Source organism: Clostridium sp. (genome assembly GCF_051654825.1).
GTDB lineage: Bacteria > Bacillota > Clostridia > Clostridiales > Clostridiaceae > Clostridium.
The window spans coordinates 57,672-115,342 of the sequence record NZ_JBOFYU010000221.1; the positions used below are offsets into that span (position 1 = coordinate 57,672).

General features: G+C 28.8%; 51 protein-coding genes and 1 other annotated feature (2 of these 52 cut by a window edge). Of the genes, 10 read left to right on the forward strand and 41 right to left on the reverse strand.

Going from position 1 to position 57,671, the window contains the following annotated elements:
- The 13 genes from ACRDBA_RS13100 to ACRDBA_RS13160 all read right to left on the reverse strand — a co-directional run.
- Positions 1-1,503 carry the 5' portion of a ComEC/Rec2 family competence protein gene (locus ACRDBA_RS13100; protein ID WP_438573371.1) on the reverse strand. The gene continues 195 nt to the left of window position 1, outside the view, so 1,503 of the gene's 1,698 nt are visible here — the first part of the coding sequence; the start codon lies at positions 1,501-1,503; its stop codon lies beyond the left edge, outside the window.
- Between the two features lie 43 nt (positions 1,504-1,546).
- A complete protein-coding gene (spoVAE, locus tag ACRDBA_RS13105) occupies positions 1,547-1,903 on the reverse strand; it encodes a stage V sporulation protein AE (protein ID WP_438573372.1) in 357 nt (118 codons plus the stop codon).
- Positions 1,904-1,918: 15 nt separating this feature from the next.
- Positions 1,919-2,947, reverse strand: coding sequence for a stage V sporulation protein AD (gene spoVAD / locus ACRDBA_RS13110; protein ID WP_438573373.1), 1,029 nt, complete (start codon positions 2,945-2,947; stop codon positions 1,919-1,921).
- 51 nt (positions 2,948-2,998) lie between these two features.
- On the reverse strand, positions 2,999-3,469 hold the full coding sequence (gene spoVAC, locus ACRDBA_RS13115; RefSeq protein WP_438573374.1) for a stage V sporulation protein AC: 471 nt from the start codon (positions 3,467-3,469) through the stop codon (positions 2,999-3,001).
- A 190-nt stretch (positions 3,470-3,659) separates the two neighbouring features.
- Positions 3,660-4,415, reverse strand: coding sequence for an RNA polymerase sporulation sigma factor SigF (gene sigF / locus ACRDBA_RS13120; protein ID WP_438573375.1), 756 nt, complete (start codon positions 4,413-4,415; stop codon positions 3,660-3,662).
- 9 nt (positions 4,416-4,424) lie between these two features.
- A complete protein-coding gene (spoIIAB, locus tag ACRDBA_RS13125; protein WP_438573430.1) occupies positions 4,425-4,859 on the reverse strand; it encodes an anti-sigma F factor in 435 nt (144 codons plus the stop codon).
- Positions 4,860-4,879: 20 nt separating this feature from the next.
- Positions 4,880-5,215 (reverse strand): anti-sigma F factor antagonist, encoded by a 336-nt coding sequence (gene spoIIAA, locus ACRDBA_RS13130; RefSeq protein WP_438573376.1) that lies wholly within the window; start codon positions 5,213-5,215, stop codon positions 4,880-4,882.
- A gap of 304 nt (positions 5,216-5,519) precedes the next feature.
- Positions 5,520-7,814, reverse strand: coding sequence for an AAA family ATPase (locus ACRDBA_RS13135; protein WP_438573377.1), 2,295 nt, complete (start codon positions 7,812-7,814; stop codon positions 5,520-5,522).
- A 162-nt stretch (positions 7,815-7,976) separates the two neighbouring features.
- Positions 7,977-8,651 carry a deoxyribose-phosphate aldolase gene (gene deoC, locus ACRDBA_RS13140; protein WP_438573378.1) on the reverse strand — a complete coding sequence of 225 codons (675 nt, stop codon included), beginning with the start codon at positions 8,649-8,651 and terminating at the stop codon, positions 7,977-7,979.
- Positions 8,652-8,758: 107 nt separating this feature from the next.
- On the reverse strand, positions 8,759-9,925 hold the full coding sequence (trpB, locus tag ACRDBA_RS13145; RefSeq protein WP_438573379.1) for a tryptophan synthase subunit beta: 1,167 nt from the start codon (positions 9,923-9,925) through the stop codon (positions 8,759-8,761).
- A gap of 92 nt (positions 9,926-10,017) precedes the next feature.
- Positions 10,018-10,275, reverse strand: a binding site (T-box leader).
- A gap of 45 nt (positions 10,276-10,320) precedes the next feature.
- Entirely contained in the window at positions 10,321-11,367 is a 1,047-nt protein-coding gene (locus ACRDBA_RS13150) for a DNA polymerase IV (protein ID WP_438573380.1), read from the reverse strand.
- 81 nt (positions 11,368-11,448) lie between these two features.
- Positions 11,449-12,405, reverse strand: a complete 957-nt coding sequence (locus tag ACRDBA_RS13155; RefSeq protein ID WP_438573381.1) for a DUF4003 family protein — start codon at positions 12,403-12,405, stop codon at positions 11,449-11,451.
- Positions 12,406-12,641: 236 nt separating this feature from the next.
- A complete protein-coding gene (locus tag ACRDBA_RS13160) occupies positions 12,642-14,024 on the reverse strand; it encodes a glycosyltransferase (RefSeq protein WP_438573382.1) in 1,383 nt (460 codons plus the stop codon).
- 487 nt (positions 14,025-14,511) lie between these two features.
- Here ACRDBA_RS13160 and ACRDBA_RS13165 point away from each other — a divergent pair, with 487 nt between their 5' ends.
- Entirely contained in the window at positions 14,512-14,673 is a 162-nt protein-coding gene (locus ACRDBA_RS13165; protein WP_438573383.1) for a hypothetical protein, read from the forward strand.
- 55 nt (positions 14,674-14,728) lie between these two features.
- Here ACRDBA_RS13165 and ACRDBA_RS13170 read toward each other — a convergent pair whose 3' ends face one another.
- A complete protein-coding gene (locus tag ACRDBA_RS13170; RefSeq protein ID WP_438573384.1) occupies positions 14,729-15,142 on the reverse strand; it encodes a hypothetical protein in 414 nt (137 codons plus the stop codon).
- Positions 15,143-15,524: 382 nt separating this feature from the next.
- Positions 15,525-15,800, reverse strand: coding sequence for a hypothetical protein (locus ACRDBA_RS13175; protein ID WP_438573385.1), 276 nt, complete (start codon positions 15,798-15,800; stop codon positions 15,525-15,527).
- Positions 15,801-15,979: 179 nt separating this feature from the next.
- Here ACRDBA_RS13175 and ACRDBA_RS13180 point away from each other — a divergent pair, with 179 nt between their 5' ends.
- Positions 15,980-16,510, forward strand: coding sequence for a ferritin-like domain-containing protein (locus tag ACRDBA_RS13180; RefSeq protein WP_438573386.1), 531 nt, complete (start codon positions 15,980-15,982; stop codon positions 16,508-16,510).
- Between the two features lie 235 nt (positions 16,511-16,745).
- Entirely contained in the window at positions 16,746-17,162 is a 417-nt protein-coding gene (locus tag ACRDBA_RS13185) for a hypothetical protein (protein WP_438573387.1), read from the forward strand.
- Between the two features lie 36 nt (positions 17,163-17,198).
- Here the strand turns inward: ACRDBA_RS13185 and thiI are convergent, their stop codons facing one another.
- From thiI to ACRDBA_RS13215, 6 genes are all read right to left on the reverse strand, one after another.
- Positions 17,199-18,353 carry a tRNA uracil 4-sulfurtransferase ThiI gene (gene thiI, locus ACRDBA_RS13190; RefSeq protein WP_438573388.1) on the reverse strand — a complete coding sequence of 385 codons (1,155 nt, stop codon included), beginning with the start codon at positions 18,351-18,353 and terminating at the stop codon, positions 17,199-17,201.
- Positions 18,350-19,495 (reverse strand): cysteine desulfurase family protein, encoded by a 1,146-nt coding sequence (locus ACRDBA_RS13195; protein WP_438573389.1) that lies wholly within the window; start codon positions 19,493-19,495, stop codon positions 18,350-18,352. The genes thiI and ACRDBA_RS13195 overlap by 4 nt, the downstream gene beginning before the upstream one ends.
- Before the next feature lie 449 nt (positions 19,496-19,944).
- Positions 19,945-20,382 (reverse strand): ACT domain-containing protein, encoded by a 438-nt coding sequence (locus ACRDBA_RS13200; RefSeq protein WP_438573390.1) that lies wholly within the window; start codon positions 20,380-20,382, stop codon positions 19,945-19,947.
- 32 nt (positions 20,383-20,414) lie between these two features.
- Positions 20,415-21,299, reverse strand: coding sequence for a homoserine kinase (thrB, locus tag ACRDBA_RS13205; RefSeq protein WP_438573391.1), 885 nt, complete (start codon positions 21,297-21,299; stop codon positions 20,415-20,417).
- Complete coding sequence (thrC, locus tag ACRDBA_RS13210) at positions 21,299-22,762, reverse strand: threonine synthase (RefSeq protein ID WP_438573392.1); 1,464 nt, start codon at positions 22,760-22,762, stop codon at positions 21,299-21,301. Before thrC ends, thrB begins: the two co-directional genes overlap by 1 nt.
- Before the next feature lie 174 nt (positions 22,763-22,936).
- Positions 22,937-25,486 (reverse strand): calcium-translocating P-type ATPase, PMCA-type, encoded by a 2,550-nt coding sequence (locus tag ACRDBA_RS13215; RefSeq protein ID WP_438573393.1) that lies wholly within the window; start codon positions 25,484-25,486, stop codon positions 22,937-22,939.
- A gap of 294 nt (positions 25,487-25,780) precedes the next feature.
- On the opposite strand from ACRDBA_RS13215, the gene ACRDBA_RS13220 reads away from it, so the two are divergent.
- Positions 25,781-27,415 carry a putative manganese-dependent inorganic diphosphatase gene (locus ACRDBA_RS13220; RefSeq protein ID WP_438573394.1) on the forward strand — a complete coding sequence of 545 codons (1,635 nt, stop codon included), beginning with the start codon at positions 25,781-25,783 and terminating at the stop codon, positions 27,413-27,415.
- Between the two features lie 14 nt (positions 27,416-27,429).
- Here ACRDBA_RS13220 and ACRDBA_RS13225 read toward each other — a convergent pair whose 3' ends face one another.
- From ACRDBA_RS13225 to ACRDBA_RS13260, 8 genes are all read right to left on the reverse strand, one after another.
- On the reverse strand, positions 27,430-28,236 hold the full coding sequence (locus ACRDBA_RS13225; RefSeq protein ID WP_438573395.1) for an aminotransferase class IV: 807 nt from the start codon (positions 28,234-28,236) through the stop codon (positions 27,430-27,432).
- A gap of 13 nt (positions 28,237-28,249) precedes the next feature.
- Positions 28,250-28,888, reverse strand: a complete 639-nt coding sequence (locus tag ACRDBA_RS13230; RefSeq protein WP_438573396.1) for an HAD-IB family hydrolase — start codon at positions 28,886-28,888, stop codon at positions 28,250-28,252.
- Positions 28,889-29,090: 202 nt separating this feature from the next.
- A complete protein-coding gene (locus ACRDBA_RS13235) occupies positions 29,091-30,284 on the reverse strand; it encodes a pyridoxal phosphate-dependent aminotransferase (RefSeq protein WP_438573397.1) in 1,194 nt (397 codons plus the stop codon).
- A 15-nt stretch (positions 30,285-30,299) separates the two neighbouring features.
- Entirely contained in the window at positions 30,300-31,124 is an 825-nt protein-coding gene (locus ACRDBA_RS13240; RefSeq protein WP_438573398.1) for a PHP domain-containing protein, read from the reverse strand.
- A 126-nt stretch (positions 31,125-31,250) separates the two neighbouring features.
- Complete coding sequence (locus ACRDBA_RS13245) at positions 31,251-31,604, reverse strand: DUF1292 domain-containing protein (protein WP_438573399.1); 354 nt, start codon at positions 31,602-31,604, stop codon at positions 31,251-31,253.
- A gap of 140 nt (positions 31,605-31,744) precedes the next feature.
- Positions 31,745-35,257 (reverse strand): pyruvate:ferredoxin (flavodoxin) oxidoreductase, encoded by a 3,513-nt coding sequence (gene nifJ / locus ACRDBA_RS13250; RefSeq protein ID WP_438573400.1) that lies wholly within the window; start codon positions 35,255-35,257, stop codon positions 31,745-31,747.
- A 190-nt stretch (positions 35,258-35,447) separates the two neighbouring features.
- Positions 35,448-35,873, reverse strand: a complete 426-nt coding sequence (locus tag ACRDBA_RS13255) for a flavodoxin (protein ID WP_438573401.1) — start codon at positions 35,871-35,873, stop codon at positions 35,448-35,450.
- Between the two features lie 161 nt (positions 35,874-36,034).
- Positions 36,035-37,120 (reverse strand): undecaprenyldiphospho-muramoylpentapeptide beta-N-acetylglucosaminyltransferase, encoded by a 1,086-nt coding sequence (locus ACRDBA_RS13260; protein WP_438573402.1) that lies wholly within the window; start codon positions 37,118-37,120, stop codon positions 36,035-36,037.
- Between the two features lie 233 nt (positions 37,121-37,353).
- Here ACRDBA_RS13260 and ACRDBA_RS13265 point away from each other — a divergent pair, with 233 nt between their 5' ends.
- Positions 37,354-37,536, forward strand: coding sequence for an alpha/beta-type small acid-soluble spore protein (locus ACRDBA_RS13265; protein WP_438573403.1), 183 nt, complete (start codon positions 37,354-37,356; stop codon positions 37,534-37,536).
- A gap of 111 nt (positions 37,537-37,647) precedes the next feature.
- Here the strand turns inward: ACRDBA_RS13265 and recJ are convergent, their stop codons facing one another.
- From recJ to gdhA, 6 genes are all read right to left on the reverse strand, one after another.
- Positions 37,648-39,423 carry a single-stranded-DNA-specific exonuclease RecJ gene (gene recJ / locus ACRDBA_RS13270; RefSeq protein ID WP_438573404.1) on the reverse strand — a complete coding sequence of 592 codons (1,776 nt, stop codon included), beginning with the start codon at positions 39,421-39,423 and terminating at the stop codon, positions 37,648-37,650.
- A gap of 27 nt (positions 39,424-39,450) precedes the next feature.
- The gene (locus ACRDBA_RS13275) at positions 39,451-39,993 is read right to left on the reverse strand and encodes a DJ-1 family glyoxalase III (RefSeq protein ID WP_438573405.1); all 543 of its coding nucleotides are present in this window, start codon (positions 39,991-39,993) and stop codon (positions 39,451-39,453) included.
- 27 nt (positions 39,994-40,020) lie between these two features.
- On the reverse strand, positions 40,021-42,930 hold the full coding sequence (locus tag ACRDBA_RS13280) for a DNA topoisomerase IV subunit A (RefSeq protein ID WP_438573406.1): 2,910 nt from the start codon (positions 42,928-42,930) through the stop codon (positions 40,021-40,023).
- Between the two features lie 18 nt (positions 42,931-42,948).
- Positions 42,949-44,898 carry a DNA gyrase/topoisomerase IV subunit B gene (locus ACRDBA_RS13285; RefSeq protein WP_438573407.1) on the reverse strand — a complete coding sequence of 650 codons (1,950 nt, stop codon included), beginning with the start codon at positions 44,896-44,898 and terminating at the stop codon, positions 42,949-42,951.
- Between the two features lie 243 nt (positions 44,899-45,141).
- The gene (locus ACRDBA_RS13290) at positions 45,142-46,527 is read right to left on the reverse strand and encodes a glycosyltransferase family 2 protein (RefSeq protein WP_438573408.1); all 1,386 of its coding nucleotides are present in this window, start codon (positions 46,525-46,527) and stop codon (positions 45,142-45,144) included.
- A 328-nt stretch (positions 46,528-46,855) separates the two neighbouring features.
- On the reverse strand, positions 46,856-48,202 hold the full coding sequence (gdhA, locus tag ACRDBA_RS13295) for an NADP-specific glutamate dehydrogenase (RefSeq protein ID WP_438573409.1): 1,347 nt from the start codon (positions 48,200-48,202) through the stop codon (positions 46,856-46,858).
- 275 nt (positions 48,203-48,477) lie between these two features.
- On the opposite strand from gdhA, the gene uvsE reads away from it, so the two are divergent.
- Positions 48,478-49,710: a UV DNA damage repair endonuclease UvsE gene (gene uvsE / locus ACRDBA_RS13300; protein ID WP_438573410.1), complete on the forward strand. Its 1,233-nt coding sequence runs from the start codon at positions 48,478-48,480 to the stop codon at positions 49,708-49,710.
- A gap of 45 nt (positions 49,711-49,755) precedes the next feature.
- Here uvsE and ACRDBA_RS13305 read toward each other — a convergent pair whose 3' ends face one another.
- The 4 genes from ACRDBA_RS13305 to ACRDBA_RS13320 all read right to left on the reverse strand — a co-directional run bounded on the left by ACRDBA_RS13305 (position 49,756) and on the right by ACRDBA_RS13320 (position 53,712).
- Entirely contained in the window at positions 49,756-50,370 is a 615-nt protein-coding gene (locus tag ACRDBA_RS13305) for a hypothetical protein (protein WP_438573411.1), read from the reverse strand.
- A gap of 121 nt (positions 50,371-50,491) precedes the next feature.
- A complete protein-coding gene (locus ACRDBA_RS13310) occupies positions 50,492-51,469 on the reverse strand; it encodes a rhomboid family intramembrane serine protease (RefSeq protein ID WP_438573412.1) in 978 nt (325 codons plus the stop codon).
- 10 nt (positions 51,470-51,479) lie between these two features.
- On the reverse strand, positions 51,480-53,279 hold the full coding sequence (pepF, locus tag ACRDBA_RS13315; protein ID WP_438573413.1) for an oligoendopeptidase F: 1,800 nt from the start codon (positions 53,277-53,279) through the stop codon (positions 51,480-51,482).
- A gap of 34 nt (positions 53,280-53,313) precedes the next feature.
- Positions 53,314-53,712 (reverse strand): DUF6762 family protein, encoded by a 399-nt coding sequence (locus ACRDBA_RS13320; RefSeq protein WP_438573414.1) that lies wholly within the window; start codon positions 53,710-53,712, stop codon positions 53,314-53,316.
- A gap of 156 nt (positions 53,713-53,868) precedes the next feature.
- On the opposite strand from ACRDBA_RS13320, the gene ACRDBA_RS13325 reads away from it, so the two are divergent.
- The 3 genes from ACRDBA_RS13325 (at position 53,869) to ACRDBA_RS13335 (ending at position 55,828) form a co-directional block, all read left to right on the forward strand.
- The gene (locus ACRDBA_RS13325) at positions 53,869-54,264 is read left to right on the forward strand and encodes a hypothetical protein (RefSeq protein WP_438573415.1); all 396 of its coding nucleotides are present in this window, start codon (positions 53,869-53,871) and stop codon (positions 54,262-54,264) included.
- Positions 54,265-54,326: 62 nt separating this feature from the next.
- Entirely contained in the window at positions 54,327-54,998 is a 672-nt protein-coding gene (locus tag ACRDBA_RS13330; protein WP_438573416.1) for a metal ABC transporter ATP-binding protein, read from the forward strand.
- Positions 54,999-55,036: 38 nt separating this feature from the next.
- Positions 55,037-55,828: a metal ABC transporter permease gene (locus tag ACRDBA_RS13335; protein WP_438573417.1), complete on the forward strand. Its 792-nt coding sequence runs from the start codon at positions 55,037-55,039 to the stop codon at positions 55,826-55,828.
- Positions 55,829-55,863: 35 nt separating this feature from the next.
- Here ACRDBA_RS13335 and ACRDBA_RS13340 read toward each other — a convergent pair whose 3' ends face one another.
- Both ACRDBA_RS13340 and ACRDBA_RS13345 read right to left on the reverse strand, forming a co-directional pair.
- Positions 55,864-56,271 (reverse strand): Fur family transcriptional regulator, encoded by a 408-nt coding sequence (locus ACRDBA_RS13340; RefSeq protein WP_438573418.1) that lies wholly within the window; start codon positions 56,269-56,271, stop codon positions 55,864-55,866.
- Positions 56,272-56,334: 63 nt separating this feature from the next.
- A complete protein-coding gene (locus ACRDBA_RS13345; RefSeq protein ID WP_438573419.1) occupies positions 56,335-56,892 on the reverse strand; it encodes a manganese efflux pump MntP in 558 nt (185 codons plus the stop codon).
- Between the two features lie 188 nt (positions 56,893-57,080).
- On the opposite strand from ACRDBA_RS13345, the gene ACRDBA_RS13350 reads away from it, so the two are divergent.
- On the forward strand, positions 57,081-57,671 hold the beginning of the coding sequence (locus ACRDBA_RS13350; RefSeq protein ID WP_438573420.1) for a 6-phosphofructokinase. The gene runs 627 nt beyond the window's last position; only the first 591 of its 1,218 coding nucleotides appear in the window; the start codon lies at positions 57,081-57,083; the stop codon falls past the right edge of the window.

The following is a 57,671-nucleotide window of genomic DNA, read 5'->3' on the forward strand; positions in this document are numbered from 1 at the left end:
TATATCCTTATATATTTTAGTTGCTAAAGTAGTATTTTTTATTTTTTCAATATTTAAAGTTTTTTTGGTTTGCACAACTATTCTTTCTCCCTTAAAAGAAACTACTATAGCACCTTCTCTATAATATTTCATTTTAATAAAAGGGCTATATATACATAAACTAATGTATGTCACCATTATAAATGGAATATAAATCATTTTCTTAAACCCCTTTTTATAATAATAACCTCCTAATAATATAGATAAATAAACCGTTGCTACCCCCTCATTTAAATAAACTAACTCTGGTGTTATACATCTTAAAATATCAATAGTTAAATCCATTAATCTAGTAATATAATATGCTATAAAACACAAATAATTAAAAATAATATCAATAGACGAAAAAACTACAATTAAATTTCCTAAAGCCACTATTAAGCTAATTATTGGTGAAAGAATTAAGTTTCCTAAAAGAAAGCTTACAGAAAACTCTTGAAATGTTAATACTAATATAGGAAAAGTAAAAATTTGAGTTGAAATACTTATAGATATGCCTTCCCTTAAATACTTTGGTAACTTATATAATTTTTTATTTATTCTCTTGTTAAAAACAATTATTCCTAGTGTTGCTAAAAATGATAATTGAAAACCAACTTCAAAAATTGAATAAGGCTTAAATAATAATATTAATATTCCTGATAAAGCTAATGCACTTAAAGGACTATAATTTCGTCTCAATGGTATGGCCATATTCATACATATAAGCATTATATATGCACGAATAGTTGATAGTGCTGCCCCTGTAAAAACAACATATATAAAGGCTACTATAGGAGTAATCTTGTCTCCAAATATCTTTTTAAGTAAAGTGTAAACCAATGCCATATGAAGCCCTGAAACAGCTACCGCATGCATTACACCTAAATTTTTCATTTCTACCTTATCATCATTTTCTAAAAAATCTGTATATCCAAATGCCATTGATGTAATTATAGAAGCTCTTCTTGCTCCTATCTTATCTTTAATCTTTAGAAATATTTTTTCTCTTGTATCATACAGTTTTTCTGTAATTCCTCCGTGGATTTTTTTATATTCCTTTACATCATAGCTTCCAACAATTCCTTTATCCCTTATAATTTCCTTATTAAACTCTCCAATTGATAATATCTTTTCTCCTTTTTTTATTCCCTTTAAATCTCCTCTTAAGTAAACTTTTCGTCCATCTATTTCACCTTCTCCTCCATAAAAGCTTATCCTTTTAACAACTATAGTAGTTTCTTTATGAGGCTTAAAATTATAGTAATTATAGTTATTAAAAATACCTATTAAAAAGAAAATTATAGATACTATTACTGCTAAATTTCCCTTATAAAAATAAATTAATATAAAAAAACTGCTAGCAAGGATAATTGCTAGCAGACTATACTTATAGAAAATATAATAAAAAACTGGCGCTAATATAAACATACCAAAAATATATATTAACGGGCTTTTTATATTTTCATAGTCAACTTTATACAATGATATCACCTCACATTGTAATTATTGACTTTATTATTTAATTTTATGACTTAGTTTTTGGATTAAAAATACATGCCATCATATATCCAAAAAATATAGCTGCAGTTATTCCTGCTGCTGTCCCTGTAATTCCTCCTGTAAATGCACCTATTAACCCTTTTTCATTTACAGCTTTAATTGCGCCCTTAGCTAATGAGTTTCCAAAGCCAGGCAATGGAACTGATGCACCGGCTCCTCCTATTTCTATTAATTTATCATATAATCCAAAAGCTCCTAATATAGCACCTAAGGTTACAAAGGTAACTAATATACGAGCTGGTGTCAGCTTTGTTGTATCCATTAATATTTGACCTATAACACAAATAAGTCCTCCTACTATAAAAGCACTCACAAATTGCATAGTAAAATCTCCTTTCTAGTTTACATTAAATTCAATTGCTACAGCATGAGCTATACCTGGAATTGATTCTCCTTGAAGAGATGATGTTGGACTCATTAATGCTCCTGTTGATATTAAAAGAACTTTCTTTATTTCTTTTTTCATTAATCTTTTATAGAAATATCCACAAGAAACTACTGCAGAACAGCCACAGCCACTTCCTCCTGAGTCTGTTTTTTGTGCTTCATCATCAAATATTAAATCTCCACAATCTATATAATTGTTGCTTATATCATATCCATATTCCATCATAAGCTTAGTAGTTATTTCTTTTCCTACCTTCCCCAAATCTCCTGTTGCAATTACATCATAATAATTAGGAGCCCTTCCTGTATCTTTAAAGTGATTAACTAATGTATCTACAGCTGCTGGAGCCATAGCTGCTCCCATATTATTTGCATCCTTTATTCCATAATCCTTAACTACACCTGTTGTAACATGTGTAACTTCTGGATAATTTCCATGTCTTCCAAGAATCATAGCTCCTGATCCTGTAACAGTCCATTGACAAGTTGCACATCTTTGGCATCCATATTCTAAAGGAAATCTAAACTGCCTTTCTGCTGCACTAAAATGTGATGAAGTTGATGCTACTACATACTTTGCAAATCCTCCATCCATAGTCATAGCTGCTAAACTTAAGGATTCTGACATAGTAGAACAAGCTCCATAAAGCCCAAAGAAAGGTATATTTAATTGGCGTGCCGCAAAACATGATGATGTAATTTGATTAAGTAAATCACCTGCAAAAAGATAATCTATATCCTCTTCTTTAAGCTTTGCTCCTGTAATAGCCCCTCTTATTGCTGTATGCATCATTTCACTTTCAGCCTTTTCAAAGGAATCCTCTCCAAATGTGTCATCAGTTAATATTTCATCAAAATAATCCTTTAATGGCCCTTCACCTTCTTTAGGCCCAACAATTGAGTATGTTGAAATTATTTTTGGCGGATTATTTAATTTTACAGTATGTTTACCTATTTTTTTTAAAATTTCCTTACTCATAATTATTCTCCCTAAGTAATTTTTTAATTATTAATTTAAGATATCAAATCTTCAAGTAAATAATTGAATAACATAATATATTATTCCAATTATTACTGAACTACCTATTCCATAAACTAAAACTGGTCCTGCTATAGTAAACATCTTAGCTGCAACTCCAAATACAAAGCCTTCTTTTTTAAATTCAATAGCTGGGGCTACTATAGCATTAGCAAAACCTGTAATAGGTACAACTGTTCCTGCACCACCAAAAGTTGCTATCTTATCATATACTCCCAATCCAGTTAAAAGTGCCCCTAAAAATACCATTATTATTGGTAGCATTATTTTAACTTCTTCATCTGGAAAACCATATTTTAATAATAATACCTGAATTACTTGACCAACAGTGCATATTGCTCCTCCAACCAAAAAAGCCATAAGACAATTTTTCCCTATTTTAGGCTTTGGCTCTGACTCTTTTGTTATTTTTTTAAACTTATCCACTATTCGTTGTTCTTTAGGTGAATGTTTTTTCTGCATAACTATCTCTCCTTTCCAAAGCTATAGAGTTATTATTCCACTTATATTAAATCTAAACCCAAAATTTATTGGTAATTTATTGATATAACTTTATAAAAAAAGATACTTTAACTTTTAAATTAAGTTAAAGTATCTTTTAAAACTTTCTATTCATAATATCATCTCTTTTTCTTTTTATTATCTTAAGTAATTATCCTTCTAATTTTTTTCTCATTTGAACTAACACTTTCTTTTCTATCCTTGAAACTTGCACTTGGCTTATTCCTAAAAGCTTAGCCACTTGAACTTGTGTCTTATCTTTAAAATATCTTAGCATAATTATTTGTCTAGATTTATTGTCTAGGCTTCTTAAAGCTTCCTTTAATGCTATTTTATCTATCATGCTACTGTCTTCTTCACCTTTTTCACTTAATTTATCTATAAGTAAAACTGGTGCACCATCATCTTGATGTATAGTATCATAAAGATACTGCAATCCATTAGAAGATTCTATTGCAAATACTATATCTTCCTTTTCTACCCCTGAAAACTCAGCTAATTCCTCAATAGTTGGTTCTCTATCTAGTTTTTTAGTTAATTGTTCTTTATCAAAATGTAATTTTCTTGCTAAACTCTTAACATTTCTACTTACCTTTATAATTCCATCATCTCTTAGAAATCTTTTTATTTCTCCGATAATCATTGGAACTGCATATGTAGAGAATTTAACATTAAATTTTCCGTCAAAGTTTTTTATAGCCTTTACTAAACCTATAGAGCCGATTTGAAATATATCTTCGTAGTCATAACCTCTATTTAAGAATTTCTTACTAATAGATGCTACAAGCGGAAGATTCATTTCTATTACTCTATTCATAGCCTCTTCATTTCCAGCCTTTGCAAGAGGTATCAATTTTGAATTATCATCATAATTGTATTCCTCTCTTCTCATACTTCCATTTTCCATATACTTCACCTAACTTACTGCATTGAATTTTTTCTTCATTACAACTTTAGTTCCTTGGCCTTTTTTACTTTCAACAGTTAAACTGTCCATAAAGGTTTCCATAACAGTAAAACCCATTCCGGATCTTTCTAGTTCAGGTTTAGAAGTGTACAGTGGTTCTCTCGCTTGATTAATATCCTCTATTCCCATTCCAAAATCTTCAACTGTAATCGTTAATTCTGTGTCCCTTATATACGCACCTATTTTTATTATGCCCTCTTTTTTGTTATTATAACCATGAATTATAGAATTAGTTACAGCTTCTGAAACTGCTGTTTTTACATCACTTATTTCTTCAACTGTAGGATCTAACTGTGAAACAAATGCTGCTACTGCAACTCTTGCAAATCCTTCATTTTGTGATATGCTCATTAATTCTATACTTACTTTATTATCTACATCCATCATAGCCTAAACCCCTCCATTTAAATGCACTTTACTGCTTCATCTATACTGTTATAGGATTCTATTATTTTATACATCCCTGAAATTTCAAACACCTTGTTAACTGTTTTATTTACATCTGCAACACATACTTTCCCATCTCTATTTTGCATCTTTTTAAATCTTCCTATTACAACACCTATTCCTGAGCTATCCATAAAAGTTACCTGGCTAAAATCTAATATAACTTTTTTTATGTTATCTCTATCTATTCTATCGTCTATTTTTACTCTAACCTCTTCAGCACTGTGGTGATCTAATTCTCCTAATAAACTTATTACAAGTTTGTCCTGATTTTTATTAAATTTAAGATACATGTTAAATACTCTAAAGATTTCACTCTAGAGTAATTCACCTCCTTTGGGAATTTATTTTTTCCTTCTTTTTCCATAATTTTAACATATTAGTTTATTCATAGTCAAATATAAAAATAACTATTAATAAATATTTAATTTTATTTTTAAGCTTATTTTTAAAAATTCTTTTAATACATAACTTAAATAAACTATAAGTTAATAATTTTTTATATTTAAAAAGCATCTAAATTAAGAAATATACTTCTACTTAGATGCTTTTAACAATCAAATATTTAATTTTATAAATTATACTTTAAGTTATTCCTTAATCATCATTTTTACTCTTATATTTTTTTATTTCTCCTTTTATTGTTTCAAAAAATCCCTCTATAGTTTCACCTTCATTTAAAATCATGGTTTCTATAGCATCATCTAAAGTATTCATAACATATATATGGAAGTCTCCTCTTTCAATTGCCTCTTCCACCTCTGGTATTAAAATAATTTCATCTCTGTTTGAATTTGGTACTAATACCCCCTTGTTTTCTATTGTATCTACAAGCTTACAAACCTTATAGAAACCTTCTATTTTCTCATTTACTCCACCTATAGGCTGAACTTCTCCAAATTGGTTTAAGGAACCTGTTACAGCTATATTTTGTCTTATCGGCCTCTTACTTAATGCAGATAGTAAACATATAGATTCTGCTACTGATGCACTATCACCTTCTATTAATCCGTATATTTGTTCAAAGCTAAGATGAAAATCTACTGGAATTTCTTCATAAGGATTTAATATATTGTAAAGTAATCCTTCTAATATATTTATAGATTTTTCATGTATCTTACCACTTAAATGACTTTCCTTATGAATATCTATAATTCTTCCTGATCCTTTATAAGCAATGCAAGTAACTCTCATAGGCTTTCCAAAGGAATGATATCCTGTATCTAAAACCGCTAAAGCATTTATAGATCCAACTTTCTTTTCATTTACTGAAATAAGGATTTTCTTTTCTAAATACATTTTTATAAACTCTTCTTCTACCTTTTCCCCTTCATAAGCTATCTTTAAAATAGATTCTCTTGTTATAGCTTTATCTCCCTTATCCTTTGAATAATTATTTGCTAGTATTATTAGCTTATCTATGTCAAAATCATCTATATTTATTTTACTTTTACTACTAGCCTTTCTAGATAAATATTTCAAAATTTCCTTTGATCCATCCTCTTCTAGAGGCATTAAATTATTTTCTTTTATTTGATTATCTAAATACTTCTTAAGATACATACTTACATTATCATTCATATCTACCATAGTATCGAATTCAGCCCTTAAATGAAATAACTTTCTAAAGTCTTCATCTGCATTATAAAGAGCATCATAAGTTTCATAATCACCAATTATTATAACCTTAAGCTTTAATGGTATAGGTTCTGGCTTTAATCCATTAATAGACATAAATTCTACATATCCCTTTGATGTATCGTAAGTTACCTTGTTTGACATTAAAGCCTTCTTTAAATAATAATAACTATAAGAATTAGTTGCTAATGCATTTATTCTTAATATTAAACAGCCTTCATTTGCCTTTAAAACTGTGCCTGCATTTATTAAAGATATATCTGTTGTATAAACACCATTATGGTTTTCATACTCTATAAACCCCATTAAATTATTAATACTTGGATCTTCTTCAAAAATTACTGGTGGATGTGTATTCATACTATTATCTACCAACACTTGAACATTATATTTATTTATAGCTTGATTTAACTCTTCTTCATCTTCGTCAATATCCATTGTATAGCAATTTACAATTTCTTTTTCTATTTCAACAAATAACCTTTCTAAGTATTCATAAGCACTATCATCATTAATAAATTCTAAAAGCGCATCATCTTTAAAGTCTTCCATATGCTCAGTTAAAAACTCACTATAAATATCCTTTAATTTTTTCATAGATTTTACTTCTACATCTTTTAGTTTATCTAAAACTAATTCTGCCTTTTTCTTTAAAACAGATGCCTTAGATACTATTTTTTCCTTTGCATCCTTTTCAAGCCCATCATATTCTTTTTCTGTCATTATCTCTCCATTTTTTAATGGAATAAATGCAAATCCCTTTGTTGTTGCCTTAACATCAAATCCCTCTTCCTTTGCCATATCCATTAATTCTGAGACATAATTATTTCTCTTATTTTGTATTTCATCTATTAATGTATCCTTTTCACCTTCTGAAGAGCTACTATAAAACTCTTCAATTACATCTATATATGATTCTTTTATACTTTCTACCGTATCCTTTAATTTTTTTCCATTACCATTTTCCACAAATAATGATTCTGGTTTTTTATCATCTTCTAAAACCACATAACATATATCCTTAGGAGGTTCTAGACAACTATACTGCTCCTCTATATATTTAGTTAATTTTTTTAATTTATCCTTTGAAAAGGAATCTATTAAATATAGGTTATACCCATCCTTGTCAATATTTAATGCTCTGCCAACTTTTTTATAGGCATCCTCTAATTCAGGTACTTTATATTCCTCATCATATTGACCCTTAAAGTCAAGCTTAAATTTTATTTCTTGTGGAGTTAATTCTTTTTTCATATATTCCCACTTAAAAACTGTACTTGTGTACAATTTTATAGAAGCAGTTCCCCCCTTTTTTAGTTAATTAATATATTAATATTCTTAAATTTCTATTTTAGGGATAAACTTTTGAAAAAAAATAAAAAAAGAGTTCGGCATAAACCGAACTCTTTTGCAAAATTAGTAATTTGAATTAGAAACTGTTCCTTCACATATAGCTATTGAAGCTGAAGCTCCTATTCTTGTAGCTCCATTTTCTATCATAAGTAAAGCGTCTTCATTGCTTCTAACTCCACCTGAAGCCTTTACTCCCATTTCTGGCCCTACTGTTTCTCTCATTAATTTAATATCTGCTGCTGTAGCCCCTCCTGTTGAGAATCCTGTTGATGTCTTAACAAAATCTGCTCCAGCTTCCTTTGATAATTGACAAGCTATTACTTTTTCTTCATCAGTTAAAAGACAGCTTTCTATTATAACCTTTGTTATTGCCTTTCCTCTTGCAGCATCTACTACTGCTTTTATGTCATTTCTTACATAATCTAAATTTCTTTCTTTTAATTTTCCAACATTTATAACCATGTCAACTTCAGTTGCACCATTTTTTATTGTATCTTCTGTTTCAAATGCTTTAACAGCTGTAGTTGTTGCTCCTAAAGGGAACCCTATAACTGTACAAACCTTTACTTCACTACCTTCTAATATTGTAGCTGCTTTTTGAACCATTGATGGATTAACACAAACTGATGCAAAATTATATTTAACTGCTTCTTTGCAAAGTGTCATTATTTCCGCTTCAGTAGCTTCTGGCTTTAATATAGTATGGTCTATCATTCTAGCTAATTGTTCTTTATTCATCTTAATACCTCCGTAGCATTAACCTTTTTTCTTTAGCACATTAATTATAAATCAAAAACTCCCTTTATTAAAGGGAGTTTTTCTGAATATATATAATAATATTAATTTTATTTCAATTTTTCCATTAATTCATAAATATCTTTATCTCCTCTTCCTGACAAATTAACTATTATATATTCATTTTTATCTATTTCCTTAGCATATTTTAATGAATAAGCTATTGCATGAGAGCTTTCTATTGCTGGAATTATTCCCTCTAGCTTTGATAATAATTTAAAGCCCTCTAACGCTTCTATATCTGTACATGGTACATATTTAGCTCTTCCTCTATCCTTTAAATAGGCATGCTCAGGACCTACTCCTGGATAATCTAATCCTGCTGATATAGAATACGCCTCTAAAGGCTCACCATCATCATCTACTAAACAAATAGTATTCATTCCATGAACTACAGCTTCTCTTCCCATGGTCATAGTAGCAGCATGCTTTACAGTTTCAACACCTTCTCCTGCTCCCTCAACGCCTATTAAAGAAACATTATCATCATTTATAAAATCATTAAATATCCCTATAGCATTACTTCCTCCCCCAACACAAGCTATAATTGCATTAGGAAGCTTTCCTTCCTTTTCCATACATTGTCTTTTAGCCTCTTCTCCAATTATCTTTTGAAAATCCCTTACTATAGTTGGATACGGATGTGGCCCAACTGCTGATCCTAAAACATAAAAGCTATTATCTATATCCTTAACCCATTCCTCTATTGCCTTGTCTACAGCTTCCTTTAATGTTCTTGTTCCATGAGTAACTGGCACTACTGTTGCACCTAAAAGCTCCATTCTAAAAACATTTAGTTTTTGTCTTCTTATATCTTCTTCACCCATATATACAGTACAATCCATTCCCATTAATGCTGCAACTGTTGCTGTAGCAACACCATGTTGTCCTGCTCCTGTTTCTGCAATTACCTTTGTTTTTCCCATTCTTTTAGCTAACAGCATTTGACCTACAACATTATTTATTTTATGAGCACCTGTATGGTTTAAATCTTCTCTTTTTAAATATATTTTCCCTCCACCTACATACTCTGAAAGCCTTTTGGCAAAATAAAGAGGTGTTTCTCTTCCTACATAATCTTTTAAATAATAATTTAGTTCTTTTTTAAATTCATCACTATCTTTAAATTCTAAATATGCTTCCTCTAATTCATTTAAAGCTTTAATTGCCTCTTGCGGTACAAATTGTCCACCAAATTTTCCAAAATATTTTTCCATTTAATACACCCTCCTATATTGACGATGCTTAGATAAAAATCCTTTGTTTAGTTTAAGCTTTGGGAAAATAAAAAAAGCCATATCACTCCCACACATGGGACGATATAGCTCGCGTTGCCACCCAAATTAGAAATATGTTTTAATCATATTTCTCACCTTACTTAGATACGGAAATAAATTTCGATATCCTACTCTTATAACGCAGAGATACGGCTTAACTACTTTCTTAAAAGAGTTCATCTTGCATCTACCAGAGCCCATTCTTATATTCCTCCACTACCATTCCTTTCACCAACCGATGGCTCGCTTAAGCTTTAAAATATAATACTATCTCTAGTCACAGATTTTAATTTCTACTTTATTATATGCATAATCTTCTAAATTGTCAATAAATTTTACAATAAGCTTAATTGCTCTACAGTATTTTCTTTAAAAGACGAAATTGTAAGTCCGATAAGCCTTACTCCTCCTTCTAAATCTTCTATTTCTAAAACTTCCTTACATACCTTATAAAAATCTTCAAACTCATTGGTATAGTAATTTAAGGTTTTACTTCTTGTATGACTTTCAAAATCACTAGTTTTATATTTTACAGTAATAGTTTTTCCCTCGATACTTCTTACTTTTAAATCTTCACTTATTTTAATTGAAAACTCTTTTAAATATAAAAGTAATTCATCCTTATCACTAGTATCGCCTTTTAAAGTCCTTTCTCTTCCATAAGACTTTCTTTCCCTTTCAACCTTAACTTCTCTATTATCTATTCCACGAATTCTATAGTAAATATCTATTCCATACTTCCCTAAATATTCACTGAAAAACTCCGTAGGCATACTATATAAGTCTTCTACCTTAAAGAAACCCATATTATTAAGCTTTTGCTGAGATTTTGTCCCTAGACCATGAATTTTAGAAATATTTAAAGGTTTTAATATATCTGGTACCATATCTCTAGTAATTATTTTTATTCCACTTGGCTTATTCCAATCTGAAGCAAGCTTAGCTAAAAACTTATTATATGAAATACCTATAGATAATGTTAATCCTATTTCTTTTAAAACCCTTCTTTTTATATAATAGGCTGCTTCTAAACCATTATTAAATCGTCCCCCAGTTAAATCTAAGTAAGCCTCATCTATAGATAATGGTTCTACAAGAGGAGTAACATCTCTAAAAATTTCAAATATCTTTTCAGATACCTCTTTATATCTCCAATGCCTAGTTCTTAAATATATACCATGAGGACAAAGTTTTTGTGCTATAAATATTGGCATTGCTGAATGTATCCCATATTTTCTAGCTTCATATGAACAGGTAGCTACAATACCTCTTTCACTAACTCCACCTACTATCACAGGCTTTCCCTTTAAGCTTTTATTATCAAGTACCTCTACGGCTGCAAAAAAAGCATCCATATCAACATGAAGTATTATGTTTTCCATTTTACAACCTCCTTTGCATAATATATATAATAACCTAAAAAACCCCTAAAGACTAAATTATAATCTTTAGGAGTTTTATCTTTAAATTGAAACTAATACTTCTGAAAAAATTCCTTTATTTTTAGATTTGATAAAGCAATATACTCCATGAGCTAAAAGCTCATCTATATATCTTCTTTTGTCTGAAATAGTACAAAATGAAACTATGCAAGTTGCAATAATAGTTCTAAATCCCTTGTCCATATAATATTCATACTCAGCTTCTTCCTCGCATAATAACTCAATTACACCTTCTACTAAATCTACATTTTTTCTTGGAGTAACATTTGACAATACTCCTAATAAAGGCAGAAATTGATTAGCTAATTTTATATCTCTTTTTTCTAATTGTAATATAAATTCTACTGTTCTATACATATGACCTGATGATCCATTTAATATTACTGCATTAGTTAATCCTTGTATTCCATTTTTAGACTTAATATTTAAGTTAGCCATATGATTAAACACAGTATCAATAAATTCATTTATTGTATCTACATCAATATCATTTAATGCCCATAAAGCACAAATTAAATAATCATCTTCTTGAGTAATATTTTCATATCTCTCTTTTAAAAGCATAAATACTTCTTTCATTTTATCTATTATAGTTAGCTTGTCCTTATTTTTTGAATATTTTACTATTACAAAAGATGTAAGAACTAAATGATCACATTCTTTAAATCCTTCTTCCACTAATAAATCCATTACATTATACATTTCATCTATTATTTTTTTTTCATCGCTATTTTCTAATGCTATTAATAAAGATAACATATATAGTGTGTCCCCCCTAAAAGGAGATACTCTTGAAGAAGTATTTTTTATATATTTTCTTATTTCCTTTACTCTTTCTACAGGAATATCTTTCTCATAATGAGCATATATCAATGATGCAAAGTGATTTAATAAATCACCATCATTTCTTAATGTATCTTTTGCCGATCTATAATTCTCAATTGTCAGGTCTATTCTGTCTTTGAGAAATTTCTCCATAAATTATATTCCCTCTCCTTACCTCTAAGCATATTCAACTTTACATTCCTATTATACTATAATTTATGTGTCAACTTCATAACAAAACTATTATTTTTTATATAATTTTATTTCCAATAAAGTTTAATTATCCTATTATTTTTTTGTTTTAAAAGCCTTACACACATAACTATTAACCCCAATTGGAGTGTTTTATTTATTAATTATACTCTAACTGAAGTTAATATTATTTACAATTATATTACTTTTTTAAAATCAACTACAAAATGTTCACTAACATAGTGAATTTCCAAATCTTCTGATGTTATTTCCTTAAGTTTTTGTAATAGCATATTATCTTCGTAGCTAATATATCCTGCATAACCTTGTCCCACGGTCATAGTAAAGCCACTTTCAGAAAATATATTAGCTATATCTTGTAATGAAAATAAATTTTTATATTTTATATTCTTACTTCTTTGATGTGTATAAAAATTACCTCTTAACAATTCCTTTATATTTGAAACATACATAATGTTTTTAATATTTAATATCATATGTCCTTCTGACTTTAAATGCTTACTAATATTACTTATAAATTCCTTTGGATTATCTATATAATGAAGCTTATCGTTTAAAATTATATAATCAAAAAAATTCTCTTTAAAATCTAATGGAAACTCATCAATTTTTTTAGTAGATAAAGATACATTTTTCTTAGTTATAGATGCTACTTTTTCATCATTTTCTATTCCATATATATTACATTTAGGATATTTATATTTTAAAATCATTAAATTCATTCCTGATCCACAGCCTACTTCTAAAACATTAAATTCTCTTTCTTCATCTTCTTTAATTAATGAAAGTAAATCTTCTCTTACATCAGCCACTAACCCATGATCAAATCCCCATTTTTCATTAAATTTTTCTCTATTTGATCCAAAATGACTATATATATCAGGATTGTCCCTAAATGTGGCACTTCCAATATGATGAATAAATGTATCTCTACAAACTAATAACTTATATCCCTTTTCTATCATTCTAAGTGCTAAGTCACAGTCCTCATAATTTCCTGGAGAATATAATTCATCTAATTCTTCTCCAACTTCTATAAATGCACTTCTCTTTATTAGCATACAATATCCTATTAATAAAAGCTTACTTTCCCACTTTCTTGGATTAGATATATTTATTTCTTCAGCAAAACGTATCATTGCTTCCATATCTTCTCCATACGGAAATTTTATACTTTGCTGATTTGCTACACAATTAGAAATTGGACCTACTGCCCCTACTTCATAACTACTATATAATGCTGTTTTTAAATTATCTAACCATCTAGGTGTAAGAACTGTATCATTATTTAAAAGTAAAATATCATTTTCCTTTTCTGCTACTCTTATACCTAAGTTACACCCTGCTGGAAACCCCAAATTTTCTTCATTTAAAATTACCTTAATATCCTTTTGATTTTTTAACCATTCTCTAGTTCCATCTGTTGAATTATTATCTACTACTATTATTTCATAAGTTCCCTGTTCAGTGTACTTTCTTATGCTTTCAATACAAGCCTTTGTAACATCTAATTTATTAAAGGTTAATATAATCATAGATGTTTTAACTTCTATTCCCATTTATATCACTCCCTACATTATTTAACTCTATACCACCATCACCTCTAAGTTGGACTAATATTCAAGAATTTGCCTTTACTTTTATATTTCCAACTCTTATTAAATTCTCTAAATAGCAATTAAATAATCTCTCTCCTAAGTATGCAAAATTTTTAACATTAGAATCTGAATTTGCAATATTATCTCCTACATCCGAAGCTAGCGAATTGCTCCCATTTACTGATATTCCACTTCTTACATATATATGAGAAAGTGTATCTGTTTATACTCTAGCGTAAGTAAAGTGATGTATAACATAAATCCCCCCCAAATATAAATTATGTCCTCTTTAAATAACATATCTTAATATAATATGTAAAAATAAAAGCCATTGTTACTATGTTACTCACAATATTTTATATATATGAATAAAGTATATATAAATAATTTACTAGTATTAATATCCTATATCTGGACATATTATTAAATAATAAGGAGTTGATAAATTATGTGTATTGGATCCCATGAAATTGTTACAGATGATATTAAAGCTACTTTCGATAACTATAATATAAACTTAAATGAATACATTAGTCTAAGTAATAATGTTTTTTCTGATACTTCTATATATCAGCTAATAAATGATACTGAGCCAAACACCACTAAGTAAACGTATTCTTTAATGTATAAAAAATAGAAGCCCATATAAGCTTCTATTTTTTATATTATTCAACTTGCTTTAAAAGTCTTTTCATTAAATCTTTTAGCTTTACTTCTCCTAACTCTTCATGAGCTATAACAATAACTAACTTAATATCGTTATCTGAAGGATCCCATTTATATGATTTTATATCTAATATAGAATCCTCTGGCATAAACTCTTCCATATCTGTAGCAATTTCTTCTGCTAAAGTTAAGTATTCATCAAATAATTCATCTTCACTTAATTCACTTGGATCGTAATCCTCTTTTAATATTTCATTTAATATAGAAACATCAACACTTAAGTTGTACGCAAGTATATCTTCCCTTTTTGATCCCTTACTCATATCCTTTATAACTTTAAACTCTGAATTATTTTCTATACTTCCTTTTACTTCTTCACTATCTAAAACTCTATTTCCAAATGCTATGTACATATTAATACAACTCCTCTAATCTATATTTTTACTTTATGTAATATAATTAAATTTACTATTATTTTTGTATTTATACTTATGTATTAATAAATTTATTCTATCTTATATTTATTAATAGAAATTTTTTATTCATAGGCCATAATCTCTTTATTTTTGCAAATTTACTCTATTAAAGCAAATTATTAATATTTTTTAATTAATCATATAATGATATATATAAATATTGGGAGGTTATTTTTATGGATTTTATCAAAACTCTATTATCAAAAATAAGTATTTCCTTTAAAAACTATCTAAATACAACTTATCATTATTAATAAATCAAAGATTAATACTTTAACCTTAAAAAGGAGTTATACCCTGATGCATAACTCCTAATTTATTATATGCTTCTTATGTAAAAACCTTTATTATAAACTTCTTTATCATATTTAATTTCTATGTCATTACATAGCTTTTCATCTTTTTTTGCAATAACAAAATTAATTTCATTTATTAATACATTTATATCATCATCACTTTTAAAATCTGCATAAATATCATAAGCAGGCTTTCCACACCCTACTGCTGCTACCTTTACTCTTACATATTCATTACTACTTTCCTTTAAAAGCTCTAACAAACCATTTTTAGCTTTATCATCAAATATTATATTCATTTTACCACCAATCTTTCCCTTTAAATTATTATAATAATATATTACTACTTATTTTGTTAAATACAAGAAATATTTATTCATATCAAGCTATATTTAATATATTAATTTAATTCAATTGACGCAATATCAATTCCCAATGCATAGAATACTATTATTAATACTTATTAAAAGGAGAGTATATGAAAAGTGACTTAAGGGAATTACCTAAATCTTATCATTCTGATTTACCTTATCCTAAAATAGAAGTTGATGGACCTAATATCGAATATGCACACCTAATTCAAGTTAATTATGCTGGCTTAATTTCTGAATTTTCTGCTGTAACTCAATATATATATCAAAAAATAGCATTATTTAATGATTATCCAGAAATAGCTTCTACATTACTTGGAATTTCAGAAGTTGAAATGCTTCACTTAAATATGATAGGTGAAATAATAACACTTCTAGGTGGAACTCCTGGCTATTTTATATCTAAAAAAAATAAAAACTTAAATTGGTCTCCTAGCTTTCTAAATTACACAACTACTATAAGTGAACTTTTAACTCTAAACATAAAAAATGAAGAAGCAACAATTGAACAATATAGAAAAACTGCAAATTTAATTCCTGATGAAAATATAGTAGCTATTATTAATAGAATAATCTTAGATGAAGAATATCATATAAAATTATTTAAATCTCTATACGATGAATATGTTTGTGAATAATATAAAAAAAGAGTAAAATATTTTTTTATTTTGCTCTTTTTTAATATTATTCCTTGAATTAACATAAAATCATATTATGATAAAGTTAAAATTAATATTTTTACTTAATCATTTACATATACTTAAGATATATATAATTTTTTATTTAATATAATAATGAAATATGTTATAATGACCTTATTATTACATATAATTTATTTAGTTTACATTATTCATTTATAAAGGAGATATAATTATGGGTTTCAAAGATAAGATGACTGAATATTTTTCAGATGCATATATGCAAAAATATGGGGATAGAATGACTAGTGCAACTGGTACTGTTCTATCAGTTAAAATTGAGGAAAAAAATTTCCTAGGTATTATGAGAACTATCGAGGCTCATATATTAGTAAAACCTGAAGCTGGTAGAGGAATGATTAAAAGCTTATATAAGAAAAGAAGATGGTTTAAGAAACCTGAATTTATAGATATAAAACAAGGACATAAAGTTATAATAATGGGTATTCAAGGTGAAAAAGGAAAAGACAATTCAGATGTTATGACAATAACAAATATTGCAAACTTAACTACTAGAAAAGATCTTCATCCAATGGATCACTCACAAATAAAGAAAGCAAGACAACAAGCAGTTAAAATGAGATCTAGATAAAAATAAAAAAACAGCCATATTGGCTGTTTTTTATTTTTATCTAAAAGTTATAACTTCCATTTCTTCTATTGCCTTTTTAACAAGAGTATCTATATCTAAAACTGATTCTGATTTTCTTATAGCATCTACTCTTGGCTTAGTTTTAGGATGCTTTGGAACGAATATTGTACAACAATCTTCATAAGGTAAAATTGATGTTTCGTAAGTTCCTATTTTTCTTGCAATATCCATAATATCTGTTTTATCCATTGCTATTAATGGTCTAAAGGCTGGTCTATCTGCACAATCATTACTAACCATTAATCCTTCCATAGTTTGACTTGCAACTTGACCTATACTTTCACCTGATGAAACTGATTGAACTCCTCTTTGCTCTGCTAGCTCACATGCTACTCTCATCATAAATCTTCTCATTATTATTGTTAATTCATCATCTTTACACCCATTCATTATAGCCATTTGTATTTCTGTAAATGGAACTATATATAAATTAACTTTTTCTGTATAATTAGCTAATATTTTTGCTAAGTCTTTAACCTTATCCTTTGCTCTTTCAGATGTATAAGGATGGCTATGATAATATACACAATGAAGCTCTACACCTCTTCTAGCCATTAAATACCCTGCTACAGGTGAATCTATTCCTCCTGATAACATAAGCATAGTGCTACCATTTATTCCGTAAGGAAGCCCTCCTACGCCTTTTAGCTTATCTTTAGTTGTAAATACGTATGCTCTTTCTCTTATTTCTACATTAACTAAACACTCTGGATTTTTTACATCTACTTGAAGCCCCTCATATTTATGAAGAACATATCCTCCAACTTCACGAGATGTTTCTATAGAGTTTTTAGGGAATACCTTATTAGCTCTATTTGTTTCAATCTTAAATGTTTTAGGTGCAGCTTCTTTAACTTTATTTAACGCTTCTTCCTTTATAGCTTGCATATCTCTTTGTACTTCAGTTACTATACAAACTTCAGCAACTCCAAAGACCTTTCTTGTTCTTTCTGCTGCTTCTTCTATATTATCAGATTTTATAAAGTATCTTCCTTGGTCTACTACAATTTCATATTCTAACCCTTTAAGCTTTTTCTTTATATTGTCTCTTAATTTTTTTTCAAATTTATTTCTATTTAATCCCTTTAAAAATATCTCTGAAGCATATTTTACTAATATTAACTTATTCATCGTCTTACTCTCCTTAAAAACATTAATGAACCTTTTAAAACCTCAATAACCTTATCTACTTCTTCTTTTGTGTTTTCTGTTGAAAATGAAAATCTAATCGCACTTTCTACCTCATTAGGCTTTAGCTTTAAAGCCTTCATAACATAGCTTCCAGATGCTGCACTTGATTTGGATGTACAAGCCGATCCAGTAGCTACATAAATTTCTCCATCCTCTAAAAGATGTAATAATACTTCTGCTCTTACACCTATAAATGAAACATTTAAAATATATGGACTAAAGCCTTCTTCTAAAGGACTATTAATTCTTATATCTTTAATTTCTGAAATTTTTTCTATCATATATTCTTTTAATTCACTTACATATTTAAAATTACTTTCCATATTTTCCATAGAAATTTCACTAGCTTTTTCTAAACCTATAGCCCCAGGTATATTTTGAGTTCCTGCTCTTATTCCACCTTCTTGGCTTCCACCTTTTATAAGAGAATTAATTACTATACCTTTTTTTATGTAACAAAAACCTATTCCCTTTGGCCCATGAATCTTATGTCCAGCAACAGAAAGCATATCTATATTCATTTTCTTCACATCAATAGGAATTTTTCCATAGGATTGAACTGCATCTACATGAAATCTTGCTCTTGTAGACTTTTCTCTTATTACCTTTCCTATTTCCTCTATATCTTGAATTGCTCCCATTTCATTATTTAAATGCATTATTGAAACTAAAACCGTATCCTTACATATAGCTTCCTTTAAATCTTCTAGTGATATTTTACCATTAGAATCTACATCTAAATAAGTAACTCTTACTCCATTTTTCTCTAATTCTTCACATGTCATCAATACTGAATGATGTTCAAATGTAGTAGTTATTAAATGATGACCTGGCTTTACTATTCCTTTTATAATTAAATTATTTGCTTCACTTCCACCTGATGTAAAGTATATTTCATCCTTATTTCCCTTAATAGACTTTGATAAACTTTCTCTAACCATATTAAGCTTCTTTTCAGACTTTATTCCTAAATTATGAAGAGATGATGGATTTGCATAAAATTCTCTCATTCCATCTGCAACTGCATTAATTACTTCTTCATAAGGTTTAGTTGTAGCAGCGTTATCAAAATAAATCTCCATTTTATCACTCCTCGCCTACTTTTTATTATTCTCTATAATAAAGCTTCATATGTATTTACTTTTCGCATTTTATTACCCACTATTTTTATATGTTTAATAAGGCTTAATATATCATATTTTTTTATATTTTAAAAGTATATTATTGGTTTATTAATAACTTTTATTAAATTATTATTAAAGATAAATATTTAAAGCTATGTAATAAACATTTTGATTTATTACATAGCTTTACTTTTTAGTCCTCTTCCTTTTCTTCCTCTTCTTTATTTTTATATTCTATCCAAAGTATAAATGTAGTAATTGCTAAAATTACAAATACAGTCCATAATAATTTGAAGTCCATAAAAATATCTCCTAAATTTACTAGTTAGTATATTCTACTATTGAATTTATTAATTTATACAAAAAAATGAGCACATATTTGTACTCATTTTAAAAATTATCGTCTATTATTCTACAGCTATAAATTCTACTTTATCTACATCTGGTAAATTGGCTAAATTATCTAATAATGATTTTAAATCCCCATATAATGAAGAAACATCTATAGTTAATGTTAAATTTGCCATTCCATTCATTGGAATACCTTGATTAATTGTTATTATACTTCCACCCTCTTCAGAAATATAATTTAAAATACTAGATAATACACCCTTATTGTCTACTATCATCATATTAAAAGTAACTTTCTTTCCTTGAGCTGTTTCTGAAAACTCAAAAACATAATCCTTGTATTTGTAATATACACTTCTACTAATACCAACAGTTTTAGCAGCCTCTGTTATATCTTTAACTTTTCTTTCTTTTAATAACCTTTTAGCATTAACTACTTTTTCATAAACTTCTGGCAACACACTTTTATCTATTACCAAATAATTACCCTTCATGTTTTTCTCCTTAAGTTCATTTTCTAAATATATTATATAATGCAAGCCCCTATATTATCAACATTTAAGGTTTTAGTTAACCAAAAAATATTGTTATCATAAAGATAATTATTTATGCCCCCAATAAAATCCTTATCCTTATTATCTATAATAGCCATAATAGTTGGTCCTGCCCCACTTAAAAAACAACCTAAGGCTCCTAAATCAAAACATTTACCATAAACATTATCAAAGTTATCAATTAGCTTACTTCTATATTTTTGATGAAGTGCATCCTTACATGCAAATTTTAACAAATCATATCTCCCTGTAATAAAACATGAAACTATTAACGCTGATCTACTTAAATTAAATATGCTATCCTTTAATGAAACCTCCTTTGGCAAAACATTTCTCGCCTTTTCAGTTTCTAGTCTAAAGTCTGGAATTAATCCTATAAAACTTATCCCATCTTTTATATCAAGCTTATTATAAACAGTTTTTCCCTCTTCCATTACAGAAACAACCATTCCCCCAAAAACAGCTGGTGCAATATTATCTGGATGACCTTCCATTTCTACACCTATATTAAAAATTTCATCTTTACTTAATTTATTGCCCATTATAAAGTTCGCACCCATAAGCCCTGCTACAATACAACTAGAGCTTGATCCTAACCCCCTAGATATAGGTATATCTTGCTTTACTGCTTTTATTTTTAACCCTTTAGCGTTATAATTAGCCTTCAAAAAGCATTTTTTCATAGCAATGTATATTATATTATCCTCATTACAAAATTCCTGTGGAATATCCTCAAATACTAATCCTTTTTCTATTTCTTCAAACTCAAAAACATTATATAAATCAAATGCTATTCCTAAAGAATCAAAGCCTGGACCAATATTAGCAGATGTTGCAGGAACTCTAACCCTTACCATTATAAATTCTCCTTTAAAAAGGATACTAATTCATCAGCCATTTCACTAACTTCACATGTTGTACAATGCAGTATATCCATATTTTCTAAAAATCTTAAACTAGTAGGAATATCTATTTTTGAATACTCCTTTAACTTATTTAAAACTTTAAAATCATCTATTTTGGTGTCGTCAATATCTAGTGCTTTGCAAATACTTCTAGAGAACTTATACGGATTTGCTGTAGACACTATTAAATTTACTTTATCATCCTTAACTTCCTTTAGATATTTACTTAATACTACTTGTGCAACTGCAGTATGTGTATCCATTAAGTAATTATCCTTTTCAAAAGTTTCTTTAATAGCTTTATTTACTTCTTCCTCACTAGCAAAATTCCCATAAAAAGCACTTAAAAATTCTTTTTCATCCTCTTCAATTTTATAAACTCCATCTTTATTTAATGACTCCATCATTTTTTCGACTTTATTTACATCTCTTTTAGTAGCCTCAAATAATAATCTTTCTAAATTTGATGACACTAATATATCCATTGAAGGTGATGTTGTTAATATAAGCTCTCTACGTTTATCATAAACACCTTTATTAAAGAAATCTGTTAATACATTATTTTCATTTGATGCACAAATAAACCTTGCAATAGGAAGCCCCATTTCCCTTGCATAATATGCTGCTAGTATATTCCCAAAATTTCCAGTAGGAACTACTACATTTATTTTATCGCCCTCTTTTATTTTTTGCTTATTTACTAAATTGAAGTATCCATAAAAATAGTAAACTATTTGCGGAATTAATCTACCGATGTTTATAGAATTTGCCGAAGATAAAATATACCCCTGTTCTTCTAATTCTTCCTTCAATTTTTTATTATTAAAAATATTTTTTACCCCAGTTTGCGCATTATCAAAATTTCCTTTTATAGATATTACTTTAAGATTATTTCCCTTTTGAGTTACCATTTGTCTTTCTTGAATTGCACTTACTCCATCTCTTGGATAGTACACTAGTATTTTAAAGCCTTCTATATCTTTAAATCCTTCTAGTGCTGCCTTTCCTGTGTCCCCAGATGTAGCTGTTAATATAACTATCTGCTTTTTTACATTACATACTTTCTTTGCTCTTTTCATTATTTGAGGAAGAAATAAAAGTGCTGCATCCTTAAAAGCAGCTGTTGGACCATGATATAATTCCAAATAATTATCAGTTAATTCAACCTTAAACCTATCCTTATACGCCTCATTAATTGCCCCCATTAAATCAGCCTTAGTAAAGTCAGTAAAAAATTCACTAATAATTTCATAAGCTAGAGTTTCATAATCAACATTAATATATTTTTTTAAGCTTTCATAAATCTTTGGAAATTTGTCAGGTACATATAACCCACCATCTTTAGCTATACCATTAACTATAGCCATTGATGGAGAAATATCCTTCTCTCCACCTCTTGTACTCATAAAATTCATAATAACCACCCCAAGTTAAAAGTTATTTTTCCACCCTCTACTAATATATTAACATGTATCAATTTTGAATACAAGTGTTTTCTGTATAAATACACTTTGTAAATTTTATACATAGTTCTCTACACTAGAAAGAGCTCTTGATATTAAACAAGAACTCTCTTTATTATAAGTAAATTATTTTTTAGATTTTATTAAAAGGTAAACGCTGTTTATTATAAATATAACTCCTGAATAGAATAACACTATCATCCAGTGATTTAACATTAATGGAACTGTATTAAATATACCTGATAAAAATGGAATATATAATATGCTACATACCATTATTATTGAAATTGCACATGCTCCAACTAAATATGGGTTTGTAAACAACTTAATCTCAAATATAGAATGTCTTTCAGATCTACATTCAAATACATGTAAAAGTTGGGACATAACTAATGTTGTTAAAGCAATAGTTCTACAAGTAACTAAATCCATTCCATAGTATCTTCCTGACATAAATGCTAATAAAGTACATATACCTATTAAACATCCTCTTACTACTATTTTTGACCAAAGACCTCTCGCAAATATACTTTCACCTTTTTCCCTTGGCTTTTGTCTCATTATATCTTTATCAGCTGGGTCCACACCTAATGCAATAGCTGGTAATCCATCAGTTGCCAAGTTTACAAATAAAATTTGTATAGGTGTAAGTGGATTTGGCATATAAAATAATGATGCTAAGAACATTGTTAAAACTTCACCTAAGTTACATGATAATAAATATCTTATAAATTTTCTTATATTATCATAAATAACTCTACCTTCTTCTACTGCTGATACTATTGTTGCAAAGTTATCATCCATTAGAACCATAGCTGCAGCTTCCTTAGTTACATCAGTACCTGATATACCCATTGCTACTCCAATATCAGCTTCCTTTATAGCTGGTGCATCATTTACACCATCACCTGTCATAGCAACTATATTTTGTTCCTTTTTAAAGGCTTTAACTATTCTTAGTTTATGATTTGGAGATACTCTAGCAAAAACTCTTACAGTTTTTACTCTTTTTCTTAATTCTTCATCATTTAATTTCTCTATTTCATCACCTGTAATAGCTTGATCTTCTGTATTACATATATTTATAGATTTTGCAATTGCTAAAGCAGTGTTTTTATGATCACCTGTAATCATTACTGGTTGTATTCCTGCTAATTTACATTTTAAAACTGCATCTCTTACTTCTAATCTTGGTGGATCTATGCTTCCTGCTATTCCTAAGAATATTAAATCACTTTCTAATGATTCATTTTTAACTAATCCATTTTCTTTATATGCAGCTGCAATACATCTTAAAGCTCTATTAGACATAGTTTCGATAAAGGCTGCTACTTGCTTTTTCTTTTGAGCTGTTAATGGCTTAACAGTTCCATTTTCTAAAATATGAGTACACTTTTCTATAACTCTTTCTGGTGCACCCTTCATATAACAAGCTTCTTTAGTTCCTTCTCTAACAATTACACTCATCATCTTTCTTGTTGAATCAAATGGAATATCATATATCCTAGATGAATTTGCTACAAATGCTTCAAGAAGTGGTACATCTGTAAAAAATGCTTTAATTAAAGCTGTTTCTGTTGGATCACCATGAAGTGCTCCATCTATGTTTTTAACACTGAAGTCATAGTTGCAATCATTACAATAAACTAATGCCTTCATTATTTCTGAATGGTTACTTAGCTTATCTTTTTCTAATTCATATACTCTACCATTCATATATATTTCTTTAACTGTCATTTTATTTTGAGTTAATGTTCCTGTTTTATCAGAACATATAACAGATGTGCATCCTAATGTTTCAACTGCTGGAAGCTTCTTTACCAAAGCATTCTTTTTAAGCATTCTAGAAACTCCAAGAGCTAAGGCTACCGTTACTATAGCCGCAAGACCTTCTGGAATAGCTGCAACTGCTAATGATACTCCTAATAGGAACATTTCCCCAATAGCATTACCTCTTAATATACCTAATACCGTAACTACTGCGCATATTCCTAAACATAAAACTACTAAAACCTTGCCTAGTGAATCTAATCTTTCTCTTAAAGGTGACTTTTCTTCTTCAATGTTATCTAGTAAATCTGCAATTTTACCCATTTCTGTTTTCATTCCAATTGCATCAACTAACAACTTTCCTTTTCCTTTTAATACTGTTGTTCCCATAAATCCTAGGTTTTTACCCTTTTTAGTATCCTTAGATACTCCTACTGATTCACCTGTTAAAAGTGATTCGTCAACCATTAATGCTGATGCATCAACAAAAGTTCCATCTGCCGGAACCCTATCTCCAGCTTCTAAAAGAATAATATCTCCAATAGTTACTTCTATTGAATTTATTACTTTTGTAGCACCATCTCTTTCAACCTTACATGTAGGCGCCGCCATCTCCTTTAACGCTTCCAATGATTTTTCAGTTTTATATTCTTGTACAAATCCTAAAATTGCATTTACAAATACTATAATAAGAATTGTTATAGCATCTGCTTTATCCCCCATAATTCCTGATATTATCGTTGCTGCTATAAGCACCCAAGTAATAAAGTCATTAAATTGAGATAAAAAAATGAAAATTGGTGATGCTTTTTTCTTATGAGTAAGTTCATTTAATCCATATATCTTTTGCCTTTTTTCTGCTTCATTTGTAGAAAGACCTCTCTTTACTTCTCTATCTGGTATCACTATCTCTCCTCCTGTTTAAGATTTCTATATATTATATTTTGTAAAATGAAATATATGATTTTTTTCTTAAACTATCGTTATTTTAATTACCAAATAAAATTTTTAAAACTAAAGTGTATAACTTATAAATTTCCTTTAAATTATCATAATCTCTCTATGTAAACATTATCTACATATAACAGATTGATTATTTAGTCAAATTTCTACATATACTTTCTATAGATAGCTTTACAAAAGCCATTCAAATATATAGAATAAACTATGTATAAATCTTTTACTAAGGAGGTAATAAATTTGAAAGACGTAATTTATGTAACTGGACATAAAAACCCTGATTCAGATTCAATATGTGCAGCATATTCATATGCTGAATTTAAGAATAAGACAGGCAATATACCAGCTATTCCTGTTAGATTAGGAAATGTAAATCAAGAAACTCAATATATTCTTGATTATTTTGGTGTAGAAGCCCCTAGATTTTTAAAAACTGTTAAATTAAAGGTAGAGGACTTAGCTTTTGATAGAATAAGCCCTGTATCACCTGAGATATCATTAAAAACTGCTTGGAATATAATGAAGGATAAAAACTTAAAAACACTTCCTGTTGCAGATGGAAATGATCATTTATTAGGAGTTTTAGCTATTTCTAACCTTACTTCATGCTACATGGATATTTGGGATAATAGAATTTTAGCTAAGAGTAATACTTCACTTGAAAATATAGTTGATACTTTATCAGCTAAAGTTATAAATGAAACAACAAATACTTTCCCTGGGAAAATCATTGTTACTGCAATGCAACCTGAAAGTATGAAAGAACATATAGAAGATGGTGATATTGCTATTGTAGGTGATAGAGAAGAAGTACAATCAGCATTATTAGACTTAAACATATCATTACTTATAATAACTGGTTCTCATAACCCAAGTGAAGCTATAGTTCAAAAAGCTAAGGAAAATAACATAACTGTTATTGTTACTCCTCATGACTCATTTACTGCTTCAAGACTTATTGTTCAAAGTATTCCTGTTGGATACGTTATGATAAAAGATGGAATAGTTTCATTCTCAACAGAAGATTTAGTAGATGATATTAAAGCTAAAATGTTAGAAACAAGATTTAGACTATATCCTGTTATAGATACAAATGGTAAAGTTTTAGGTACTGTTTCAAGGTATCACTTAATATCAAACTACAAAAAGAAAATAATACAAGTAGACCATAATGAAAGAGGTCAATCTGTAGATGGTTTAGAAGATGCAGAAGTAATCGAAATTATCGACCACCACAGAGTAGCTGATATTCAAACTAATAACCCTATATTCTTTAGAAACGAACCTGTTGGAAGTACTTCAACAATCGTAGCTAAGAGCTTCTTTGAAAATGGTATAAGACCATCAAGACAAGCAGCTGGATTATTATGTGGTGCTATAATTTCTGATACATTATTATTTAGAAGCCCTACTTGTACAATTCAAGATAAAAATATCTGCAAAAAGCTTGCTGAAATTGCTGGTATAAATATTGAAGAATTTGCTAAAGAAATGTTTAAAGCTGGTACTTCTTTAAAAGGTAAAACTGTTGAAGAAATATTTAATCAAGACTTTAAACCATTCTCTATTGAAGATACAAAGGTTGGTATAGCTCAAGTTAATACTATGGATATTGAAGGATTTATGCCTTTAAAGGGTGAAATGCTTAACTACATGGAAACTAAAGCTAAGGAAGCTGGTTTAGACATGACTATGCTACTACTTACTGATATATTAAATGAAGGATCACAAATACTAGTTGCTGGTAACAAGCCAGAGATAGTAGAAAAAGCATTTAATGTAACTTTAAAAGATAGTGAAGCTTTCCTTGATGGAGTTCTATCAAGAAAGAAACAAGTTGTTCCACCAATAACTTCAGCAATAACTTCAGCATAATAAAAAAAGACACATTAGTGTCTTTTTTTTATATATGATTCAACGTCCTCATTAAAAGCTATTATTAAATTCCTCATAATAATATTATTTATATCCATTTCAATATTATCTACTTTTGAAATAGGTAGTATTTTAGGGGATGTGCCAGATATAAACATAGCATCTACTCCATCTAAATCGCTATATTTAAACTTCTTTTCTATAATAGAAATTCCTATTTTTTTTGCTACCTTTAATATTCTCCCTCTTGTTACTCCAGGTAAAACCTGGTCTATAGGTGATGTAATTAAATCATTTCCTTTAATAATAAATATATTTGACTTACTTCCTTCTGTAATAAAACCTTCATTATTGACAAGAATAGCTTCAAAAGCTTTATTTTTATCTATTGCTTCTGTTACATTTTTTCTAAAATCTAAGTCAACTACCTTTGCATTTGGATTTTTTCTTTCCCCATGAAATAAAATCGTTTTAACCCCTTCTTTGTACATTTCCTCAGTAGGATAAGAATGCTTAATTGAAAAAACCTTCATAGTATCATTTTCAATGTCAAAAGTTATTTTAACATTACCAAATTCCACATTATTAGCCTGAATTAATCTATTTAAAAACTCTTGTATCTTAGAGTATTCATATGCAAAGCTTTTATTCATTAATCTAAATGATTTCTCCATTCTAGAAATATGTTCTTCTGAAAATAATGGAACGTAGTTAATTACTCTTAAAACTTCATAGATAATACCTTTATTTGAGTCCTTAGTATAATTACTAATCCTTTCTAGATGTCCATCTTCTAAGTAGAACTCATTTATTGCTTCCATTTACTACCTCCTATTATTTCCATCTTAATATCTCAAAATCATGCTTCTTCTTATAATTTATTAAATAAGGTTTTCCAACTAAATCTAATAAAGGTTTATCAGATAGTGAATCTGAAAACATGTATGAATCTTCGAAATCAATTTCTAACTTTTCCTTTTCTAAGACTTCTTTTAGTCTTCTTACCTTTTCTTCACCCTTACAATTATGACCATCCATCATTCTTGCAAATTTACCCTTATCAAATATAAATTTAGTTCCTATTACCATATCAACTTCTTTTATATTATAAAATTCTCTTAAATAAAATTCTGGTGATGCTGATATTAAATAAACCTTATATCCTTCTTTTTTTAACCTTTTTATCATATCAATTGCATCCGCATATAAAATATTACTTAATCTATCTTTATAAAAATCTTTAACTAATAAAGCTAAATCTTTTTCATCAATTCCATCTATAAACTTTAAAAACTTTTCTTTAACTTTTTTTTCATCAAATACGCCTATTCCATACATTAATCCACTAAATAAAGCTCTTGGAAGAAACTTAATATTACTCTTATCCCTATGAATAATATATTTAAAAAGTTCCATCAATGTTTCTTTCCTTGTTATTGTATAGTCTACATCAAATATCGCTAATTTATCCATTATAAATCCTCCTATGCTTACTTCTATATTATATAATAAAAAAATATATATTAAAACTGCTTTAATCTTAGTGAACATAAACCATCTTAAATATAGGCTATTTTATATCATTAAACATATAAAAGCACCTAATAAGAATAATTACTCTTTATAGGTGCTCTTTAACATACATATTATCTTTATAAATACATCTTAAAATATTTTATTTTAATTTACCTAAGAATGTTTCTATTCTATCAAGACCCTTTTCTATTAACTCCATTGAAGTTGCATATGATAATCTTATATAATTATCTACGCCAAATGCTATTCCTGGAATTACAGCTACATTTTCTTCTTCAAGAAGTTCTGCTGCAAACTCTAAAGAATTACTTATTTTCTTTTCATTTATAGTCTTTCCATAATATCTACTAACATCTATCATTACATAAAAAGCTCCCTTTGGCTCAATGATTGATAGATTATCTATAATAGATAACTTTTTAACCATAAAATTCTTTCTTTTTTCAAACTCTACTATCATTTTTTCAATATCATCTTGTGACCCATTTAAAGCCTCTATAGCCGCATATTGTGTTATAGAGTTTACATTTGATGTCATATGACTTTGAATGCTTACAATAAGCTTAGCTATTTCCTCTGATGATGCTGAGTAACCTATTCTCCATCCAGTCATAGCATATGATTTCGAAAATCCATTAATTACAATAGTTCTATTATACGCATCTTCTGATAATGAAGCAATGCTAACATGCTTTTCATCATCATAAACTAACTTCTCATATATTTCATCTGAAATTATAATTAAGTCATGTTTTTTTGCAAATTCAGCTAATTTAATTAATTCTTCTTTTGAATATATTGTTCCAGTTGGATTATTGGGACTATTTATTAAAATAGCCTTAGTCTTATCTGTCACAGCTTCCTCTAACTCTTCTAACGCATATTTATAGTTATTTTCCTCTTTTGTTTCAATTATAACAGGTTTACCATCTGCTAACTGTACTAATTCAGGATAACTAACCCAGTAAGGTGTTGGTATTATAACCTCATCACCAGGATTTAAAATCGCCATAAATGAATTTGCTAAAGACTGCTTTGCTCCAGTTGAAACTACTATTTGTGATGGATTATAACTTAACTTATTATCCTTTGAAAATTTCTCACAGATAGCTTTTCTAAGTTCTATTATTCCACTTGTAGCTGTATATTTTGTTTTTCCTTCTTCCATAGCTTTTACTGCTGCTGAAATTATATTTTTAGGAGTATTAAAGTCTGGTTCACCTGCTCCAAAACTTACTATATCTACACCTTGTTCCTTTAACTCTTTAGCCTTTGCTGTAATTCCTAATGTTATTGAAGGATTAATTCCCTTAGCCTTTTTTGATAAATTCATTCTTGTACCCCCATTTTATCTTACTTTCATATTAGTGATTTTATTAAGCAAAACTTCATTTATCCCAAAACTTCCAAGTCCTGTATCATGAAGTGATTGTTTCCCATGATAATCACTGCCCCCAGTGATAGAAAGCCTATACTTCCTAGCTAAATTATGAAAATTATTTGTTTGTTCTTTTGTATGACTTGGATGATAAACTTCTATCCCCTTTAAGCCATAACATTTAAGCTCTCTTATAATACTTTCAATTGCCATTCCTCTGTATATTTGTCCTGGATGTGCTAAAACTGCAATACCTCCAGCATCATTAATAACTTCTATTGTTTCTTTATAGCTTAATTTAAAGCCCTTTACATAAGCTGGCTTTCCCTTTACTAAAAAGGATGTAAATGCAGTTTTGTAATTATCAAAATACCCTTTGTTAACCATTGCATTTGCTATATGACTTCTTCCTACTGTTGATTCTTTATCAATTTCTAAATCATCTAATGTTAAATTTATATTATTCTTTTTTAACTTATGTAATATTTCTTCTACTCTATCTATTCTAGATTTATTTAATTTATTAACTGTTTGAATTAAAGAATCATTATTAATATCAATAAAATACCCTAAGATATGAAGCTCTAAATCATTAAACTCTGTACTTAATTCAATACCAGGTATAATATTAATTCCTTCATATTTATTTTTTGTAACATACTGTGCAGCAATGGAATCATGATCTGTTATTGATATACATTTTATTGACTTCTCTTTGGCTATTTCAATAATTTGCTCCGGTGTCATTGTTCCATCAGAATAACTCGAATGTATATGTAAATCCGCATACTTCATCTTAAACACCTTATTTCTCTAACTATATAATAAAAATATATCATTATTAAAATAAATTTACAAGAATTAAGTAGCTTACTTATTAATATTACTTTAAAAATAAAAAAAGTGCCTTACGGCACTTTTTTATTCGTTAGCTAATTCTTCGCTATAGTATTTTGATACTTTATCGAATTCAGCTTCTTCAGGAACTATTAATTCCCCTTCTTCAGTTGATCTAAATAAATAAACTGAATCTTCATCTGGATTTTGAGCTAATATATATTCACTGTTTTCAAATTCGAAAGCGTCTATTATTGGGCATGATATAACGTTACCGTTATCATCTTCTAAGTCTACTACGAAATGCTCGTGTTCGTGTTCACCACATCCACAATCTTCTCCGCATCCACCTTCATTATGATCGTGACAACCACAATCTGTTCCACATGATTTTACTTCTTCATCATGTCCATTACATCCACAATTTCCGTTATGCATATAAAATACCTCCTATAATTATGTAGTCTTTCTAATTCTACCCTTAATCTCTATAAATTAAAAGTAAAATATTAAAAAACTCATTTAATAATTAATTTATATTAAAAATAAGGAGCTTAATAGCTCCTTATTTAATAAAACTATTCTTGTGTTGCTAACTTTCTATATCCTTCTAATCTTTCTTTAGCATCTCTTTCTGTTTTCTCAAATAAAGCTTCTGCAGCTTCTGGGAATGCTTTAGCTAATGAAGCATATCTAACTTCACCCATTAAGAATTCTCTGAAGTCTCCCTTTGGCTCTTTTGAATCTAGTGAGAATGGATTCTTAGCTCCAACTAAAGTAGGATTATATCTATATAATGCCCAGTATCCACAATCTACAGCTTTTTTAGCCTCATCTTGGCTATTTAACATACCAGCTTTAATTCCGTGGCTGATACATGGTGAGTAAGCAATGATTAATGATGGACCTTTATATGCTTCTGCTTCTGCAATAGCTTTAAGAGTTTGATTTTTATCAGCTCCCATTGATATTTGAGCAACATATACATATCCATAAGTCATAGCCATCATACCAAGATCTTTTTTCTTAGTTCTCTTACCTGCTGCTGCAAATTTAGCTATAGCTGCAGTTGGAGTTGATTTTGATGATTGACCACCAGTGTTTGAGTAAATTTCTGTATCAAATACAAGTACATTTACGTCTTCTCCTGATGCTAATACGTGGTCTAATCCACCGTATCCGATGTCATAAGCCCATCCGTCTCCTCCGAAGATCCATTGTGATCTCTTAACGAAGAATCCTTTATCTTTTAATATTTCTTTAGCCCAATCGCTATCTTGTGCTTCTAACATTGCTGTTAATCTATCAGCTCTATCTCTAGTTCCATCTCCATTGTCAATATTAGTTATCCAATCTTCAAGAACAGCTTTTACATCTTCTGAAACTCCAGCTTCAATAGCCTTCTTCATGTTGTCTGCAACTCTTTCTCTTATAGCTTGAACTCCTAAGAACATTCCTAATCCGAACTCTGCATTATCTTCAAATAATGAGTTAGCCCATGCTGGTCCATGTCCGTTATGGTTAACTGTATAAGGAGTAGCTGGAACTGATCCTCCCCAAATTGATGAACATCCTGTAGCATTTGCTATCATCATTCTGTCACCAAATAATTGAGTTACTAATTTAGCATATGGTGTTTCTCCACATCCTGCACATGCTCCTGAGAACTCAAGTAATGGTTGCTCAAATTGGCTTCCCTTTACAGTGTTCTTGTTCATTGGGTTCTTCTTAGCTGTAACATCTTTAACAGCATAGTCCCAAGCAGCTACTTGCTCTTCTTGAGTATTTTGTGGCTTCATTATTAAAGCCTTTCCTGGTGCTGGACATACTTGAGCACAGTTTCCACATCCAGTACAATCTAATGGAGTTACTCCAATTGTGTAGAATGTAGGCTCTTCTGTCTTTAATGCCTTAGCAGCTACAACTTTCATTCCTTCAGGTGCATTATCTTTTTCACCTTCATTTAATAAGAATGGTCTAATTGCTGCGTGTGGACAAACATATGCACATTGGTTACATTGGATACACTTATCTTCTTGCCATTCTGGCACGTTGATAGCTATTCCTCTCTTTTCATATGCAGCTGTTCCTGCCATAAATGTTCCGTCTTCCATTCCTGTAAATGCTGAAACTGGTAAATCGAAACCTTCTTGATCATTTATTGGTTCTACTATATTCTTAATGAAAGCTGGAATTGATGCATCATCTTCCTTCTTTTCAACAACTACAGTTTTCCACTCAGCTGGAACTTCAATCTTAACGATTGATTCAACACCCTTGTCAATTGCAGCGTGGTTCATGTTAACTACTTTTTCACCTTTTTTACCGTATGATTTAACAACAGCATCTTTTAAGTACTTAATAGCATCTTCAACTGGAATAATGTTAGCTATTTTAAAGAATGCAGCTTGCATTATCATGTTGATTCTTCCACCAAGACCAATTTCTTGTGCTATTTTAACAGCATTTAAAGTATAGAACTCAATGTTGTTTTCAGCGATATATCTCTTCATTGAAGCAGGTAATTTTTCATTAACTTCTTCTGGGCTCCAGATAGTGTTTAATAAGAACTTAGCATTCTTCTTTAATCCATCTAAAACATTGTATTTATAAACGTATGCTTGGTTATGACATGCAATAAAGTCAGCCTTATCTATTAAGTATGGTGATTTTATTGGTTCTTTACCAAATCTTAAGTGAGATACTGTTATACCACCTGATTTCTTTGAATCATATGCAAAGTATCCTTGAGCATACATATCTGTATGATCTCCGATAATTTTGATAGCGCTCTTATTAGCACCAACAGTACCATCTGATCCTAATCCCCAGAACTTACATGCTTTAGTTCCTTCTGGAGTAGCATTTATATCTTCTTCTATTTCTAATGATGTATTTGTAACATCATCTACTATTCCTATAGTGAATCCATTCTTTGGTTCATCTTTCTTTAAGTTAGTGTATACTGCAGCTATATGTGAAGGATTTGGATCTTTTGAACCTAAACCGTATCTTCCACCTACTATTACTGGAGCATTTTCTCTTCCATAGTATGCACTCTTAACGTCTAAGTATAAAGGTTCCCCAGTTGCTCCTGGTTCCTTAGTTCTATCTAATACTGCAATAGATTTAACTGTGTTTGGTATTACTTTTAATAATCTTTCTATTGAGAATGGTCTATAAAGTCTAACTTTAACTAATCCAACTTTTTCCCCATTAGCATTTAAGTAATTAACAGTTTCTTCAACAACATCTGTTGATGAACCCATTGTAATGATTATTCTATCAGCATCTGGTGCTCCATAGTAATCGAAACAGTGGTATTCTCTTCCTGTTAACTTAGTTATTTCAGCCATGTAGCTTTCTACTACTTCTGGAATATCATCATAGAATCTATTTACTGACTCTCTAGTTTGGAAGTATATATCAGGGTTTTGTGCAGTTCCTCTTGTTACAGGGTGATTTGGGTTTAAAGCTCTCTTTTTGAAAGCATCTAAAGCTTCATAATCTATTAATCCTGCTAACTCATCGTACTCTAATACTTCTATCTTTTGAATTTCGTGTGATGTTCTAAATCCATCAAAGAAGTTCATAAATGGAACTCTAGTCTTTATAGCAGTTAAATGTGAAACTGCTGCTAAGTCCATAACTTCTTGTACTGAACCTTCAGCTAACATAGCAAAACCTGTTTGTCTTGCAGCCATAACATCTTGGTGATCACCAAATATACTTAATGATGATGTTGCTAAAGCTCTTGCTGAAACGTGGAATACTGTTGGTAGTAGCTCTCCAGCTATCTTATACATGTTAGGTATCATTAATAATAAACCTTGTGACGCTGTATAAGTTGTTGTTAAAGCTCCCGCTTGTAATGAACCATGCACCGCACCAGCAGCTCCTGCTTCTGATTGCATCTCCATTACCTTAACTGGTTGACCAAAGATATTCTTTCTTCCTTGAGCAACCCACTCATCAACATGCTCCGCCATTGGTGATGATGGTGTAATTGGGAAGATAGCAGCAACGTCTGTAAACGCATATGAAATATGAGCCGCAGCCGTGTTACCATCCATAGTTTTCATTTTTCTCATTATTTTGACCTCTCTTCCTTAATTTAAAAATTTACTAACTTGTAGAATTACCTATTTTGGTATTCCCCAAAATATTAAATACCATTTACAAAAAACTAAGTTTTTTGTAAGAAAAAGATTCAATCAATGCACTTATATCTAAGTCATTACCCCCTAAAGTAAGACCTTCCCGTATTTTATCCCCTAAAATCTATTTAGTTAATTCCTCGCCTAATTTAGCAGCCCCTAATAATTCTGCTTCACTTGGAGATTCTTTAACAGCTAATTCACCTACTACGTTAAATCCGTAGTCTTTCATTCTATGAACCCAATCAACCATAAACTTTCCATCATCCCAACCATAAGATCCAAATAACACTAGTTTCTTTTGATTATTTTGAATTAATTTAAATTGGTTAATAAATGGTTCCATTTCATATTGCTCTATTCTATTGTTATCCATAGATGGGCTACCAAATGCTACTGCATCTGCTTCTGTAACGTCTTCTAGTGTTGCATCCATAACATGCTTTACATTTACTTCTGCGCCCTTATTAGCTGCACTTTCAGCAATAGTATTTGCAAGTACTTCTACATTACCACCGTTACTCCAATAAATAATTGAAATTTTCTTCATAATTATTGCACCTACCCTCTCTAGAAATCTCTAGCTTTTTTTGGATATTTTTTACCCATTTTTTCTTTCCTTTTTAATTATATACCAGTATTTCATTTTTGCAAGTTTTAAACTTCTCATATTAGGTAAATTTACCGTAAACATTAATAAATACGTTTATTTTACCTATTTACCTCTATACTATTAAGAATTACTTCTAAAATCGCATCTACTCCATTTTTAGTATTGCTATTTTCCATGTTTTTTATTAAATTATTTTTGGTTTCCCTAAGTTCTTTAACTTTTTTCATAAATAGTCTTCCATCTTCAAGCATTTTGTCTTCATCTAAAACTATAGAGTATCCTTCCTTTTCAAATGAATTCGCATTTAAAACTTGATCACCTCTACTAGTTTTCTTTGAAAGAGGTATTAATAATGTTGGCTTCTTTAATGCTAACAACTCAAAGATAACATTAGCTCCAGCTCTAGAAATAATATAATCTGCTGATTTTAATAAATGTGGTAAGTCTTCTTTTACATATTCAAATTGCTTATATCCTTTATAGTTATTTAAGTTAGAATCCATATTCCCTTTACCACAAACATGAATAATGTTAAATTCATCAGTTAAATTCTTAATATTTTTTCTTACTTCGTCATTAATACTTTTTGCACCTAAGCTTCCACCAATTACTAATAAAATTGGCTTTTCACAATTAAAGCCGCAAATTCTCTTTCCCTTTTCTTTATCTCCATTTAAAATTTCACTTCTAATAGGGGTTCCAGTTAATACACCTTTTCCATCTTTTACATATTTTAAACTTTCTCTAAAAGTTACACAAAGCTTATCACAAAATGGAGCTGATAATTTATTTGCAAGTCCTGGTGTTAAATCTGATTCATGTGATACAACTGGTATTTTTTTCATTGATGCTGCAATTACTACTGGAACAGCAACAAATCCACCTTTTGAAAAAATAACATCTGGCTTTTCTTTCTTTAATATCTTATTAGCTTCGATTACACCCTTCATAACCTTAAAAGGATCTGTGAAATTTTTAACATCAAAATATCTTCTTAGCTTTCCTGAAGATATTGCAAAATAAGGTATTTTAGCATCTGATATTATTTCTTTTTCTATTCCATCCTTGCTTCCTATATACTTTATTTCAAACCCTTTTTCCTTTAGTTTAGGTGCCAATGCTAAATTTGGTGTAACATGCCCTGCCGTTCCTCCACCAGTCATTATAATTTTATATTTGCTCATTTTAACACTCCTATCAATAATACTATACTGCAATTATAACAATTAATACTTCATATTATTTTCTTAATTATATTATTAAAATTTATTAAAATTCATTTTTATTATATACCACTATAATTTAAAGTTAAATCTCTTTCCCTCCCTAGCTTTTCCATTATCACCTTAACTTTCATATAATAATAACCTAAAAAATACACAAGCTATTATCATCAAAAGAAAAGGAGGTGACTAAGATGGCTAAAACATTAGTACCTGAAGCTAAAAATGGATTATCAAAATTCAAAAACGAAGTTGCTAGTGAAATGGGTGTTCCATTCACTGACTACAACGGAGACCTTTCTTCAAAACAATGCGGAAGCGTTGGTGGTGAAATGGTTAAAAGAATGGTAGAACAATATGAAAGTGGTATGAAATAATTATCTTTTTCAACTGTTAAATCTAAATATTGCGTAAAGGTTAAAGCAATATTAAAGAAAGTTAGGGTGTCTCATTTGAGATACCCTTTATATTTATATTAATTATCACTACTAATTTATTCTTAAATTCTTTATCATTAATTGAATATTTTTATTTCCCTTAAATTCATTTATATTTGGATAATAAATTAAATCCATTTTAAAGTTGGCATATGTTGAATTGCACATTTCATTAAATGCTTCTTCCCCATACTTATCTATAAATGATTCTTTAAAGTCTAAAAATTTATCAAAACTTATACCATCAACACTTATATTTTTATCTCCTATTTTACATCTAATCTTTAGAATATTCTTATCCTTTCCAATTAACCAAACTCTTTGGACTAAAACATCTTTAACCGCAAATAAAGGACTTGGGTTTCCTTTACCAAAAGGCCTTAAGCTTTCAACAACCTCTACTAGCTCTTCATTTAAATATTGAAGCTGCAGTGGAGAATCAATTCTAATTATAGGCATTACATCTTCTTCTGTTAATTTACATAAAGAATTTATCTTACTTCTAAGTTTATCTATATTTTCTTCCTCTAAAGATAATCCAGCTGCCATAGGATGACCACCAAACTTACCTAATAACTCCTTACATTTAGATAATTCTTCAAACATATTATAACATTCAATAGATCTTGCAGATCCCTTAGGCATTTCTTTTCCCTTAGTTAAAACTATACAAGGCAAATTAAATCTTTCCTTAACTCTTCCTGCCACTATTCCAGCTATACTTTCATGAATAGTATTATCATATATAACTATTACTTTTTCATCATTACTTTTTTCTAATGTAACTCTTTCAATAACTCTTTCAGCACTTTCCTGAGTTAATTCTTGTCTAATTGAATTTAATTCATATAACTGCTTTGCTAGTTCCTTAGCTCTTTCTAAGCTTTCGGTAATTAATAACTCTACTGAAAGTTTCGCTGTTTCTAAACGTCCTGTAGCATTTATACAAGGCCCAATAACAAACCCTAAATGATATTCTCCTATAATCTTATCTTCTAAACCTGTTAGCTTATATAATTCCTTTAATCCAATGTTGCTTGTATTATTTAATAATTCTAATCCTTTTTTTACTATAATTCTATTTTCATCAACTAAATCTACTACATCACAAACTGTTGCTATAGCTGCATATTCTATTAGTTCTTCATACTTACTTTCTTCAATATTCATTTCTTTAAATAAACATTGTGAAAATTTTAATGCAATTCCTGCACCACATAAACTTTTAAACGTATATGGACAATCTGGTCTTTTATGATTTATTACAGCATCAGCATTAGGCATAGTTTGAATAAAGTTGCCCTCTTCATTTTCTTTTATAGGAATATCATGATGGTCTGTTATAATAACCTTCATTCCCAGTTCTTTAGCTAAATCTACTTGTTCAAATGCAGCAATCCCATTATCACAAGTTAATATTACTTCACAACCTTCTTCCTTTAGCTTCCTTACTCTTCCACTATGCATACCATAACCTTCATCTTCTCTATTAGGTATATAGTAATCAAAATTTGCTCCACATGCCTTCAATGCATTATAAAGAATTACAGTACTTATAACACCATCACAGTCATAATCACCATATATAATAATTTTTTCACCTTTTACAATACTATCTTTTATAATATCTATGCCTTTTTTCATATCCTCCATTAAAAATCCATTATATAAATCTTTAATAGAACCATTTAAAAACTTATTAGCCTTTTCTACTGTATCTATTCCTCTATTAGCCAAAAGTCTTACTACTAGAGGATTTTCATTCATAGCATTAGAGAGCCTTTTATAGCTCTCTAATTTATTAGTCAATATCCACTTTTCTTTCATCATATCCCCCTTAAAGTAAAGAAAATACTATTCAAAAAGCATTCCTTTTTTTATTTCAATAGCCTTTTCAGGGTTAATTTTATTTAATATTTCAAAAGCAAAAGGTATAGCAGCCGCTGGACCTCTTCCTGTAATAATATTTCCATCAACAACTACAAGCTCTTCCTTATAGTTACAACCCTCAAGTTCCTTTTCAAAACCAGGATAGCAAGTCAGATTTTTTCCTCTTGCAATTCCTGCTGCTCCTAATGATATAGGGCCTGCACAAATTGCACAAACATATTTCCCTTTATTATAAAAATCTTTTACTAATTCTATAACTCTACTATCGTTCTTTAGGTTTACAGACCCTGGCATTCCTCCTGGAAGAAATAAAAAATCATAATCATTAATTTCTTTATCTTCTATACTTTTATCTGCAATAACCTTTATTTTATGAGAAGTAGTTACTTCCTTTCCATCTAATGAAAATGTATCACATACAACATCTGCTCTTCTTAAAACATCTACTACTGTTAATGCTTCTATAGTTTCAAAGCCTTCTGCTAATAAAACCGCTATCTTACTCATACCCTTTTACCTCCTAAAAATTATATATTAATTTAATATAACATCTTTAACTTCATCATCTAAAGCAAGCATCATTATACTGCTTCCTCTTCCTGCTCTATTTTGAAGTTTTATTTCTTCAATATCTATTTCTTTACTATTTTTATTTTTTGATGTTAAGTTTATATTTACAAGTGATGTTACAGATAATTCATTTGATCCTTCATCACTATTTTGATTTACTATCTTTCCAAATAATACTTCATCATCTTCCTTTAAGCTTATACCTGTAACTCCTGAAGCTACCTTACCCATAGTACTAACATTTTCTGATGAGAATTTTATAGCCATAGCTTTTTTAGTAACTATAAGTAATTCTGATTCTTTATTTTCACAAATATCAATAGAAATTATCTCATCTTTATCATATTTAAATTTATATGCAGGTTGTGATAAATAACTTCCATCAAATTCTTTTAATAAAGTTTTCTTAACCATTCCTTTTTTACTAAAGAAATATACAACCTTATCATCAAAGCTTTTTAATGAATGCATAAATATTACTTTTTCACCTTTCAAGATATCATCTACTAAACTGTTTAAAGGTATTTCCCCCTTACCAACATTTTGTAATAAAAATGCTGGGATCTTGAATATTCTACCCAAATTAGTAAACATCAATACATCACTTTTAACATCTGTATTTACTTTCAGCTTATCATTCTTTCTTGATCTTCCAAATGCTTTTAATGTATTTTTGCTAGTTACTCCTATTGTAAACTCTGCAAACACCATCGAATTTGTATATTCTATACTATCTATTCCATCACTTAAAGATAAATTAAATAACTGTAGTGGAAGTATATTTCTAGGTTGATCTTCAACTTCAGGCAATTCTAAAGTAAATCTTATACCTTTTTTAGTTTTTACACTTAAGAATTCTGAGTTTTCACCATCATTTAACACAGTTACATCTATAACTTCTTCTCCATCTTTCATTTTTAAAGCTTGAAGCTTTGTATATGAAGTTTGGAATTTATCTAAGGAGCTTTTCTTTATTCCACCTTTTGATGTTATAAATTGAATATGCTTATTTGCAACTAATGTTCCTACTGATATAGCATCAACTATTTTTTCATCATCTAAGTTTAATGTTTTTATTAAGCTATCAATTTTTTCACCTTTTTCTTTCCATTTTCCTTCTGGTATATTAACAGCCTTAATTTGATACATATTACCCCTATTAGTAAATAACCATAGGTTTTCTATAGTATTCGATTTAATTAGGAACTTAAGCTCATCCCCTTCTCTATAATCAATGTCTTCAGCCTTTGCATTAGATCTATTAAAGCTTTTAAGAGGTATTCTCTTTATAAATCCATCCTTAGATAAGGTAATCATTACATCCTCTACTATTATAAGCTCTTCTATATCTATTTTAGCTTCACTATCATCATGAATTATTTGAGTTTTTCTTGGTGTTTCATATTTTTCAGTTACTTCTTTTAATTCAGTTCTAACAACTCTTAATAATTCTGCTTCATCATTTAATATCTTTTTAAGTTTTTTAATTAATTTTTGAAGTTCATCATATTCTTTTTGGAATACTTTTATTTCAAGACCAGTTAATCTATAAAGCATTAATTCTAATATTGCATCAGATTGAATTTCTGTAAACCCAAATCTCTCCATAAGATTCATTCCAGCATCTTTTTTAGATTTAGATCCTCTAATTGTTTTTATAACTTCATCTAAAACATCTATTGCCTTTATAAATCCTTCTACTATGTGGAATCTTCTTTCTGCTGTAGCTAATTCTTTTATAGTTCTTCTAGTAACTATTTCTTTTTGATGGTTAACATAATGTCCTATAATTGTTTTAAGGCCCATAGTCTCTGGCTTTCCATTTGCTAATGCAACCATGTTAAAGCTTACGTTACATTGTAAATCTGTCTTCTTAAATAAATATTTAAGAACTTTATCCACTGAATCCTCATCAACTGATTTTCTAAATTCAATTACAGCTCTAACACCATTTCTATCAGATTCATCTCTAATATCTGTAATAGTTTCTAAAGCCTTTGAATGTTTTTTATCTCCTGTCATTTCAGAAATAGTTTGAAGCAATTTAGCTTTATTTCTTCTATATGGGAACTCAGTTATAACTATTCCTAATCTACCATTTTCAAGTTTTTCTATAGCAGTCTTTGCTCTTAAAGTAACCTTACCTTCTCCAGTCTCATAAGCAGATAATAATGAATTTTCACCTATTAAAATCCCTCCTGTAGGAAGATCCGGACCTTTTATATATTTCATTAATCCCTTAGTTGTAATTTCAGGATTGTCTATGTATGCTAAAACACCATCTGTAACTTCTCCTAAATTATGTGGTGGAATATTAGTTGCTAAACCAACAGCTATTCCAAATGTTCCATTTACTAAAAGATTTGGATATCTACTAGGAAGAACTCTAGGTTCCATTTCACTATCTGAATAGTTAGGAACCATATCTACAGTTTCCTTGTCTATATCCCTTAACATTTCCATTGCTATTGGAGCTAGTCTAGCTTCTGTATATCTCATTGCCGCCGCTCCATCTCCATCCATAGATCCCCAGTTACCATGTCCATCTATAAGTGGTGCTCTTGTTGAAAAGTCTTGAGCCATAATTACCATAGCATCATATATAGAACTATCACCATGTGGATGGAATTTACCCATTATATCACCAACAATTCTTGCTGATTTATAATAAGGTTTATCTGGATAAGCCTTTAAAAGGTAGGCTCCGTATAATATTCTTCTATGAACAGGCTTTAGACCATCCCTTACATCTGGAAGTGCTCTATCTTTAGCAACTTCTATAGCGTAAGGCAAGTAGTTATCTGGCATAGCCTCTTCTAATGGGATTCTAATAATATTATTATCCCTAGGTATCTCATTAACTTTTTTAGCCATAATCATTCTCCATTCTAATTAAAATTCACCGTATTTGTACATATAATTTTTTCTAGGTTCTACTATATCTCCCATTAAAAGCGAAACCATCTTTTCAGCCTTTGCTGCATCATCTATAGTTACTTGAAGTAAAGTTCTTGTTTCTGGATTTAAAGTAGTATTCCATAATTGCTCAGGGTTCATTTCTCCTAAACCTTTATATCTTTGTATTAAAGCACCTTTACCGATTTCCTTTTTTACACTTTCTAATTCGTCATCAGTGTAAGCATACTTTGCTACTTCTCCACCTTTACCATTTCTATATACTTTATATAATGGTGGCTGAGCTAAATATAAATGTCCATTTGCAATTAGCGGTCTCATATATCTATATATATACGTCATCCATAATGTTCTTATATGATATCCATCTACATCGGCATCACTCATTATTATTATTTTATCGTATTTTAAATCTTCTTCTTTATAATTATCTAATGTTCCAGTTCCTATAGCTGTATTAAATATCTTTAATTCTTCTGAAGCTAATACATTTTCAAGCTTTTGCTTTTCTGTATTCATTATTTTACCTTTAGAAGGCATTATTGTTTGGAATCTTCTATCTCTAGCTTGCTTTGCAGATCCACCAGCTGAATCTCCCTCAACTACAAAGAATTCATTTACTGTATTATCCTTTAATGTACATACAGCAACCTTACCAGCTAAAGGTGCTGTTCCTTTTCCTATTTTCTTTTTCTCAGCTTCATTTATCTTTTTAATTTTTTCTCTTCTTTGAGCTGCTTGAAGTGCATTATTTATTATCATAGTTGCAACTTCTTTATTATCTTCTATCCACTCTCCAAATTTAGTATAAGATAAATCATTCATCATTGTGTACGCTTCTGTACTACCAAGCTTAGTTTTAGTTTGTCCCTCAAAGACAGGATTAGTTATTTTAATTCTAACTATAGCTGTCATCCCTTCCCTTAGGTCATCACCTTCAAAGTCCTTGTCTTTTTCTTTTAATATACCAAGCTTTTTAGCTCCTTCTTTAAAAGCTCTTGTCATACCAGTTTTAAAACCTGTTTCATGAGTTCCAGCTTCTGTTGTTGGAATATTATTTACATAGCTTGCTATATTTTCTGTTGTTGAATCTGTAAATTGTATACATACTTCACCATACATTTGAATACTATCTAGACTTCTTTCACCTTCAAAAAATATAGGTGTTGGATGAAGTACAGTTTTACTTTCATTTAAATAATCTATAAAATCAAGTAATCCTCTTTCTGAATAATATTCTTTTTTAACTTCTTCATCTCTTCTTCTATCTATAAGCTCCAAGTATATTCCTTTATTTTGGAATGCTAACTCTTGAAGTCTTTCATCTATAATGTCAAACTTAAAATCTACTGTAGAAAATATATCTTTATCTGGCATAAAGGTAACTCTCGTTCCCTTTTCCTTAGTTTTTCCTACTATCTCTAATTTACATATAGCCGTTCCAGGCATATCTTTTTTTAATTCTTTATCATAAGCATATTCAAATCTTTGTTTGTATATATTTCCATTTTGATGAACTTCTACTTCTAACCACTTTGAAAGAGCATTTACTACTGCAGCCCCAACTCCATGTAGTCCTCCAGAAGTTTTATAGTTTTTATTATCAAATTTCCCACCTGTATGTAATTCAGTAAATACCATTTCTACCCCTGACTTTTTCTTTATAGGGTGAATTCCTGTTGGTATTCCTCTTCCATTATCTATAACAGTTACACTTTTATCTTTATTTAATATAATGGTTGCCTTGTCGCCATATCCATTAGAAATTTCATCAATAGAGTTATCTAATATCTCCCAAATACAATGATGTAAACCCTTAGTTCCTGTAGACCCAATATACATCCCTGGTCTAACTCTTACAGGTTCTAACTTTTCTAAGGAAGTTAAATCAGTTACATCATATCCTTTTATTAAATCCTTGTTCATAAAAACCTCCAAAATATAATTAACAATTAAAAAAACAAGTACTTGGCAATCTAGGATAATCTAAATAACCTTTCTTATAATTTGTCCAAGTCTCTTCCTTCTATGCAATCTTTATAATTTTATCATATTTAATCTCTCTTTAAAAATATAAATCTTTAAAAAGCTTTTGTCAAACAGATGTTCGCATTTTGTTTTATATATTTTAAAAAGAAATAAAAAACCAACGCCAAGCGTTGGTTTTTTCTATACATCACATATTTCTATGCTTCTTACATGTTTAGTTGGATTCCATTCTTTGTTGTTTTTCTTTATTATACCTTGGATAGTTATTGGTATCCATGTTAATGTATAAACTGCATATAATAAGAATCTAAAGAATAAAACTAAGTTTTTCTTTCCTAAGAATAATGCCGTAGCTAATAAAAATGCTACGTTATATATAACATTAATGAAAAGAATCATTGTTACGTCTGATGTGTTACCTATTAATACTGGTAATATAAACACACTTAATGAATAGAATAAAATCATTCCTAAGAATCCTGAAGATATTTTTTTATCTAATTTCATTATTATTGGAGTAATAATAAATTGCATAACTCCTAATAATTTAAATAAGAAGTCTCCAGAAACATAACTTATTAAGAATATGTTCATAGGCGTTATACTTTGTATTGTCGTTAATACTAAAGATATACCCATCATTAATGTTACAAATGGTTGAATTACATAAAGTGCACAATCTAATATAAACCATTTTCTTTCTTTAAGACCTTTTTTAAGTAATTTAAAGAAGTATCTTGATGCAACATCAGAAAACCCTTGCATCCATCTTCTTCTTTGAACCCAAGATTGTTTTAATGTTAATGGTTTTTCATCATAAATTATAGCATCATGTGCCCAACCTACTTTTTCACCATTCATTATTAGCTTACATGAAAACTCTAAATCTTCAGTTAAGCATGTAGCTCCCCACCCAAAATCACGTAAAACTTGAGTATCTATAGCAAACCCTGTCCCTCCAATTTGGTTAGATAGTCCAACGTTAGCTCTTGCTAATTGATATAACCTATTTTGTGACCAAAATGCAATTGAATATGATGTTGCAATCCAAGAATCATTTGGATTTTTACTATCTATGTATCCTTGTACCACTTTATATCCTTCTAGCATTTTAGAATTTATTTCTTTACACCAGTTTTTTGAAACTAAATTATCTGCATCAAATACAGCTATTGCATCATACTTTGTTTGCATTTTAAATATTTTTGCAAACATCCACTCTAATGCATATCCTTTACCTCTTTGATCTTTGTTAAATCTTTCATATACATTTACACCATGTTCTCTAGCTACCTTTGCTGTATTATCTGTACAATTATCAGCAATTATAAAAATATCAAAAAGTTCTTTTGGATAATCCTGATTTTTCATACTTTCAATCAGCCTACCTATTACAACTTCTTCATTATGTGCAGCTACTATCATAGCAAATTTTTTAGTTGGCGTATAATTCTTTTTTTCCTTTTTTCGCATTAACCCCATTACACCTAATACAAAGTAATAAATGGTTACTACAAAAACGAAAACTTGAAATACACCAGTTGCTAAATAAATAATTTCACCCATTGCATCCACTCCTATATTTTTAAAGGACTATTTATAATCATTAAAATTTCTCTTTTGCGCTCTTATTAATATATTCCACAGATAAGTAAAAATCAAGCTTTAAAATCTTAATATTTGATTAAGATTATAAATTGTTCGTTTACACAAAAGCTCTTACCTTTTTATATTATCCTTATTTCCCTTTATTTATAATACTTTTGTTAAAATTATATCTCTATTTTTTTATTAATATAAAATTTACATTTAAACAAAAAAAGTACTAGTCTCTATTTATTATAAAGACTAGTACTATTTATAAACTCAAAATAGGGGTTACTATTTTTGAGGTTTACACTATTCCTTGAGCCATCATTGCTTCTGCAACTTTAATAAATCCTGCAATATTTGCTCCTAAAAGAATGTTTCCTGCATCACCAAATTCTTCTGATGCTTTTTTAGAATTATGATATATATTTACCATTATATTTTGAAGTTTTTCATCAACTTCTTCAAAACTCCATGATAATCTCATGCTATTTTGTGACATTTCAAGAGCTGAACAAGCAACTCCCCCTGCATTAGCAGCCTTTGCTGGACCAAATAAAACGCCTGCATTTTGTAAGACTTCAATTGCTTCTAAAGTAGTAGGCATGTTAGCTCCTTCTGAAACTACTTTAGCTCCATTTTCTACTAAAATCTTAGCTGATTCTGCATTTATTTCACCTTGTGTTGCACATGGTAATGCTATATCACATTTAATATTCCATATATTTCTGCATCCTTCTTCATATTTTGCAGTTGGAACATGATCTAAATATTCTTTTATTCTTCCTCTTCTTACTTCTTTTATATCTCTAACTACATCTAAATTAATTCCATTTTCATCATATATATATCCATTTGAATCACTTAATGCTACAACCTTAGCTCCTAATTCAGTAGCTTTTTGAGTTGCATAAATCGCAACATTTCCTGATCCTGAAATTACAACTGTTTTTCCTTCAAATCCTGAACCATTGTCTTTTAACATTTCTTCAGTGAAATAAACTAATCCATATCCAGTAGCTTCTGTTCTTGTTAAGCTTCCTCCATATGTTAATCCCTTACCTGTTAATACCCCTTGGTCATTAGCTCCTCTAAGCTTTTTGTAATAACCATACATATATCCTATTTCTCTTCCACCAACACCTATATCTCCAGCTGGAACATCTGTGTCTGGTCCAATATGTCTACATAATTCTGCCATAAAGCTTTGACAAAATCTCATTACTTCTGCATCTGATTTTCCTTTAGGATCAAAATCAGATCCACCTTTTCCTCCACCTATCGGAAGTCCTGTTAATGAGTTCTTAAATATTTGCTCAAAACCTAAGAATTTTACTATACTTTGATTTACTGATGGATGGAATCTTAATCCCCCTTTATAAGGACCTATAGCACTGTTAAATTGAATTCTAAATCCTCTGTTCACTTGAACATCCCCATTATCATCTACCCATGGAACTCTAAAGAAGATTTGTCTTTCTGGTTCAACAATTCTTTCTAATATCCCAGCTTTTATGTATTGAGGATATTTGTCAAATACAGGCACTAAAGAATTTAAAACTTCTGTAATAGCATCTAAAAATTCACTTTCTCCTGCATTTCTTAACTTAACTTGATTTAATACTTTTTCTACATATTCTCTACCTTTCATATTTCCATCTCCCTTGTAACATTTTTCTAATTACTTATATAATACATTATCACGAACTATTTTACTATATTTTTTTAAAATATATGCTCATTTTATTTATTTAATATAATTTTATGTTTTTTCTTGATATTTTATTAATAGTAAACCTTTTTTTCCTTGTTAATATTGAAAATTTAGAATTTTTAACCTTTTTTATATTTATTGAATAATTATTATATTTTAGGGAATGATAATGAGGTATGTAATTTTATTATATTAATATTGGAGGTAACTAAATGAAAATAGGATACGCTTGTACCCCTCTTTTAGTTCCATATAAAACAACTCGTAAATTTTTAATTAAAGCTTATTCAGATGATTTAATGATTAATTATACAAAATTAAACTTAGAAGATTTGATGAATATTTTAATTTATAATTATAACAATGGAATAGATTTATTTAGAATTAGTTCAGATATAATTCCCTTTGGTAGTCATTATATAAATACATTTCCTTGGTGGGACCATTTTAAAGATGAACTTATACAAATTGGAGACTTTATAAAAAACAATGGTCTTAGAGTTTCTATGCATCCGGGTCAATATACAGTACTAAACTCTCCTACTGAAGAAATTGTAGATAAGGCAATTATGGATTTAGAATATCATGCAGACTTTTTAAACGCATTAGGCTTAGATTCTACTCATAAAATAATTATCCATATAGGAGGAGTTTACGGTAATAAGGAATCTGCAACAAATAGATTTATCGAAAATTACTTTGAATTAAGTGAATCTGTAAAACAAAGACTTATTATAGAAAATGATGAAAAAAACTTCTCAATAGATGATGTTCTTTATATAAGTGAAAAAACAGGTGCTCCTGTTATATTTGATAACTTACATAATTCTTGCTTTAACGATAATTCTTATACTTTAGAAGAAATATTAACAAAGGTGTCTAAAACCTGGAGTGAAAAAGATGGAAATATGAAGGTTCATTATAGCCAACAAAATCCATTAAAGAAAAAGGGTTCTCATTCAATATCTATTAATATAAATGAATTTTTGGATTATTTATCTGTTGCTTCAAATTTTGACATAGACATAATGCTTGAAGTTAAGGATAAAAACATTTCTTGTATAAAGGTTATAAATACTATTGAAGAATTAGAAGATGGTATTCAACTTAACTCTGTTTATGAGGAATTTGACAAATACAAACTCTTTTTTGAAGAAAAAAAATCGTCTCTTTCTGATTTTCCTTCTTCAAATGATTTGACTTCCTTTAATGTGCTTTATAAAATAGTAGATGATTTAATTTATACTCCTTCTACTGACATTGATTTTATTAATACTATAAAGAAAGTTTACTTATTGTTAGAAAATAATTTAAACACTAAGGAAATTAACCACTTTAATAAACTACTAATTGATGAAAAGTTTATTAAATGTAAAGAATACCTACAAAAAATGTCTATAAAATATAATAATCCTATAAATGAATCGTATTATTTTATATATTAAAAAGAAGATATGTCTATTTAAAGATCATATCTTCTTTTTTAAGCTTTATTTACTTTTCATTTCATTTAACATAGCTTCTATTATTTTTATCTTTTTTCCTTTTGAATGAAGATATATAGGTATTGCAGTGATAACTCCTACTCCGCTTCCACATATAATATCCCACATTGTATCTGATAAACCATTTTGAGCATATAACCCAAATAATGAATCCGTAGTAAATTCCCAAATTTCCCATATACCTGCTGCTGCTGCTGCAAATATAATAACAAATATTGCTGGTGCCCAAGGATTAATATTTTTATTTTCATCTGCTCCAAATAAGTATATATATAGTATATATCCTAATATTGCTATTATAGCTCCTGATGCTAAATGAAGATATTTATCATAATGTGGTATTGAATAAAAGTTTAATATACTTGCTAAATACATTGAGAAAAATACAAAGATTAATATTATATAATATGATATTGAAGATTTCTTTATAAAACTTTTTCTATAAAATAGATAACATCCACCTACTGTAACAGCATTTAACGCTACTCTAAATAACTTTTCACCATTGTTAAATATAAAATCATAAATCCCAGTAATAGCAAGTAGTATTATAAATGCTAAGGTTACAAGTTTTTCTTTATTATACTTTTTAAATTTCATAATCTCACTCCTAACATTATTAAAGCGCTAAGCATTTTGTTAAATAAGAATTTCATTTTAGTATAACAAATCTTTTTCTATTACTGTATATTTAATAGTTAATAATTTTTTAAACTTTCTATTAACTACATATTACTTTCTTTTTAAATAATAAAAAGGACATTATTACACCTACTATTAAGCCTCCCAAATGACCATAATTATCTATATTAGAAACAGTAAGTCCAATAACTATATTTAATATTATAACTTGCAATATATTGTTCATAAATTGCTTTCCTATATTTTCTTTTTCCTTAAATGCAAATACAAGCATAGCACCTAATAGTCCAAATATTGCACCTGATGCTCCTACTGAAATACTGTTTGGTGCAAATAAATAGCTTAACAAGGACCCACCTAAAGCTGATGTGAAATATATAATAGCATATTTCTTTATTCCATAAATCTTTTCTACCTGAGTTCCAACTATTTTTAATGCAAACATATTAAATAATATATGAGTTAATCCTCCATGTAAAAATGCTGAAGTAATTAACCTCCAAACCTGTCCCTCATTAATTAATTCATTTACCTTTGCCCCTAGATGTATTAAAGTGTATGCATCTATATCAAATATATTTCGTGATATTATCATTGAAATTATATATATTAATATATTAACTGTCATTAAGAAATAAGTAAGCTTGTATTCTTTAATACTCACCTTTTCACTTGTATCTGACTTTACCATATAATCAATAATAGGAACTAAAGCCTTTGCTCCTTCGTCACAATAAATTATTTTTCTTTCTTTTAATGAAAATACCAATCTTCTATTGTTATAATTTTTTTCTATTTCTATATAATCACCTGAAGCTATTATTACTGAATTTAAAATATGGGGCTTTTTAAAAGCCCCTTGTAAATATTCATGTGCTTCTAGATTATTTATATCTTCTTCTGAGTCCTTTGTTACTATAACTCCTACTATAACCTCATCTAACTCTAATATACCAATCCATTTTTCTTTACTACTAAAATTACTTTCATAATTTCTCATAAAGAATCCAGCTTTTTTACTTAATATATTAAAGAATATATTCTCAAACTTCTCCATAAACCCCTCTTTAAATTTCCTTATCTAGCATATCTAATAATTCATTAAATCTTTCTATTGTAGCTTCTAAAGGCATGGAAGTTGTCATATCTACTCCCGCCTTCTTTAAAATATTTATTGGATAATCACTTCCACCACTCTTTAAGAATCCTACATATTTTTCAACAGCACCCTTTTCTCCATCTAAAATTGCCTTTGCAAAAGCTGAAGCTGCTGCATATCCAGTGGCATATTGATAAACATAGAAATCTGAATAAAAATGTGGTATTCTTGACCATTCAACATCTATTTCTTCATCAACAACCATATCGCTACCAAAATACTTAACATTTAAATCATGCCATGCCTTATTGTATTCATCTGAAGTCAATGAATCACCTGCTTCTAATGTTTCATGAGTAAATAATTCAAATTCTGCAAACATTAATTGCCTAAATACAGTAGTTCTTATTTGCTCAAGCTCTTGGTTTATTAAGTATAGCTTCTTTTGCTTATCTGTTTCTTTATTTATTAAATAATGAATAAGTAATGCTTCATTTGTTGTTGATGCTACCTCAGCACAGAATAAAGTATATCCTGCATAAATATAAGGCTGCTCCTTTCTAGAATAATATGAATGTATTGAATGCCCCATTTCATGAACTAATGTAGATACATCATTTAATTCATAGTTATAATTTAATAAAACATAAGGCATTGTGCTATAGCCACCCCAGGAGTATGCTCCGCCCCTTTTACCCTTGTTTTGATAAATATCAATCCATCCATCCTTTACTCCACTTGTAAATATAGATGCATACTCGTCACCTAAAGGCTTTAATCCCTCTAATGCCATATCTACAGCATCATTAAACTCTATATGATCTTTAGGAACTTCTATAACAGGAACATATAAATCATACATATGCATCTCATCTAAACCTAAAAGCTTTTTCTTTAAAGATATATATCTATGAAGAGATGATAAATTATCATTTATTGTTTTTATTGCATTTTTATATACTTCTTGTGGAATATCATTTGGCTTTAATGATGCTTCTAAAGCTGAAGTATAATTTCTTACCTTAGCACTAAAGTTAAAGCATTTAATTGACCCTGATAAAGTTGTAGCTAAAGTATTTTCAAAGCCCTTATATTCTTTATATAATGTTTTAAAGGCTTCTTCTCTTACTCTTCTATCCTTGCTTTTTATAAATGAAGAATAATTTCCTTCTGTAAGCTCTACCTTATGACCATCTTCATCAATAATATCTCCAAACTTCATATCTGCATTAGTCATCATATTGTGAATTGATTCTGGTGCTGAAAGACAATCTGAAGCAGCTGCTAAAAGCTCTTCTTCAACCTTACTTAAAATATGAGGTTTTTCTTTTAAAATATCATCGAATAAGAATTCATATTCTTTAAGCTCTGGTTCCTTAGAAATTGTATCCTTTATAAATCCTTCTGGTAGTTCTAAAACTTCTGGAACAAAATATGCTGTATATGTAGCAAATTCAGCCATATATGAATCTACCTTATTCATCATTCCTTGATATTTAGAATTAGATGTATCTTCATCACACTTTAAGTGAGCATAAACATATATAGTTTCGGCCGTATTAGCTATATCTACATAAAGCTTTAAATATTCCTTTAAAGAATTAACATCACTTAAATTCCCCTCAAAGGTCTTTAACTTTGGAGCATCTTCCTTTAATTTTTTAAAGGCTGCCTCCCACTCTTCATCTGTTTTAAAAATCTTGTCAACTTTCCACTTGTATTGCTCTTCAATTTCATTTCTTGATTTTAAAACTTTTTTATCACTCATATAATGATTTACCTATTAAATAGGCCCTCCTCTCTTACTTATACTCTTCTTCTTTTCCTTTAATATCTTCAAAAACTTTTTTCATAGTTTCATCAATTAAAGCTACACAATTATCTAATCTTTCCTTTATTACTGCATAATCATCTTCATATTTAAATTTTATTAAAAATGTAGGATTATATTCATCTAATACATCCTCAATTTCAAATCCATTTTCTTCGAATATATCATTATTGAAAAGATCATATATTGCTGAGTATTCCCATTCTTCTACATCTTTATTTGTATCAAAGTATAAATTAACTAAATCTTCTAAAACAAAAAGCTTTTTAACAAATAGTGCTCCATCTGAAACTTCAAAACTTCCTAATTCCCTTGTTATATAACCTGTTTCCTTATCTTTTTCCATTAAAACTAAACTTGAAAAATCCATTTGTTGTTCCTCCAATATTTTATCTTTTTTTATTTGTGTTATGTGTTTCTCTTCTATTATATGTTTTATCCATATAATAAATCAATATATCTATTTACATAATGGTAAATTATGGTAATATTATCTTATTAACATCTTTTTTTGAGGAGGGTATTTATGAGAAAAAAAATTTCTAAAAAGGCTTTAAAGATGACAAGAAAGGAAAGACTTAAATTAAGGAGAAGAAAATTTTTCACTTCATGTGCTGTTTTCTTAGCCTCAGTAATTGCTTTATCTACCTTAGTTTATTTTCTTGTAATTAATACTAAACTAAAAGACTTAAATTATGCTATAAAATATTACTTTACTAGTAGCAATTTAAAAGATGAAAGACTTCTTGAAGTACAAGAATTTGATTTAGAATTTAACGATGGAGAAAAAGCAGTAATAACAGCTTATGGACTTACTCATGAAAAACCTCATTTAATAACAAATGTTAAAGCTAATTTAAATAAAAATGAAAAGGGAAAATGGACTTTAGATAAAACATCACTAGTATCATATAAAAACTAGTTGTTGCAAATTATTTGCATTATCATATATAATAGAGCTAGAAATTTTAGGAGATGATTTATTTGATTACGATAAACAATTTATGTTTTTCATATATAAATAAGCCACCATATATAATAAATTCATTAAATTTAAAAATACCCAAGGGTGCTTATGTTTCTGTTATAGGTGAAAACGGTAGTTGTAAAACTACACTTATAAAATTAATCCTAGGCTTACTTAATCCTAGTGCTGGCTCTATTGATATTAATAGTTCTTCCATAGGATATGTTCCTCAAGGGTTAGATTCTTTTAATTCAGAATTTCCAATTACAGTTTTTGAAGTTTTGAATTGCCATAAGAAAACTTTAAATAATAAATCTATAAATATAGATGATATTCTAAAAAAAGTTAATATGATTGATTTTAAAAACAAGCTTCTTGGTAATTTGTCAGGGGGTCAAAAACAAAGAGTTCTTATAGCAAGAGCTTTAATGGGAAATCCTGATATTATAATTTTAGATGAACCTTCTACCGGCGTAGATGAAAATAATCAAAGAGAAATATACAATATTCTTTTTACATTAAATAATAAAGAATCAAAAACAATTATGTCTATTGAACATAATATTGATATTGCTTTAAAAAATTCAACGCATATACTTAAAGTTCATAATGGAAATGCAGAATTGTTTACAGTTTCTGAATATAAAAAAATAAGAAAGCAAAATATTACTCTTAATAATGCTATATAAGTAAATATGATCTTTGTTAATGGGAAAGGTAGGTCTTAATGTTTCAATTAGAATTTATGCAAAATGCCTTTATGGCTAGCTTAGTTATATCAATACTATGTCCTTTTATAGGGCTGTTTTTAGTTCTTAGACGTTACTCTATGATTGGAGACACTCTATCTCACTCATCCTTTGCTGGAGTTGCAATAGGATTAGTTATAGGTGTTAATCCATTAATTACTGCATTTTTATTTACATCATTATGTGCATTAATAATAGAGTTTTTAAGAGATTATTATAAAAAATATGCAGAATTAGTTATGTCCCTTGTTTTAACCTTTAGTTTAGGTATTGCAATTATATTAATTAGCAGTGGCAAGGCATCTGCAAAAGTAAATTCCTATCTTTTTGGTAGTATTCTTACTGTAACTAAATCTGATATTTTCTTTATAACTATTATAGGAATTATTTCTTTAATAATTTTAATGTTTTTATATAATAAATTAGTTTATATTACCTTTGATGAGGAAGGAGCTAAAACTTCTGGAATCAAGGTTAAATTAATAAATTACATATTTACATTGCTAGTAGGTACAACTATTTCAATGTCTATTCAAGTTATGGGTATTTTAGTAATTTCATCAATAATGGTTGTTCCTGTTGCTACTGCAATGCAACTTAAAAAGAGCTTTAAATCAACATTAATTTATTCAATTTTATTTGGGTTCATAGATATAATGCTTGGCTTAATTCTTTCTTATTATATAAATAGTGCTCCTGGAGGTACTATTGCACTTACTTCAGTGTTTACTTTAATATTAGTTATAATAATTAATAAATTTAAAAAATAAAAAATAACCTTTAAGATTAATAACAATCTTAAAGGTTATTTTTTGCATTTATCACATACACCTTTTAACTCTAATTTATGTTCTATTAAACTAAATCCTACTTGAAGCTTTATAATTTCTTCTATTTGCTCCATTGGACACGGTACTACTACTTCTTTATTGCAAACATCACATTGAAGAGTATGATTATGTTCATTAGACTTCATTGTATAAAGAGATGGTCCATCTCCAACACTTATTTTTTTTATAATCTTATTTTCTTCAAATAACTCAAGACTTCTATATATAGTACTTAAATTTAAGTTTTCTCCACTATTCTTACATTCATAATAAAGCTCTTCTGCACTTAAACCTTTATTTGATGATTCAATAATATTTAATAGTGATATTCGTCCTCTAGTAATTTTTATCTTTTTATTCTTTAGAAAACTCTCCCACTTCATAGTTCTTCTCCTATTGTTAATTATTAATTACATTATAGCACACTTAATTAAATATTTGTAATTCTAAAAAAATATCATTTTTAATGCAAATATAACTAATATTATTCCGCCTAAAAAATCAGAATACTTACATATAAAATCTATTTTTCTCATATATCTACATAAAAAGAAACCTATTGTGCATATAAGTAAAGTTATTAATCCAACTAAAAGTGAATCAACAAATAAAATTGCAAATCCACCTATATGATGAAATGCTGTAAATCCAACAACTAAAGCATCTATGCTTACTGAAACACCTAAAACTATATACATACAATTCCTTATTAAAAGAGAATCATCCTTATCTTCCTTTTTAAATCCTTCAATTATCATTAGTGAACCTATGCATCCTATTATTATTCCCCCTATTACATTAGGAATACTAGCTATATATGTATCAAAAAATATCCCAGCCACTCCTCCTATAAAAATAAACAAAAACTGAAAAATAGCAAAAGATAATATAAACTTTATCTTATTTTCCCTTTTAAGTATTGGATTTATTCCTAGGCTAATGCTTAACCCAAAAGCATCCATTGCCATTGCTATACCAATAAAAATAACTTCCTTAAGTCCCATCCATATCTTCCCCTCTCCATTAATAACATATACTCTATATAATATTACTAAATATAGTATTTATGATTACAATATTTAAAATAAACACTTTATTTAATTTAAAATATGTTGTATATTATTAATTAGAGTACATATAAAATTAAAAAGTATATCACATTTTGTATTTTATTATAAAGGAGAGTAACTTAATGGCGAATTGTATAATTGCTCAATCGGGTGGTCCAACATCTGTAATTAACTCTAGTGTTGTAGGATTACTTCAAGCAAATAAAGACTTAAAAATATTCGAAAAAGTATATGGTGGATTAAATGGTATTGAAGGTATATTAAATGGTAATGTAGTAGAACTTTCATCATTTTCAGATGAAGAAATTCAAACTTTCAGATACACTCCATCTTCAGGATTAGGTTCTTGCAGATATAAGATGAAGAAATTAGAAGAATCTACTGAAGAATACGATAAACTTCTAGAAATATTAAAAGCTAACGACATTAAGGCATTTTTCTATGTAGGTGGAAATGACTCAATGGATACTACTGCAAAGCTTGGTAAATATGCTAAAGAAACAGGGCTTGATATAAAGTTTATAGGAATACCTAAAACAATAGATAACGACTTAATGTTTACAGATCATACCCCTGGATTTGGTAGCGCTGCTAAATTTATAGCTACTACAACTTTAGAAACATATTTAGATGCTTCTGTTTACATAAACAACGGAATATTTATACTTGAAACAATGGGTAGAGATACTGGTTGGCTTGCTGCTTCTGCTTGC

Bases quoted from the DNA above. Each gene is read 5' to 3' on its own strand.
- ACRDBA_RS13150 (WP_438573380.1), bottom strand. From the start codon at position 11,367: ATGGAAAACATAATACTTCATGTTGATATGGATGCTTTTTTTGCAGCC.
- ACRDBA_RS13310 (WP_438573412.1), bottom strand. From the start codon at position 51,469: ATGGAGAAGTTTGAGAATATATTCTTTAATATATTAAGTAAAAAAGCT.
- ACRDBA_RS13265 (WP_438573403.1), top strand. From the start codon at position 37,354: ATGGCTAAAACATTAGTACCTGAAGCTAAAAATGGATTATCAAAATTC.
- pepF (WP_438573413.1), bottom strand. From the start codon at position 53,279: ATGAGTGATAAAAAAGTTTTAAAATCAAGAAATGAAATTGAAGAGCAA.
- thiI (WP_438573388.1), bottom strand. From the start codon at position 18,353: ATGAATAAGTTAATATTAGTAAAATATGCTTCAGAGATATTTTTAAAG.
- nifJ (WP_438573400.1), bottom strand. From the start codon at position 35,257: ATGAGAAAAATGAAAACTATGGATGGTAACACGGCTGCGGCTCATATT.
- ACRDBA_RS13240 (WP_438573398.1), bottom strand. From the start codon at position 31,124: ATGAAGTATGCGGATTTACATATACATTCGAGTTATTCTGATGGAACA.
- uvsE (WP_438573410.1), top strand. From the start codon at position 48,478: ATGAAAATAGGATACGCTTGTACCCCTCTTTTAGTTCCATATAAAACA.
- ACRDBA_RS13325 (WP_438573415.1), top strand. From the start codon at position 53,869: ATGAGAAAAAAAATTTCTAAAAAGGCTTTAAAGATGACAAGAAAGGAA.
- ACRDBA_RS13235 (WP_438573397.1), bottom strand. From the start codon at position 30,284: ATGAATTTATCAAAAAAGGCTAAGGGAATTAATCCTTCAATAACATTA.
- sigF (WP_438573375.1), bottom strand. From the start codon at position 4,415: ATGGAAAATGGAAGTATGAGAAGAGAGGAATACAATTATGATGATAAT.
- ACRDBA_RS13340 (WP_438573418.1), bottom strand. From the start codon at position 56,271: ATGAAGTGGGAGAGTTTTCTAAAGAATAAAAAGATAAAAATTACTAGA.
- gdhA (WP_438573409.1), bottom strand. From the start codon at position 48,202: ATGAAAGGTAGAGAATATGTAGAAAAAGTATTAAATCAAGTTAAGTTA.
- thrC (WP_438573392.1), bottom strand. From the start codon at position 22,762: ATGAATTTTATGAGTACAAGAGGTGGAGAGAAGGATATTTCTCCATCA.
- ACRDBA_RS13285 (WP_438573407.1), bottom strand. From the start codon at position 44,898: ATGAACAAGGATTTAATAAAAGGATATGATGTAACTGATTTAACTTCC.
- ACRDBA_RS13230 (WP_438573396.1), bottom strand. From the start codon at position 28,888: ATGGATAAATTAGCGATATTTGATGTAGACTATACAATAACAAGGAAA.
- ACRDBA_RS13280 (WP_438573406.1), bottom strand. From the start codon at position 42,930: ATGGCTAAAAAAGTTAATGAGATACCTAGGGATAATAATATTATTAGA.
- ACRDBA_RS13275 (WP_438573405.1), bottom strand. From the start codon at position 39,993: ATGAGTAAGATAGCGGTTTTATTAGCAGAAGGCTTTGAAACTATAGAA.
- ACRDBA_RS13290 (WP_438573408.1), bottom strand. From the start codon at position 46,527: ATGGGTGAAATTATTTATTTAGCAACTGGTGTATTTCAAGTTTTCGTT.
- spoVAE (WP_438573372.1), bottom strand. From the start codon at position 1,903: ATGCAATTTGTGAGTGCTTTTATAGTAGGAGGACTTATTTGTGTTATA.
- ACRDBA_RS13245 (WP_438573399.1), bottom strand. From the start codon at position 31,604: ATGCATAACGGAAATTGTGGATGTAATGGACATGATGAAGAAGTAAAA.
- ACRDBA_RS13170 (WP_438573384.1), bottom strand. From the start codon at position 15,142: ATGTACATAGCATTTGGAAATAGAGTTTTAGATAGTGAAGAAGTAAAA.
- spoIIAA (WP_438573376.1), bottom strand. From the start codon at position 5,215: ATGTATCTTAAATTTAATAAAAATCAGGACAAACTTGTAATAAGTTTA.
- ACRDBA_RS13180 (WP_438573386.1), top strand. From the start codon at position 15,980: ATGAAAAGTGACTTAAGGGAATTACCTAAATCTTATCATTCTGATTTA.
- ACRDBA_RS13195 (WP_438573389.1), bottom strand. From the start codon at position 19,495: ATGGAGATTTATTTTGATAACGCTGCTACAACTAAACCTTATGAAGAA.
- ACRDBA_RS13305 (WP_438573411.1), bottom strand. From the start codon at position 50,370: ATGAAATTTAAAAAGTATAATAAAGAAAAACTTGTAACCTTAGCATTT.
- spoVAC (WP_438573374.1), bottom strand. From the start codon at position 3,469: ATGCAGAAAAAACATTCACCTAAAGAACAACGAATAGTGGATAAGTTT.
- ACRDBA_RS13200 (WP_438573390.1), bottom strand. From the start codon at position 20,382: ATGAAGGGTAATTATTTGGTAATAGATAAAAGTGTGTTGCCAGAAGTT.
- ACRDBA_RS13225 (WP_438573395.1), bottom strand. From the start codon at position 28,236: ATGGAAGCAATAAATGAGTTCTACTTAGAAGATGGACATCTAGAAAGG.
- ACRDBA_RS13155 (WP_438573381.1), bottom strand. From the start codon at position 12,405: ATGGAGAAATTTCTCAAAGACAGAATAGACCTGACAATTGAGAATTAT.
- spoVAD (WP_438573373.1), bottom strand. From the start codon at position 2,947: ATGAGTAAGGAAATTTTAAAAAAAATAGGTAAACATACTGTAAAATTA.
- ACRDBA_RS13135 (WP_438573377.1), bottom strand. From the start codon at position 7,814: ATGAAAAAAGAATTAACTCCACAAGAAATAAAATTTAAGCTTGACTTT.
- ACRDBA_RS13255 (WP_438573401.1), bottom strand. From the start codon at position 35,873: ATGAAGAAAATTTCAATTATTTATTGGAGTAACGGTGGTAATGTAGAA.
- spoIIAB (WP_438573430.1), bottom strand. From the start codon at position 4,859: ATGGATGTAGATAATAAAGTAAGTATAGAATTAATGAGCATATCACAA.
- ACRDBA_RS13160 (WP_438573382.1), bottom strand. From the start codon at position 14,024: ATGGGAATAGAAGTTAAAACATCTATGATTATATTAACCTTTAATAAA.
- ACRDBA_RS13335 (WP_438573417.1), top strand. From the start codon at position 55,037: ATGTTTCAATTAGAATTTATGCAAAATGCCTTTATGGCTAGCTTAGTT.
- ACRDBA_RS13165 (WP_438573383.1), top strand. From the start codon at position 14,512: ATGTGTATTGGATCCCATGAAATTGTTACAGATGATATTAAAGCTACT.
- trpB (WP_438573379.1), bottom strand. From the start codon at position 9,925: ATGGAAAAATATTTTGGAAAATTTGGTGGACAATTTGTACCGCAAGAG.
- ACRDBA_RS13345 (WP_438573419.1), bottom strand. From the start codon at position 56,892: ATGGGACTTAAGGAAGTTATTTTTATTGGTATAGCAATGGCAATGGAT.
- deoC (WP_438573378.1), bottom strand. From the start codon at position 8,651: ATGAATAAAGAACAATTAGCTAGAATGATAGACCATACTATATTAAAG.
- thrB (WP_438573391.1), bottom strand. From the start codon at position 21,299: ATGGTAAGGGTTAGAGTTCCTGCAACATCTGCTAATATTGGTCCAGGC.
- ACRDBA_RS13320 (WP_438573414.1), bottom strand. From the start codon at position 53,712: ATGGATTTTTCAAGTTTAGTTTTAATGGAAAAAGATAAGGAAACAGGT.
- ACRDBA_RS13260 (WP_438573402.1), bottom strand. From the start codon at position 37,120: ATGAGCAAATATAAAATTATAATGACTGGTGGAGGAACGGCAGGGCAT.
- ACRDBA_RS13175 (WP_438573385.1), bottom strand. From the start codon at position 15,800: ATGAATATAATATTTGATGATAAAGCTAAAAATGGTTTGTTAGAGCTT.
- ACRDBA_RS13185 (WP_438573387.1), top strand. From the start codon at position 16,746: ATGGGTTTCAAAGATAAGATGACTGAATATTTTTCAGATGCATATATG.
- recJ (WP_438573404.1), bottom strand. From the start codon at position 39,423: ATGAAAGAAAAGTGGATATTGACTAATAAATTAGAGAGCTATAAAAGG.